The following is a 57,671-nucleotide window of genomic DNA, read 5'->3' on the forward strand; positions in this document are numbered from 1 at the left end:
AGGGATAAGTCGAAGGTACCGCGTAGCGGCGATTTTGCTGGCCGGAGCCCGGGGGCACAGGGGGCGGCGGCGACTGGCCGCCCCCTGTGCGCTCCCTGCGCCACAAAAAACAGAGTGCAGAAAAATTAACCGGGAGCGCAATGTGCGCTGAAGCCACAGATAACATCAATGACCACACGGCGTTGCTTCCCCTCACCCTGGCCCTCTCCCCAAGGGAGACGGAACTGTCCGGCCATCGTTTCCGTGGCCAACATATTGCCGGGTGGCGGCTGCGCCTGACCCGGCCTACGGAGTCTGAAAACGTGGTAAACCGATAACAGTCTCCACCGCCGCCGGGCAATACATCAGGCTCCGTGCCCAATATGTTGCCGGGTGGCGCTTCACTTACCCGGCCTACATAACCATTTAATTTCAGAAGGTTAACCATCACCGTAGGCCCGCGCAAGCGCAGCGCCGCCGGGCAAAAAAGCAGCCCAAGACGCAGACAGCAGACGAAAAAAAGCCGGAGGTTTCCCTCCGGCTTTTCTCATTCACATCACGCTACGCCTTACGCCACGTCTTCGTACTGCGGCACCGGGTTGCGGAAGCTTTTGGTCACGCAGGCCAGATAGACCAGACCGATACCGGCCCAGATCAGGCCCAGAATCATCGAGCTCTCTTCCAGGTTGACCCACAGCGCGCCGACGGTCAGGGCGCCGCACATCGGCAGGAACAGATACTGGAAGTGGTCTTTCAGCGTCTTGTTGCGTTTCTCACGGATCCAGAACTGCGAAATCACCGACAGGTTAACGAAGGTAAACGCCACCAGCGCACCAAAGTTAATCAGCGCCGTCGCCATCACCAGGTCGAAGTTAATCGCCAGCAGGGCGATAGCGCCGACCAGGATGATGTTCATCGCCGGGGTGCGCCAGGTCGGGTGCACATAGCCGAAGAAGCTTTTCGGGAACACGCCGTCACGGCCCATCACGTACATCAGACGCGCCACGCCAGCGTGCGCCGCCATACCGGACGCCAGTACGGTAATGGTGGAGAAGATCAGCGCGCCAACCTGGAAGGCTTTACCTGCCACGTAGAGCATAATTTCCGGCTGTGACGCATCCGGATCTTTAAAGCGCGAGATATCCGGGAAGTACAGCTGCAGGAAGTAGGTGGCAAAGATGAAGATCAGGCCGCCGATCAGCGCGGTCAGGAAGATCGCGCGCGGAATGACGCGCTCTGCATCTTTGGTCTCTTCAGACAGGTTGCTGATGCCGTCGAAGCCGGTAAACGAGAAGCACAGGATCGTCGCCCCGGTAATCATCGGGATCACGTGCGCATCACCGGACCAGAACGGACGGCTGCTGGCCAGCGTACCGGCGCCTTCGCCGCCAAACACGCCATAAATCACCATGCCGAGGATAACGGCAATCAGCACCACCTGCAGCACCACGATCACGGTGTTGAAGTTGGCCACGGATTTAATGCTGCGCAGGTTAAAGGCGGTCATAAAGGCGACCAGCGCGATAACAAACACCCACGACGGAATCGAAGGCACCAGCGCTTCAAAATAGATTTTCGCCAGCAGAATGTTGATCATCGGCGCGAACAGGTAGTCGAGCAGCGAGGACCAACCCACCATAAAGCCAACGGTCGGGCTGATGGATTTCTGCGCATAGGTATACGCCGAGCCGGCGGACGGGTAACGACGTACCAGCTTGCCATAGCTCAGGGCAGTAAACAGGATAGCGATTAACGCAAAGGCGTAGGCCGTCGGCACGTGACCGTCGGTCATACCAGAGACGATACCAAACGTATCGAACAGCGTCATCGGCTGCATATAGGCCAGGCCCATCATTACAACCGGAACTAACGTAAGTGTTTTACGTAATTCCACGCGAGAGGTATTTGGAGTAGCGTTATGCGACATAGTTATCCCCTTTTACGGTGAACGCCAGCGCGTAAGCAAAAAATTGCCCCATTTCTTTCTATTCCTCAGCGACAACGACTGTCGGTTTTTAGTAAATATCTATCCGGTACGAAGCCCGGCCTCTTGGTATTGAATGATGTGTCTTTCGACCAAAAAAATAACCGACACTTTAAAAAAAGCGTCGGCTAGTCTCTGGTTTTCAGGCCGCATATTTTGCAACAATATCAACGGCGTTGACAAGATGTTATGAAGTTCATTGCGTGAGCATAATTTTTAAGATGCTAATATCTATACGATTTCCGTATGATAAATTGTAAAAATAGCACTATTTGCTAATAGCGATTCGCGCCACCATTTCCCGGCCAAACCGCAGGCGGCGTCATTCCAGGCGATCCACGCGGGCTGACGAGGCGACAGCCCGCGCACGGCCAGGCTGACCAGCTCGCCGCTCTCCAGCAGCCCCTGCACCTGATAACGCGGCAGGCAACTCCACCCCAGCCCCATGCGCAGCAGCGCCAGCTGCCCCGCGGCGTCACACACCGTCAGGGTCTCCTGATCGGCGAGCAGCGCCCCGCCCTCGCCGGTGGCCACCGCGCGGTAACGCCGCAGGGTTCGCCAGCTCAACGGGGCGCGGCGCTCCGCCAGAGGATGCTGCGGGGAGACCACCAGCAGCAGCTCCAGCTCGCCAAGGGTAAGATAATCATAGCCACTTAACGGCGGAGGCTCGCCGAGCGCCCCCAGCAGGAGATCGGCCTGCCCTTCCGTCAAGGGCCGCCAGTCCAGCAGCGAGGGGGTCAGCGTGAAGCGCAGCCGTGTCAGCGGCTGCTGTTGATAAAAGGCGGCGATCAGCGGCGAGAGTTGCGCCACGGGAAAGGTGCTGTCCACCGCCAGGCGGAGGGTATGTTCCCACCCCTGCTGCAGCTTAACCGCCCGGATCTCCAGTTCGCGGGCGATGTGCAACACTTCCCGCCCTTTCTCCAGCAGCATCTGTCCGGTGGGGGTAAAGCGCGCGCGGTGGCCGCTGCGGTCGAGCAGCTGAATATTGAGATCGCTTTCCAGCCGGTGAATGGTGTAGCTCAGCGCCGAGGGCGTTTTAAAGAGCTTTGCCGACGCCGCGGCAAAGCTCCCCTCTTTTTCCAGCGCGTCGAGGATCACGAGGACATCCAGCAGTGGTTTCATCGCTACCCCCTTACGGTATGCGAATCACCGCTGGCGGATCACTCCATCGGCATCACCAGCGGATCGGGGTACTGGTACTCAAACCCCAGCTCATTGCAGATACGATTGCCATCCACAATCTTGCCCTGGCCGCCGTCCGGGCTGTCGCTGAAGACCGGCGGCGGCAGCCCCAGCTCGCGGGCCATCTGCGGATAAAAGAGGCCGCGCGCCGGATGGCGGGGCGCACATAGATTATAGATGTGCCCGCCCTTCGGAGCCTGCAGCAGCAGTTCGATGGCGGCCACCACATCCTGCAAATGCACCAGGTTGACCACGTGCTGGCCATCCGGCGCCGACTTGCCGGCGAAAAAACGCCCCGGATGGCGGGACGGCCCCACCAGCCCGGCCAGGCGCAGAATATCCACCGAGGTCCCCGGCAGATTGTGCAGCCAGTCCTCCAGCTCCTTGAGCACCTGCCCGCTGGCGGTTTGCGGCAGGCGCGGGGAGTTCTCTTTCACCGTACCGTTGACGTTGCCATACACCGAGGTGGAGCTGGTGAAGACGATCCGCGGAATATGGTACGCCAGCGCGGTATCGACAATCTCCTGCACCGCCTGCAGATAAAACCCTTCCCCTGCCCCGGTCCGCCGGGCCGGCAGCGTGATCACCAGCGCATCGACGTTCATCAGCGCGTCGAGGTCCTCGGTATCACAGACCAGCTGCGGCTCCAGGCGCAGCGGATAGCTGTCGATCCCGCACATCCGCGCCGCCTCCACGCCATCCTGCGTGGTTTTACTGCCGGTGACCTGCCAGCCTCGCGCCGTCAACGACAGCGCCAGCGGCATCCCCAGCCATCCCAAACCGACTATCGCGACCTTTTTCATCCCAGGCTCCTGACTCTTTCGCTGTGCTGATTACAGGCTACGCCAGCCAGCGGCAACTGACAATTTCTTCGCTCAATGTGAAATGAATTAATGATAGAAAAAAGCCCTTGCTTTCTGCGGCGAAAGTGGTTTAGGTTAAAGGACATCAAATGCATAGTCATTCACAGAGAATTTTTATGAACCGCGTTCAATTTAAACACCACCATCATCACCATCATCCTGACTAGTCTTTCAGGCGATGTGTGCTGGAAGACATTTGGATCTTCCAGTGGTGCATGAACGCGCAGAGAGCCCCCGGAAGATTCACTTCCGGGGGCTTTTTTTTGGACCAAATTCGGACAGATTCAGACAGGTATTCAGAGGAAAAGAACAATGTTAGACAACACCCGTTTACGCATAGCTATTCAGAAATCAGGCCGTTTAAGCGAAGATTCACGCGAATTACTCAGCCGCTGCGGCATTAAAGTCAATTTGCACACCCAGCGTCTGATTGCGCTGGCGGAAAATATGCCAATCGACATTCTGCGCGTGCGTGATGACGATATCCCGGGCCTGGTGATGGACGGTGTTGTCGACCTCGGCATTATCGGCGAAAACGTGCTGGAAGAAGAGCTGCTCAGCCGCCGCGCCCAGGGCGAAGACCCGCGCTATTTCACCCTGCGTCGCCTGGACTTCGGCGGCTGCCGCCTGTCGCTGGCCACCCCGGTGGATGAAGCCTGGAACGGCCCGGCGGCGCTGGATGGCAAACGTATCGCCACCTCTTACCCGCACCTGCTGAAGCGCTACCTCGATCAAAAAGGTATCTCCTTTAAATCCTGTCTGCTGAACGGCTCCGTGGAAGTGGCGCCGCGCGCCGGCCTCGCCGACGCCATCTGCGACCTCGTCTCCACCGGCGCCACCCTGGAAGCCAACGGCCTGCGCGAAGTGGAAGTGATCTACCGCTCCAAAGCCTGCCTGATCCAGCGCGACGGCGAAATGGACGACGCCAAACAGCAGCTGATTGACCGCCTGCTGACCCGTATTCAGGGCGTGATCCAGGCCCGCGAGTCGAAATACATCATGATGCACGCCCCGACCGAACGTCTGGAAGAAGTGGTTGCCCTGCTGCCGGGCGCCGAACGGCCAACCATTCTGCCACTGGCGGGCGACAAGCAGCGCGTGGCGATGCACATGGTCAGCAGCGAAACCCTGTTCTGGGAGACCATGGAAAAACTGAAGGCGCTGGGCGCCAGCTCCATTCTGGTGCTGCCGATTGAGAAGATGATGGAGTAATCGGCCAGCCGGTCACGGGACACACAGGGGAAAACAATCATGAGCTTCAACACAATCATCGACTGGAACGGCTGTAGCGCAGACCAACAGCAACAACTCTTAACGCGCCCGGCGATTTCCGCCTCCGACAGCATCAGTAAAACGGTGGCGGAGATCCTCGATAACGTCAAAGCCAACGGCGACGCGGCGCTGCGCGAATACAGCGCGAAGTTTGATAAAACCACCGTCGCCGCGCTGCAGGTGAGCGAGGCGGAGATCGCCGCCGCCGGCGAGCGCCTCAGCGACGAGCTGAAGCAGGCGATGGCGGTGGCGGTGCAAAACATCGAGACCTTCCACAACGCGCAACAGCTGCAGGCGGTGGATGTCGAAACGCTGCCGGGGGTGCGCTGCCAGCAGGTGACCCGCCCTATCGCCTCCGTCGGGCTGTATATTCCGGGCGGCTCGGCGCCGCTGTTCTCCACGGTGCTGATGCTGGCGACGCCGGCGCGCATCGCCGGCTGTCAGCAGGTGGTGCTCTGCTCGCCGCCGCCGATCGCCGATGAGATCCTCTACGCCGCGCAGCTGTGCGGCGTGAAAACCATCTTTAACGTCGGCGGCGCGCAGGCCATCGCCGCCCTCGCCCTCGGTACCGAGTCGGTGCCGAAGGTGGATAAAATCTTTGGCCCGGGTAACGCTTACGTCACGGAAGCCAAACGCCAGGTCAGCCAGCGTCTGGACGGCGCGGCCATCGACATGCCGGCCGGCCCGTCGGAAGTGCTGGTGATCGCCGACAGCGGCGCCAACCCGGACTTTGTCGCCTCTGACCTGCTGTCCCAGGCGGAACACGGCCCGGACTCGCAGGTGATCCTCCTGACCCCGGACGCCGGGATGGGCAGCCGCGTCGCCGAGGCCGTGGAGCGCCAGCTGGCCGCCCTGCCGCGCGCCGAAACCGCCCGCGTGGCGCTCTCCGCCAGCCGCATCATCGTGGCCCGCGACCTGGCGCAGTGCGTGGCTATCTCCAACCAGTATGGCCCGGAACACCTGATCATTCAGACCCGTCAGGCCCGTGAGCTGGTGGACAGCATCACCAGCGCCGGTTCGGTTTTCCTTGGCGACTGGTCGCCGGAATCCGCGGGCGACTACGCCTCGGGCACCAACCACGTCCTGCCGACCTATGGCTATACCGCCACCTGTTCGAGCCTCGGCCTGGCCGACTTCCAGAAGCGGATGACCGTACAGGAGCTGTCGCGCGACGGCTTTGCCGCCCTCGCTTCGACGATTGAGATTCTGGCCGCCGCCGAGCGCCTTGACGCCCACAAAAACGCCGTAACGCTGCGCGTTGCCGCCCTGAAGGAGCAAGCATGAGCATTGAAGATTTAGCCCGCGCCAACGTCCGCGCGCTGACCCCGTATCAATCCGCTCGCCGCCTGGGCGGGAAAGGCGACGTCTGGCTGAACGCTAACGAATTCCCCACCGCCGTGGCTTTCCAGCTGACCGAGCAGACGCTGAACCGCTACCCGGAGCCGCAGCCGAAGGCGGTGATTGAGAACTACGCCCGCTACGCCGGGGTTAAACCGGAGCAAGTGCTGGTCAGCCGCGGCGCCGACGAAGGCATTGAGCTGCTGATCCGCGCCTTCTGCGAGCCAGGCGAAGACGCGGTGCTCTACTGCCCGCCCACCTACGGCATGTACAGCGTCAGCGCCGAGACCATCGGCGTCGAATGCCGTACCGTGCCGACGCTGGCCGACTGGCAGCTCGACCTGCCGGGCATCGAGGCAAAGCTGGACGGGGTGAAAGTGGTCTTCGTCTGCAGCCCGAACAACCCGACCGGGCAGATTATCGACCCGCAGTCGATGCGCGACCTGCTGGAGATGACCCGCGGCAAAGCCATCGTGGTGGCCGACGAAGCCTATATTGAATTCTGCCCGCAGGCGACGCTCGCCGGCTGGCTCAGCGACTACCCGCACCTGGTGGTGCTGCGCACGCTGTCCAAAGCCTTTGCCCTCGCCGGCCTGCGCTGCGGCTTCACCCTCGCCAACGCCGAGGTGATTAACGTGCTGCTGAAAGTGATCGCGCCGTACCCGCTCTCCACGCCGGTGGCCGATATCGCCGCCCAGGCGCTGAGCGCGGAAGGGATCGCCGCGATGCGTCAGCGCGTGGCGCAGATCCTCGACGAGCGCCGCTACCTGGTGGAACAGCTGCGCGGCATCGCCTGCGTGGAGCAGGTCTTCGATTCCGAGACCAACTACGTCCTGGCGCGGATAACCGCCTCCAGCGCAGTGTTTAAATCTTTGTGGGATCAGGGCATTATCTTACGTGACCAGAATAAACAACCTTCATTGAGCGGCTGTTTGCGTATCACTATCGGTACCCGTGCCGAGAGCCAGCGCGTGATTGACGCCTTGACTGCGGAGAAAGTATGACCCAGAAGTATCTCTTTATTGACCGTGACGGCACCCTGATTTCCGAACCGCCGGTAGATTTCCAGGTGGACCGTTTCGACAAGCTGGCGTTTGAGCCGCAGGTGATCCCGGCGCTGCTGAAGCTGCAGCAGGAAGGCTATAAGCTGGTGATGATCACCAACCAGGACGGTCTGGGTACCGACAGCCTGCCGCAGGAGGCGTTTGATGGCCCACACAACCTGATGATGCAGATCTTCGCCTCGCAGGGCGTTAACTTTGAGGAAGTGCTGATTTGTCCGCACTTCCCGGGCGACAACTGCGCCTGCCGCAAGCCGAAAACCCAGCTGGTGCTGCCGTGGCTGGAAGAGGGCGTGCTGGATAAAGCCCACAGCTACGTGATTGGCGACCGGGCCACCGATCTTGAGCTGGCGGATAACATGGGGATTATCGGTCTGCGCTATGAACGCGAGACCCTGAACTGGCCGACCATCTGCGAGCAGCTGACCCGCCGCGACCGCTATGCCCACGTCGAGCGCATCACCAAAGAGACCCAGGTGGATGTGAAAGTGTGGCTGGACCGCGAAGGCGGCAGCAAGATCCACACCGGCGTCGGCTTTTTTGACCATATGCTCGACCAAATCGCCACCCATGGCGGCTTCCGCATGGAGGTCAACGTCGGCGGCGATCTGTACATCGACGATCACCACACGGTGGAAGATACCGGCCTGGCCCTCGGCGAAGCCCTGAAGCTGGCGCTCGGCGACAAGCGCGGCATCAACCGCTTCGGCTTCGTGCTGCCGATGGACGAGTGTCTCGCCCGCTGCGCGCTGGATATCTCCGGCCGTCCGCACCTGGAGTATAAGGCGGACTTCACCTATCAGCGCGTCGGCGATCTGAGCACCGAGATGGTGGAACACTTCTTCCGCTCGCTCTCTTACACCATGGCGGTGACGCTGCACCTGAAAACCAAGGGCAAGAACGATCACCACCGCGTGGAGAGCCTGTTCAAAGCCTTTGGCCGTACGCTGCGCCAGGCGATCCGCGTCCAGGGCGATGCCCTGCCGTCTTCCAAAGGGGTGCTGTAATGAATGTGGTGATCCTTGATACCGGGTGCGCCAACCTCAATTCGGTGAAATCGGCGATTGGCCGCCACGGCTATGAGCCGGTGGTCAGCCGCGATCCGGAGGTGGTATTGCGTGCCGATAAACTGTTTCTTCCCGGCGTCGGCACCGCCCAGGCGGCGATGGACCAGCTGCGCGACCGCGAGCTGATCGACCTGATCAAAGCCTGTACCCAGCCGGTGCTGGGTATCTGCCTGGGCATGCAGCTGCTCGGCAAGCGCAGCGAAGAGAACAACGGCGTCGATCTGCTGGGCATTATCGAGGAAGAGGTGCCGAAGATGACCGACCACGGCCTGCCGCTGCCGCACATGGGCTGGAACCGGGTGTATGCCAAAGCGGGCGATCGTCTGTTCCGCGGCATTGAAGAAGGCGCGTATTTCTACTTCGTCCACAGCTACGCCATGCCGGTCAACCCGTACACCATCGCCCAGTGCAATTACGGCGAGGCGTTTACCGCCGCGGTGCAGAAAGATAACTTCTTTGGCGTGCAGTTCCACCCGGAGCGCTCCGGGAGCGCCGGGGCGCAGCTGCTGAAAAACTTCCTGGAGATGTGATGATTATTCCTGCGTTAGATTTAATCGACGGCACCGTCGTTCGTCTCCACCAGGGCGATTACGGCCAGCAGCGCGACTACGGCAGCGATCCGCTGCCGCGCCTGCAGTCCTATGCCGCTCAGGGGGCGGAAGTCCTGCACCTGGTCGACCTGACCGGGGCGAAGGATCCGGCGAAGCGCCAGATCCCGCTGCTGAAATCGCTGGTCGCCGGCGTTGACGTTCCGGTGCAGGTCGGCGGCGGCGTGCGGACCGAGGCGGATGTCGCGGCCCTGCTTGACGCCGGCGTCGCCCGCGTGGTGGTCGGCTCCACCGCGGTGAAATCCCCGGAGGAAGTAAAAGGCTGGTTTAAACGCTTTGGCCCTGAACGACTGGTGCTGGCGCTCGACGTGCGTATCGACGCCGACGGCAATAAGCAGGTGGCGGTCAGCGGCTGGCAGGAGAACTCCGGCGTGACCCTGGAGGAGCTGGTGGAGAGCTATCTGCCGGTCGGTCTGCAGCATGTGCTGTGCACCGATATCTCCCGTGACGGCACGCTGGCGGGCTCCAACGTCTCGCTGTATGAGGAAGTCTGCGCCCGCTACCCGCAGGTGGCGTTTCAGTCATCCGGCGGCATCGGCGATCTCAATGATATTGCCGCCCTGCGCGGCACCGGGGTGCGCGGCGTGATTGTCGGTCGCGCGCTGCTGGAAGGTAAATTCAACGTAACGGAGGCCATTCAATGCTGGCAAAACGGATAATCCCCTGCCTCGACGTCCGCGACGGCCAGGTAGTGAAAGGCGTGCAGTTCCGTAATCACGAGATCATCGGCGATATCGTCCCGCTGGCCAAGCGCTATGCCGACGAAGGCGCCGACGAGCTGGTGTTCTATGATATCACCGCCTCCAGCGACGGCCGGGTGGTCGACAAGAGCTGGGTGTCGCGGGTGGCGGAAGTGATTGATATTCCTTTCTGCGTGGCGGGCGGGATCAAGTCGCTGGAAGACGCGGCGCAGATCCTCTCCTTCGGCGCCGATAAGATCTCGATTAACTCCCCTGCTCTCGCCGACCCGACGCTGATCACCCGCCTTGCCGACCGCTTTGGCGTGCAGTGCATTGTGGTGGGGATTGATACCTGGTTTGATGCAGAGACCGGCAAATATCACGTCAATCAGTACACCGGCGACGAGAGCCGCACCCGGGTGACGCAGTGGGAAACCCTCGACTGGGTGGAGGAAGTGCAGAAGCGCGGCGCGGGCGAGATCGTCCTCAATATGATGAACCAGGACGGGGTGCGCAACGGCTACGATCTGCAGCAGCTGGCGAAGGTTCGCGCAGTGTGCCATGTGCCGCTGATCGCCTCCGGCGGCGCGGGCACCATGGAACACTTCCTTGAAGCCTTCCGCGACGCCAACGTTGACGGCGCGCTGGCGGCCTCGGTATTCCACAAACAGATTATTAATATTGGCGAACTGAAAGCGTACCTGGCGGCACAGGGCGTGGAGATAAGGGTATGTTGACTGAACAGCTGGACTGGGAAAAAACGGACGGCATGATGCCGGCCATCGTACAGCACGCCGTATCCGGCGAAGTGCTGATGCTGGGCTACATGAACAAGGAGGCGCTGGAGAAAACCGAAGCCACCGGCAAGGTCACCTTTTACTCACGCACCAAACAGCGGCTGTGGACCAAGGGTGAAACCTCGGGCCATGTCCTCAACGTAGTGAGCATCACGCCGGACTGCGACAACGATACGCTGCTGGTGCTGGTGAATCCGATCGGGCCGACCTGCCACAAAGGCACCACCAGCTGCTTCGGCGACGCCGGCCACCAGTGGCTGTTCCTCTATCAGCTGGAGCAGCTGCTGGCCGAGCGTAAGCACGCCGACCCGGAGAGCTCCTACACGGCGAAGCTGTATGCCAGCGGCACCAAGCGCATTGCGCAGAAAGTGGGGGAAGAAGGCGTGGAAACCGCGCTGGCCGCCACGGTGAACGACCGCTTCGAGCTGAAGAATGAGGCGTCGGACCTGATGTATCACCTGCTGGTGCTGCTGCAGGACCAGGGTCTGGATCTCGGGGAAGTGATTGATAATTTAAGGGCACGGCATAAGTAATCTTTAACGATATTCTCGCCACTTCCTGAAACGCAAAAGCCCTGGCAAATGCCAGGGCTTTTTGTATTGCCTCACTAAAGCCGACGAATTAACACGGCCTATTCAGAGGTAATGATTCGGGCATCAGGGTAAATCATTAATCTGATGCCGGAGACGCTTTCTAACCGATAGTCTTTGCCAAAAACCTCGCTCATGGCTGCCACTTCCTCATCGGAACTCGCAATATAATACCTTGCTTTGACCGTGTACCACTGCTCATTAGATAACCAATGGTAAGGTCGTAACCGCTTTTGCTGTTCTTCGACAATGGTCGGGGCAATACTGATCGCCTTCTTTGAATGTATGGACACAGAAGTGGTCAACCAGAAACTGCCGAACCCGGAGCCTAAGTCATGGCTGTCAATGTATTTGGCGACTTTCACATAGGCGCTGTCCCGGTATTCTGTTTTCCACTCGCTTAGATTGACCATGAATATCAGAAATGATGGGATAAGAACCAACAGGACCGATTGTCTGTTAATCACCACATTGCGGGCAATGAAAATTAACAGCATAAAAACCAATGGCACCAGGTACCTGACTGAGCGTACGTCCACCGGTATGTTACTAAACACAAAGGCTACGGCTAGCGCCATAATTGATACGATCAGCAATCGGTCAATAATATGTGCTGATTTAGTACGCAGAGAATAAAAAATGCCGAAAATAAGAACCGACAAGGTACATACAAAACGGACAAAGTTTTTGAGTGCCGCAACATCACCGATCGGTTTCCCGTAGAAATCCGCCCCGAACAGATGGACCAATCCATAGTACATATAATATACATTTGACCAGAATTTATCGATTGCAACAAATTCCGGTGGGGTATAGCCCTGGATATAAAAATGCGGGACTGCCGACAAGATTTTATTCATAACAAAGGCAATGACGACGGATAAAATCGTCATCAATAACCATTTGTATTCAACACGTTCCTTGAATAACAATGGCCAGGCAAGTAGTGAAACCAGTAACGGTGCTGTCATAAAATAAAAATACAAACTGTCGCTAAAAATCGCCATCGCGTTGAGGATTGCTAAAAGAGCAATCGCAATCGCGCCAGGCTGTCTTTGCATACTATTTATTGTTATTAAAGCGATAATTAATGCCCCGATATGAATACAGGCATCAATAGTCGTAAAGACAGCAAAGGTACAAGGCAATGCCATCACGAAAAGCACAGACATACCAAACTTATTACGTCTGGCAATAGACAAGGAGAGTACCATTACCAGAGCATAGTAAGCCGCTGGGATCAGCCACAGCAAAGAGACATGCGGGCCAAATAGCTTAATCGCAATGGCAAAGGGTATCATCTCAGTGAAATAAAAATTGACGGTAGATAAATTCCAGCCAACCAGCGCCCAGTTACCCGCCGCAATATCCTTTGCCTCAAGAAAAAATGAAGCCGGATCAGAAATAATGGTATTTCTAAAAACATAGAAAAAATAAACTACGGTGAGAAGGGAAAATAAATATATTTTCCAATGCTTTTTCCAACCTATCATTTTCTTTCCTTATCCTTCAATAAATATCTCGGTCGGTTTTTCGTTTCTAAATATATTCTGCCAATATACTCGCCTAATACGCCGATCCCGATGAGCTGGATACCGCCCAGAAACAGTATGGATACCATGATAGAGGGATAGCCACTAACCCGATTACCAAAAATCAGCGTGTCGACTATCATAAAAACACCGTACAGAAACGACAGTCCGGCGACAATAACACCAATATACGTCCACACCCGCAAAGGAAACGTTGAAAAAGAGGTAATCCCTTCCAGTGCAAGATTCCACAGCTTCCAGCCGTTGAATTTAGTTTTGCCGGCAATGCGCTCCGCACGCGCGTACTCAACGATATCAACCGAACCACCGACCCAGGATAACACACCTTTCATGAAGAGGTTTCTTTCCTGTAAGCGCAGGATATTATCCACAACTGAACGCGACATCAGGCGGAAATCCCCGACATTCTCTTCAATTTTGGGTGAGCTAATTTTATTATGTAAGCGATAGAACCATTCCGCCGTCTTACGTTTTAAATAGCCGTCCGTATGGCGATCGATTCGCTTCGCCAACACAATTTCCGCGCCTTGCTGGTACTTCTGCAGCATTAGCGGGATCACCTCTATGGGATCTTGCAGATCAACATCGATAGGAATGACAACGTCGCCTGTGGCATGCTCCAGACCGGCAAACAGAGCCGGCTCTTTACCAAAATTCCGGGTAAAAGACAGCAATTTGACTAACGGATCGGAGAGACTCAGGGCGCTGATGATATTTTCGGTAGCATCACTGCTCCCGTCGTTCACAAAAACAATTTCCGTTTCCCAGTTCTCAAGTTTCGACCGCACTTCTTTATAAAAAAGAGGGATCGTGTCCTCTTCATTAAGGACGGGAACGACCAGAGATATTTTCATTTCAATTCCCTGAAAACGACAAATTTAGAATAGAGAAAACCACATACCAGACTGATAGCTGAAAAAAAGACAAGGGTGGCAAGAGGTGGGATCTGAAGACTGTCAGCAGTCATACCGGTCAACATCGCCACTGCGCCCATAAAAACAACATACAGCAGGTAACGAAGTGATGTGGCCCTGGCCTTGAAGGTCCAGGCAGCGTTAACGAAGAAGGAGAAGGTCACCGCCACGCAGAATGCCAACAGATTGGCTATCGCCTGGGTTGTGCCTAAAATAATCAACAAGTAAAATACAGCCCAATGGATAAGCGTATTTAAAATACCAACTGAGAAATAACGGGTAAATAAAGTAAGCATAATTTTTTCTTTATTGAAAGATAATCATTGCTGTGGCCATGAATATTGATTTTCGTACTCTTATTTTATCCAGTTCCTCCTGATAATTACTTCAAAAAACATCGAAAGCCTGAAGAATCATTTTGGCCTTCGATGTTTTAAGGAAATTTATATCAACAGTGGCGTGCCCGACGATTTCGCCTCAAGAGCCTGGTTTCTCATGGAGTAACGACGTATAAAGATTAATGTACGCGTCAATCATATGGTCGGCAGTAAACATCTCTTCAAAACGACGACGCGAGTTTTCGCCATAGCGGCTGGCGGTTTCATCGTTATGCCAGAGCTCATTCATCGCCTCCACCAGCGCCTGGCTGTCATTCGGCGGGATCACACAGCCATTCACTTTGTCCTGGTTAATGAACGAGGTCCCGGTGCCGATCTCGCAGGAGATCAGCGGCCTGGCGAAGCGCGCGCCTTCCAGTAACGTAATGCCAAACGCCTCGGAGCGCAGATGCGAGGGGAAGACCACGCCACGGCAGAGCTGGAAGAGAATGTATTTATCTTCGTCGTTGAGCATGCCGGTAAACACCACATTGCTCAGCCCGCGCTGCTGCGCTTCACGACGCACTTCCGCCTCCAGCGGCCCGCCCCCGACGATCACCACCGGCAGCCGGCTACGCTCGGCGGCATCCAGCAGAATGTGCAGCCCTTTGTAGTAGCGGAAAGCGCCGACGAAGAGGAAGAAGTTATCGCCGACGGTTTCCCGCCAGTGCGTCACCCGCTGCGGATCGTGCTGCACGTCGTGCTGCTCCAGACCAAACGGGATCACCACGGTTTTATCCTGATATTTTTTCAGGGTCTGGCTGGAGGCCACGTAGTTGGGCGACGAGGCGACAATGCAGTCTACGCTGGCGAGGAATCGCTCCTGCAGCGGTTGGTACAGCTTCATCAACCGTTTTTGTTTCACAATATCAGAATGATAGGTCACCACCGTTCTGGCGTCAGGTCGCGCCGAGAGATGCAACATATCCATGAATGGAAACGGAAAATGGTAGTTGATGATGTCGTAATCATCTTTAATCTGCTTAAAACGCTTTAACGCTTTCAGCGAAAACGGCGTGGAGGCAATTTCAAAAAGCTGCTTATTATAAATGACCCGATGGTCTTCGTAGGCGACAGGTCCTGTCTCTTTGTCCGGGCTAAAAGTAAATACATCTGCTGCGATTCCCCGGCGGGCGCAGCCCTGACTGAGATGATAAATGACCTGCTCAATACCGCCGTAGGTATCGGGATAGTAGGTCTTATAGACGTGTAGAACTCTCAACTGACACCCTTAGAGTAATTTATAGGCATTAATGGTCTGGGTCGTACAGTTCTCCCACGAAAACTGTTTCGCCTGGGCAAGACCGCGCGCGGTGGCGATTTCCCGCCAGCTATCATCCTGCAGGCTCTGCAAAATATGCGCGCTAATCGCGTCTACATCATTAGGATCGGCAACGAGGCCGGCATCGCCAACCACCTCAGGCAAAGAAGTGACATTGGAACATACTACCGGCACACCGCAAGACATCGCTTCAAGAATAGGTAAACCGAATCCCTCATAGAAGGAGGGATAAACAAAGGTTCTGGCCGCCGCGTACAGATAAGGCAGGTCTTCATCCGGGACATAGCCCAGGTAACGGATCCACCCTTCCCGCGTACCGCGCTCGACTAACTGCCACAGCACATCGTCTTCCCAGCCGCGGTAACCGCTGAGGATCAGCGGGTAGCGCATGCGGGTCTCCATCGGCAGCAGCTGATAGGCCTGCAGCAAACCGCGGATATTTTTACGCGGCTCCATGGTGCCGATATACAACGCGTAGCCCTGCCACGCCAGCTGACATTTTTGCAGGACCGGCAGGCACTCCGCCGGGCTGCGCGGAATATAGTCGCTGCTGCAGGCCAGCTTGGTGGTGACGATCCGATCCGCCGGATAGTTGAACAGGCGGATGATTTCACTGCGCGAGAAGTCAGAGACGGTCAGGATCAGCTTTGCCGAATCGAGGCTCTCGTGCAGGGACTTCTCCATATAGCGAACCCGATCTTTTGGATGATATTCCGGGCAGGTAAAAATGGAGATGTCATGAAACGTGGTCACGGCGCGTTCCAGGCGATGCGGCAGATAAAAATTGGGACCATGGTAGATGTAATCTTTATAGTCGCGCAATGCCCATGCCTGGCGCCGCGGGTGCAGCAGACGATACGCCTCAATCAGCAGCGGCTGGCGGCGCAGAAACGCCGACAGACGACCATGATTGCTGGCTTTGGTATCGCTTTTATTCTCTACCTGGGGGATCTGATCGATAAACGACGCGCCGTGAAACAGCTTCAGCTCTTCGATTTCACGGGCGACCGCCAGCCGCTTAACCAGCTCCAGGGAATACCGACCGATGCCCGTTAATGGGTATTTAATTGGCTCAGTAGCAAAAATAATTTTCATAACGAACTCATCACAAGGGCCACCGGGGCGGCCCTGTTGATAGCGATTATTGCTTCGCGGCTGGCGCGATAATCGGCAGGTTTTTCAGGAGAAATTCCGCGCTCTGTTTCCAGGTTAACCAGTTGATATTTTCGGAACGAGGATGCGCGTTTTGCTCGTACAGGGCTAACCAGTCTTCTACCGCTTTCGCGATATCGGACGGCGCTTCACCGGAGAAATACCAGGCATGTTCCTGAGCAATCTCTTTAAACACCGGAATGTCGCGGATAATGACCGGCAGCTTTTTCTGCGCCGCTTCAATCAACGGCAGGCCAAAGCCTTCTCCGAAAGATGCGAAGATTAACGCACTAGACTGAGAATACAACTTCGTAAGGAACTCATCGCTAATGTTTTGTAGCCAAAATAGTTTTTTATTTAGCTGTGGATGGTGACGTAAACGTTCACATAAATCATCAACATGCCACCCCTGTTTACCAATGATAAACAGATTGTAGTTCTTGCCCTGTAACCACAATTCTTCAAATGCCGCTAGCGTCTGCGCATGTCCTTTGCGTGGTTCCATCGTGCCCACCATGATAAATGATGGAGCCGCGGCCATCGCTGCTAACAGCGCCTGGGCATTATCCGGCATGCCAGTGGACGGTACGCTGGCATCGAGGTCGGCTCCCAGATGGAAGTTGCTGACGGTCAGCAGCGGGGTCGGTTTCACCCAATGGCTATTTTCCGCAATCCAGGCTTTTACATCCTCTGCAACGCTTGCTGATACACAAATCAAGCGGTCAGCGTGCTGCGCAATGCAAGATAACCAAATGGGGAACACGCGTTGCATTCCCTCATCGCTCCACTCCGGTCTTCTCAGAGGCAGAATGTCATGCACAACAAAACAAACCTTGGCACCGGATAGACGAATAAAATCCAGCTGGACAGTAAGCTCAGGAAACAGATGGGCAGTTAGATCGGTAGCAACCAGAATATCATCTTTGGTAAACAGTACAGGTACATCAGGCCCGAACGCCCCGTTAAAATGGGTATTCAGGTATTCGTTGGCATAGCGATAGCATTCACCCGGTCGATAATAAACCGCACTGACAGTATAACCAGCAACGCCAGATTTCAGTAATTCACTAAGTATACTGCGAGAAACCCGTTGAATTCCCGTTTTCGCATCATGCTCAACAAGAACAGAAATATCAACCAGCAGCTTGCGCTGATGTGTAGCAAAGCTATTACGAGCAATCGCCCAGGCTGTCTGTAAGCGTTCGGTTTCACTTAATTCTGCAATATTTTTAATTCTATTAATGGTGTGTGCGGTGAAGCTTGTGATATCCAGAGGTTCTGATGCGGAAGCCTTATCTACAAGCCTCTCAAATCCCTTTAACGCGAGCTGCGCGGTGTGATCCCATGTGAACTTTGCCGCCTGCGCCGGAGCATGAGCTTTTAATGCTGAGTAGAACTCACTGTCAGTCAAGGCCCTTTGCATAACACGGCAAATGTCGGGGACATCCAGAGGATTAAATAAAGCCTCTTCCATACCGATGACCTCGGGTAAGCTGGTCACATTTGAACCCAGCGTAGCTGCACCACAACGCATAGCTTCTAGTGGCGGCAGGCCAAACCCTTCATGTATAGAGGGGAAAACGAAAATTTTGCACAAATTGTAAAGTGCGATAAGGTCACTATCGTTTAAGAAGCCTGTAAAAATAAGCTGATTACGAGATAAACCATAGTTCTCTGCAACTCGGTACAGCCTTTCCTTTTCATCGGTGCTAATTTTATAGGCTAAAACTAAGGGATAACTCTGTTGCAGGGCATGCGGTAATAAACTATATGCATGAATCAGCGCTTCAATATTTTTACGTGGCTCTATCATTGCCAAAGAAAGAATAAACTCTTGAGGAAGATGATATTTATTACGTAAGTCTTTGATTTCATCCTGAGTATAATCTTTAATTTTAAATGAATCGCTTACTCCAGATGAAATATTAAAAATTTTTTCTGCCGGAATCGATGTGTAATCGATAACTTCCTGCATGGATGATCTGGAAATAGCAAAAATAGCGTCCGCCCTTTCGTATTGAGCTAGTTTATCATAATAATACTGACGGAAGTTTGGTTCGCCCAGATAGCGTTCTTTATTCAGTAACGGAATTAGATCGTGACAAACACAAACTGTTTTCCATGGCACTGTAGTTTGAGGAATTGAGACGGTATAACTATCGTCAAAACCTTCGTAGAAATTAATAATAAAAACAACGTCGGGATTGATATTAGCAATAGCAAGTTCACGAGCTAGTGTGGCGGCAACACTCCGGGGGTGGTTTTCACAGTCGCGAAGAGCTGTAGGGCCAGCAGCTGAAAAAATAAACATTTCTTCCTGCGGTAAAATATCACCCCAGCTTTTTTTAATTTCATTTATACTATCAATCGAATACATGCCATTCATTAAAATGCTTACTCGATGCTGGCCAGCATTTTTTATGATCGCACGACTCATTTCATAGGTGCTGCGACCAACTCCACGGAATTTACTTTCCGATTGATATCCTTGTACGTCAATCAAAATATGCAAGTGACTCACCTTATCTTTTGTTTTTAAGCTCGCTAAAAATTGAGTTAACTTCCGGAGGCAATAACTCTGGATGTAAGATCTGCTTTTCAGTCTGCGACTGGTATTGTGGGTCGTTTGGATAAGGGTTATGTGAACCAGGATTCATACGACGATGCATACGATAAGCAAAGTCATAAATTCCAATTGTACGCAGTAGATTGATCACCTTCTGCTTTAGTCGTGGATGTGCACGCAAAAAATAAAATACGTTGCTAAGTACTCGTTTGAGTAAATGCTTAAAACGCTGTTTGAAGCCGTACTGACGAAGCAGATAGTACTGTAAGCCAGCGTACCGATACCACTTGGTCATTTTCCATGAGCGACTATAATGAATTTTAGCAATCTCATGACGTAGATTCTCTACTTCTTGCTGAGCATCATTGAGCTGCGTATGAAGTCGCATAATCTCTTCTGAATCAACGGCTTTACTCTGCTCAATCTCGATACGCGGCTGTACATTAGTAGTAACGTCTTGTGGCGGATACTCCCGCGTCTCAAACGTCTGAATGCTCTCACCCATAATATTAATCAGGGAGGTGAGTTCATTGATTTGCGACTCGAGACGGACAACCCGCGCATCCGTATTGCGTATTTGCGTTTGACTTTCCAACAATACGGGCTCCTGAGCCCGGACCCATAGATCAGAAGCGTCCATAATGGAGCTCGCAGCCGGTAGAGCATCTTTGGTTGAAAAGAGTTGTTGGAGTAAAGCAAAACTCCACTCACCAACAGGATGTTTCCAGAATGCTGTCAACCAATTTGAATACGGTTCAGGCAACTGGAAAGGACTTAATGGTGCGGAACGCCAGAAGCCCCCCCAGGATTTATTTTCACAAAATATTTCATTTACAAAAATAATGAACGACTGGAAAATATTAACTGGCCAGCTGCAGTCTTGTTGTACATCGCCAATCGAACCAAAATCTATTAAACGAGCGCTGTCATTATCATCAATTAAAACATTCCATGTTCTGAAATCATCATGATATAGACCATGTTCTTCCAAAATAACTAATTGGTCGAGGAGATCGGAAATAACTTTTTCCCGATCAATATGCCGTTCACTGGCCAGAACGTCGTTTAACAGCTCTCCGGGAATTTTTTCCATTACCAACCATCCCGCTTCTCCATTCCCCCCTGAAGTAAACAACGCCGGCACTTTTAAGCCAGATGGTGGAGATTTAAGAAAAGCTTCTTCATGGGCGAGTTCTGTACGATTACGCTCGCTCTCCTTATCAGTTAGTAAGCAACTTACTGTACTAAAACGATAGAACTTACATATGAACTCCGAAGAGAAATAATAGCGACGGCTCTGTTTATGCGCAAAGCCTGCCCCGGTGTAAGGACTGTCGCGCCATGAAGTAAAAGGCTGATTAAATGCCGGAAGAATAACCCTGTGGTTACTGATAATATACATCGGACGTGAAATATTAGACAGATGAGTGTCAAATCTTCCAATCAATCGATAGAAAGCACATTGTTCAATAAGTTCACGCGGATCTTCAGGCTGAGATTTCCCCCAATAGAGTGGTTCCTCCTTGACAGCGAGCTCGAGAATCATCGCCTGCGTCAGATTTGCCAAACGCTCTAACAGCGACCTGACTTCAGCAACCCCATGCAGATGAACAATGTGGTGAAAAACACTTAGCCCAATGGCGAGATCAAATTGGTTTTCTTCCAGAGCGCTGACAATGTCTTCTATCCGCCCGACTTGAAATTTAACATCACAATGTGGATTTTCTTCAGCAAGCGCCTGACAAACATCAATGTTCTGCTGCAAAAAGTCGATACCTAATACGCTGGCACCCTTGCTTGCCAAACTTAAACTGAAGAACCCCTGAGCACAGCCCAGGTCGAGAACCCGTAGTGGCCTTCCTAACTCTCTGGACAAGCTGTCATATTGTTCACTAATTAGCGCGAGCCGTTCATTACAGTCTCGTGCAGCATCGCCATCCCACTCAGGATGCCCAAAAATAGTCTGATAAATTTCAGGTAATTCGCTAACCAATTTATGTGTATTAGTAGTCATGGAATGATTTTTTCTCATCTTCATTGGTAACTATTGAAAGTCGACTTCAGGTCAATCACTCCCCAGAAATCCATGCTCTTAGTTACATGCAAAATGATGGAGTCATAGCGACGATCGAGCGGCGTCATTTCGGTTTGCGGGCTTCCCTCTGAAATACCAAACGACAGAAGATAGTCACCGCTATTTAAATCAACCGGAAAACTGAATTTAAATACTCTAACGTCCCCACGTGATACCGAAATGTTTTCCCGGCCTTCCGAGGCCAGGAAAGAGTTGGTACCATATAGAAATAAGCCATCCAGAGTTTTGATTAACAAACCCGGCACCACGCAATCAAAATCATATTCAAACACGACTTTCATCAGGAAATCGGTCTGCTGATTGCCCGTCAGCGAAGGCGGAAAATCAACCCCGGCGCTCTGAATATGGTAATCGATGATTTTCGCGCCCCCCTGCCCCCAGCGGTACTCTTCCGGACGGTAGCCTGGTCGCGTGTGGTACACATCTTCAATCTCATCGAGCGACATCTGGCTTTCGCCACTGGCTGACGAGGTAGCCGTTTCGCTTTTCTTGGCGCTGTCTTTATCAGGTTTGCCAAACAGCTCATCCAGGTAACGGTTGGTCACGTCACGGGCGGTGCCGTCCATGCAAATGTTACCATTTTTGAGGAAGATGGCGCGGTCGCAGTGTTTGACAATATCCCCGGCGCTGTGGGAAACCAGCAGCAGCGTGGTCCCCTGCTTTTTGAAGTCCGCAATGCGGGCGTAGCACTTCGCCTGAAAGCGGGAGTCGCCAACGGAGAGCGCTTCATCGACGATCAGAATATCCGGGCGAGAAGCGGTGGCCACGGCGAACGCCAGGCGCATTTGCATGCCGCTGGAATAGATGCGCACCGGCTCTTCAATGTAGTCGCCGATATCCGCAAAGGCTTCGATCTCCGGCATTAAGCGCTCGATCTCTTCCCGGCTCAGGCCCATCATCAGCCCGGACATATACACGTTCTGCCGGCCGGTAAAGTCGGGATGGAACCCCATGCCCAGCTCCAGCAGCGCAGCGACGCGCCCCTGGATCTCAATGCTGCCTTTGGTGGGCTGGGTGGTACCGGTCAGCAGCTTCAGCAACGTACTTTTACCTGCGCCGTTCACCCCGACAATACCGACTGCTTCACCGGGTTCAATGCTGAAATTGATGTCTTTTAACACCCATTTTTTGCTGTGCCGCGGCTTATCGCCCGGCAGCAGTTTCTCAATGACCCGGTTCCATTTGGATGGGTAATATTTATACGCCTTGCCGACGTGCTGAACTTTGATACTCATGATTAAATCTCGTCCACAATATCAGCGGCATGTTTTTTAAATAAACGCCAGGCAAATAAAAACAGAATGACCGACACCACCGTGACCGGAAGCAGCGCCATCCAGTCAGGGCTCTGGTGATAGAGCATCACATTCTGGTAGGAACCGATAATGGTCGCCATCGGGTTATAGGCCAGCAGGCCTGATACCCATTCCGGCAGCGTTTTGGACACGTAAACAATAGGCGTAAACCAGAACCAAAACTGCAGCAGAATATTGACGAACTGGCCGATGTCGCGGACAAAAACGTTCAGCACGCCGAGGATAATCCCCAGGCCCAGGGTGAACAGCATCTGGACGATCAGCACCGGAATGATTTCAAAGAAAATCATGCCCGGGAAATTCCCCGTGACGATCAGAAACAGCACAAACAGACCGAAAATGATCAGAAAGTTAATGAACGCCGAAGCGGTGACAATGATCGGTAAACAGATCCGCGGAAAGCTGAGCTTTTTAAGAATGTTGGCGTTGGTCAGAAAAACGTTGACCAGACTGTTAAGCGTTTCCGTGAACAGCCCCCAGGTTAACACCCCGGAACAGAGGTAGATGCTATAGGCAAAAGGGCCGTCCATGCCCGCCAGGCGGGCACGCATTAATTCAGAAAAGATTAATGTATAGACGGAAATCATGGCGATCGGCTGCAAGATCAGCCATGCCGCGCCTAAAAAGCTGGTCTGGTAACGGGACTGAAAGTCCCGTTTAACGCTGTCAATAATAAAGCCACGGTAGCGATAGATCGCTGAAAACATAGGACTCAAAGCGATTCCTCTTTTAACAGGTTGAGCAGCTCGGCGGTTTTCTCGTTCATCAACGCCGTATCCGCTCTGGACTCAACGTTCAGGCGCACCACCGGCTCCGTGTTGGACGTGCGCAGGTTAAAGCGCCACTCAGGGTATTCAATACTGATACCGTCCGTTGTGTCGATGTGTGCGGCCGCCGGCTCATACTGCGCCCGGATGCGCGCGATCGCCTCCGCCGCATTTCCCAGCTTGCGGTTGATCTCCCCCGACGCCGGGAACGCCGCCTGGCGGTCCGCCACCAGCGATTTCAGCGAGCTGTTCTTCAGGCACAGCAGCTCCGCCACCAGCAGCCACGGGATCATCCCGCTGTCGCAGTAGGCGAAGTCGCGGAAGTAGTGGTGCGCGCTCATCTCCCCGCCGTAGATGGCGTCTTCCTGGCGCATCCGCTCCTTGATGAACGCATGCCCGGTCTTCGACATCACCGGCTGGCCGCCGCTGCGGGTCACGATGTCCACCGTGTTCCACGTCAGGCGCGGGTCGTGAATGATTTTCGCCCCCGGCTGCTTCTGCAGGAACGCTTCCGCCAGCAGGCCGACAATGTAGTACCCCTCGATGAATGACGCCTCGTCATCGAACAGGAAGCAGCGGTCGAAGTCGCCGTCAAAGGCGATCCCCATGTCCGCCTGATGCGCACGCACCGCGTCGGCGGTGTCCTGGCGGCACTCCGGCAGCAGCGGGTTCGGGATACCGTTCGGGAAATGGCCGTCCGGCTGATGATGCACCTTGATAAAGGTCACCGGCGCCCCGGCCGCCGCAAAGCGTTTCTCCACCTCATCAATCACGTGCCCCGCCGCCCCGTTGCCGGAGTTCACCACCAGCTTCAGCGGACGGGTGAAGTTCGCCAGGTCCACGTAGCCCATCAGGTGGTCAACGTACTCCTTCAGCACCGAAATCTGGCGCAGGGTGCCGCGACGCGCCGGGTCCACCGGCGGGAACTGGTTTTCCTCCGCCAGGCGCTGGATGTCACGCAGGCCGGTGTCGCCGCTGATGGGCTTCGCGTTCTCGCGCACCAGCTTCATGCCGTTGTAGTTCATCGGGTTGTGGCTGGCCGTCACCTCGATACCGCCGTCCACCCCGAGGTGGAAGGTGGCGAAGTAAATCTCCTCGGTGCCGCTCAGGCCGATATCCAGCACGTCGGTGCCGGCGTCCATCAGCCCGCGGGCCAGCGCCAGCTTCAGCGACTCGCTGGTGAGGCGCACATCGCCTCCCACCACTATCTTCCCGGGTTTCAGAAATTCGCCGTAGGCGCGGCCGATACGGTAGGCGATGTCCTCGTTCAGCTCCTCGCCCAGTTCACCACGGATGTCATAAGCCTTAAAGCATGTTAACTGTGTCATTCTGCGTTTTGTCCCGAAAAAAATTAGCAACGACCATACTGGTCTTTAATACGAATAATGTCGTCCTCGCCGAGGTACGACCCCGACTGGATCTCCAGCACTTCCAGCGGAATGCGGCCCGGGTTTTCCAGGCTGTGCTCAGCGCCAATCGGAATAAAGGTGGACTGGTTCTCGGTCAGCAGGAACTGCTTGCCGTTGACCGTCACCTGGCCGGTGCCGGCGAGAATGACCCAGTGCTCGGCGCGGTGGTGGTGCATCTGCATCGAGAAGGCGCCGCCCGGTTTCACGGTGATACGGTTGACGTTGAAGCGCGGGGTCTGGACCACCACGTCGCAGCGGCCCCAGGGACGGTAAATCTCGCGGTGGCGCTTGTACTCGCTGCGCTGGTTCTGCTTGAGGAACTCGACCGCCTTCTTCACGTCCTGGGAACGTTCGCGGTTCATCACCAGCACGGCGTCCTTGGTGCTGACAATCACCAGGTTCTCCACGCCGATGGCCGCCACCAGCTTCTCGTCGCTGTTGATGTAGCAGTTTTCGCTGTTGTGCACCCACGCGTCGCCGCTGAGGACGTTGCCCTGCTCATCTTTCGGGCTGACCTCCCACAGGGCGGACCAGGAGCCGACGTCGCTCCAGTCGGCATCGAGACCGACCACCACCGCGTCGGCGGTTTTCTCCATCACCGCGTAGTCCACGGACTCGTCCGGGCACTCGCAGAAAATGTCATGCGGAATGCTGATGAAGTCGCTGCCGTTGTCGGCGGCATTGACCGCGGCCTGGCAGGCTTCGAGGATATCCGGGCGGAATTTGGCCAGCTCGGAGAGGTATTTTTTGGCGCGGAACATAAACATGCCGCTGTTCCAGTAGTACTCCCCGGAGGCGAGGTAGGCCTCAGCGCGCTCGCGGTCCGGCTTCTCCACGAAGCGGGCCACCTGGTACGGGGTGTGGGCGCTGTCGGTGAGGGCCACGCCGCGCTGGATGTAGCCGTAGCCGGTTTCCGGGGCGTTCGGCACGATACCGAAGGTGACCAGGTGGCCTTCATCGGCATACTGCTCGGCGACGCGGATGGCGTCGTGGAAGACCGGCTGGTTATTGATGATATGGTCGGCGGCGAGGACCAGCATCAGCGGGTCGTCACCGTGACGGGTGGCCTGAAGGGCCGCCAGAGCAATGGCCGGGGCGGTATTGCGCCCGACCGGCTCAAGAATAATGTTGTTGGACAGCCTGTTGAGCTGGCGCAGCTGTTCGGCCACCAGGAAGCGGTGCTCTTCGTTACAGATGACCATCGGTTCATGGATTTCAAGGCCCGAGAGTCGGGTGATGGTTTCCTGCAGCATGGAGTTCTGCCCGTACAGCCGGAGGAACTGTTTCGGGTAAAGCTCGCGAGACATCGGCCAGAGACGACTGCCGGTACCACCAGCCATAATTACAGGAAGTAACATAATGAAATCCTTAAATAAATAATTGCTTTATTTTACTATCAATCAATCGACCGTCGGGTGGAATGGCCTTTTTCAGGCACGCTACCGCCATTGGCTGTCGCAACCAAAATGCGTACTGCTCCCGTGCTTCAGGCTAAACGCCACCCTCTTTCGCTTCAGGCTATCGGCAGAACGTTCACTCAGCGGCCTGAAAAGCCAGCCTGACGGAACGGGTGTCCTGAAAACCTAAAAGCAGAGATATGTCCTAGGACATATCTCTGCTTTTAATGTGCATCTGTCCTCACCTGGCCGCGGGATGCGCCACACTTTCCGCATTTGCCGCCGGGTTAACCATCAGGACTTTCTCATTTACGCAGGGTATCACGCGTGCGCTTTCCGCCACCGACGAAAGGGAAACGGGCGGCCTGCCGGTGTCAGCAAGCGTCAGAAAGGAGCGTCCACGATGCGGGGAAAGATAAGAAGAGACATCGCTTTCGCCGCCAGGGAGACAATGCGCGGCCAGGCTTGATGGCCCTTTGCACATGGCGACGGCGCTTTGTTCCGACAGGAGGGATAAACGACTCATGCTCTACACTGCACATTCCACAAAGAAAATCGTCCGCAGATTATAGCGCTGGTCGCGGGGAATAAAAATAAAAAAGCCTACTGATTAATGGATTACTCAAATAATACACATTATAAACATTCACTAAACAAACAAAACCAATCTAATCCATTGATATTCATCAAAAAATCAAAGAAAACACTACAAAGATTTTGCCCATTTGCTAAATCATCCGCTGACGAAAATATAACTTTAAACAAAATTACGCCATACCGGGGGGATTGGCGACCTTTATGATTGCGCCATGAATCGCTAAACCGCTGACAGGTCACAAAGTTATTATTCGACAGCTAACAGTCAAATGAGAAACGTTGTTATTTATCAGCCTTTGCCACCACGATTTTGCCAGAAAAAAGCGCCCTTCACTTCACGCCAGGCGGATAAGACGCGGCAAAGCAAGTGATCCCAGCCGCAAGCCAGTGTAAAATCGGCCCTTATGTAGAACGGGATATCCACACCCCGGAGGAAAAATATGAAGTTTTTGGTCACTGGTGCCGCAGGTTTTATCGGCTTTCATATCGCGCAGCGCCTGCTGAATGAAGGGCATGACGTTGTCGGGATCGACAACATGAACGACTATTATGACGTTAGCCTGAAGCAGGCCCGTCTTGATCGCCTGTCCTCTCCGGCATTCCATTTCCAGCAGCTGGATCTTGCCGACCGTGAGGGTATGGCGACGCTGTTCGCCGCAGAACAGTTTGACCGCGTGATCCACCTGGCGGCCCAGGCCGGCGTGCGCTATTCGCTGGAAAACCCGTATGCCTACGCCGACGCAAACCTGATGGGGTACCTGAATATTCTGGAAGGCTGCCGCCATACCAAAGTGAAACACCTGGTATACGCCTCCTCCAGCTCGGTTTACGGCCTTAATCGCAAAATGCCGTTCTCCACGGAGGATTCCGTCGATCATCCGGTCTCCCTGTACGCCGCCACCAAGAAAGCCAATGAGCTGATGGCGCATACCTATTCCCATCTGTACGGCATCCCGACCACCGGGCTGCGCTTCTTTACGGTCTATGGTCCGTGGGGCCGCCCGGATATGGCGCTGTTCAAGTTCACGAAAGCGATGCTGGCAGGGAAAAGTATCGACGTTTACAACTACGGCAAGATGAAGCGCGATTTCACCTATATCGACGATATCGTCGAGGCGGTGGTGCGCGTTCAGGATGTGATCCCGCAGGCCAATGCCGACTGGACCGTTGAGAATGGTTCCCCGGCCACCAGCTCCGCGCCGTACCGGGTCTATAACATTGGCAACAGCTCGCCGGTGGAACTGATGGATTATATCACCGCCCTGGAAGAAGCCCTGGGGATGGAAGCGAAGAAGAATATGATGCCGATTCAGCCGGGCGATGTGCTGGACACCAGCGCAGACACCCAGCCGCTGTATGACCTGGTGGGCTTTAAGCCGCAGACGTCAGTGAAGGAAGGCGTGAAGAACTTCGTGGAGTGGTATAAGGATTACTATCAGATCTAACCTGTCTCTGCCCTGCCGCAATCCGCTGATTGCGGCAACGGATAAGCATCCCGTATTGTCTTCCTTTATCATTCATTTCTTTACCCGAGCCTGGCACAGGCTATACTTTTTTGTGCTAAAGAATAATTTTTACTGGTTTTAACGACGGTGCTGAAACCAGTTTCATCTGCCCGCCAGCGAAAAAGCCAACAACTTTAAGCCCGGTCCCCTGCTATCACTCTTTTCAATACTATTTTTAATGGCTCCTTCAGCATTTTCTCCTGATAAATAAAAGACATTACTTTCTGTAGGAATTTTCTTAAGAACAGGATATGTTAGAGATCGCGATTCAGCGCTTCCTGGCTGACGTGTTGCTTAACATGCTAATGATTCAACCAACAAAAAGCTGTGGTAGATATTATGGAAAACCTATTTTTCTTAGTGGTCGCTGCCATACTACTTGCTGTGTCTGTTTTCTTTTTAATTTCATATCTGAAAGACAGAAAGAAAACAAAACTGACGTTTAATAAACGCAAGTGGTAAGACTCGCTCCATATTGCATTTAGATTAAGATAATATTAAGAGATAAAAAAATGATATGACAGAATGACCGTTCATTCTGCGTTTTGGCGTGGCCTTAAGGCAAGAAAAAATAACGTTACTCGCGCCCTGTTCCTCATATTTCCTCAGGGCATAAATAACAAAAGCCTGCGTTGCAGGCTTCGTTTTACCTCCCGGCGCTTATCTCCGGCATCTACATCACAGTGACGGTAGCTCTTCACAAGGTAAGTTTAACTTATCGGACCTGTTTTCAACCCGCAACGGGTTTTGAGCAGGATCGTAATGTCCATCACAATTTATTGAGGTTAATCTGAATGTGCGAGAAATACGCGCAGTGAGGGATATAGCGGGGAGATAAAGAAGCATACTGGCGGCGGGGAGCCGCCAGTGTCAGACAGGCAGAATTAATCGTTGCCAAACAGATCGCGGGTATAAACCTTATCCGCGACATCCGCCAGCTCTTCCGCCATACGGTTAGAAATGATCACATCCGCCTCTTGTTTGAAGGCATCCAGGTCGCGCACGACGCGGGAGTTAAAGAACTCATATTCCTGCATCACCGGTTCATAGATAATAACCGGAATACCTTTTGCCTTGATGCGCTTCATAATGCCCTGAATAGAAGAGGCACGGAAGTTATCTGAGCCGCTCTTCATGATCAGGCGATACACACCCACCACTTTTGGCTTACGGGCGAGAATAGAATCCGCAATAAAGTCTTTACGGGTACGGTTGGCATCGACGATAGCCGCGATAATGTTGTTCGGGACCGATTCGTAGTTCGCCAGCAGCTGCTTGGTATCTTTCGGCAGACAGTAGCCGCCGTAGCCAAAGGACGGGTTGTTATAGTGGTTGCCGATACGCGGATCCAGGCATACCCCTTCGATAATCTGCTTGCTGTTCAGCCCCTGGCTTTCAGCATAGCTGTCGAGCTCGTTGAAATAGGCAACGCGCAGCGCCAGATAGGTGTTCGCGAACAGTTTGATCGCTTCCGCTTCAGTGGAGTCGGTAAACAGGGTCGGGATATCCTGCTTGATCGCGCCTTCTTTCAGCAGATCTGCGAAACGTTCGGCACGCGCAGAACGCTCACCGATGACAATACGCGACGGGTGCAGGTTGTCGTACAGCGCACGGCCTTCACGCAGGAACTCAGGAGAGAAAATAACATTATCAATCCCTAAACGTTCTTTGATGTCGCGGGTGAAACCCACCGGGATGGTCGATTTAATGATCATCACCGCATTCGGGTTGATCTCGGTGACATCGCGAATAACCGCTTCAACCGTTGAGGTATTAAAGTAGTTGGTTTTCGGATCGTAGTCAGTCGGCGTCGCAATGATGACGTAGTCGGCATTACGATAGGCGTCGTGCTTGTCCGTGGTGGCGCGGAAATTTAACGGCTTTTCTGCCAGATATTCCTGAATCTCTTTATCGACAATCGGAGAGATCTTCTGGTTAAGCATATCCACTTTGGCCTGTACGATATCCAGGGCCACCACTTCGTGGTTTTGCGCAATCAGGACACCGTTCGATAAACCAACATAACCTGTACCGGAAATAGTAATTTTCATGAGATTACACTTTAATCAGTTAACTGGGTAATGGCGGATAGCCACGAATTTAAATAATACTGTGGGCGGTTTTACGCTTTGACCAGTGGGATGTCAAGAATAAGCCATAAGGTCAATAATACGATTAAAATCTGACCCTATGGCTTCCATTATGGATAATGCATTACTTGAGAAGAGCTAAAATCTCTTCGGTTTTTGCATTCATCAACGCCGTATCCGCTCTGGACTCAACGTTCAGGCGCACCACCGGCTCCGTGTTGGATGTGCGCAGGTTAAAGCGCCACTCAGGGTATTCAATACTGATACCGTCCGTTGTGTCGATGTGTGCGGCCGCCGGCTCATACTGCGCCCGGATACGGGCGATCGCCTCCGCCGCATTTCCCAGCTTGCGGTTGATCTCCCCCGACGCCGGGAATGCCGCCTGGCGGTCCTCCACCAGCGATTTCAGCGAGCTGTTCTTCAGGCACAGCAGCTCCGCCACCAGCAGCCACGGGATCATCCCGCTGTCGCAGTAGGCGAAGTCACGGAAGTAATGGTGCGCGCTCATCTCCCCGCCGTAGATAGCGTCTTCCTGGCGCATCCGCTCCTTGATGAACGCATGCCCGGTCTTCGACATCACCGGCTGCCCGCCGCTGCGGGTCACGATGTCCACCGTGTTCCACGTCAGGCGCGGGTCGTGAATGATTTTCGCCCCCGGCTGCTTCTGCAGGAACGCTTCCGCCAGCAGGCCGACAATGTAGTACCCCTCGATAAACGACGCCTCGTCATCGAACAGGAAGCAGCGGTCGAAGTCGCCGTCAAAGGCGATCCCCATGTCCGCCTGATGCGCACGCACCGCGTCGGCGGTGTCCTGGCGGCACTCCGGCAGCAGCGGGTTCGGGATACCGTTCGGGAAATGGCCGTCCGGCTGGTGATGCACCTTGATAAAGGTCACCGGCGCCCCGGCCGCCGCGAAGCGTTTCTCCACCTCATCAATCACGTGCCCCGCCGCCCCGTTGCCGGAGTTCACCACCAGCTTCAGCGGACGGGTGAAGTTGGCCAGGTCCACGTAGCCCATCAGGTGGTCGACGTACTCCTTCAGCACCGAAATCTGGCGCAGGGTGCCGCGACGCGCCGGGTCCACCGGCGGGAACTGGTTTTCCTCCGCCAGGCGCTGGATGTCACGCAGGCCGGTGTCGCCGCTGATGGGCTTCGCGTTCTCGCGCACCAGCTTCATGCCGTTGTAGTTCATCGGGTTGTGGCTGGCCGTCACCTCGATACCGCCGTCCACCCCGAGGTGGAAGGTGGCGAAGTAAATCTCTTCGGTACCGCTCAGGCCGATATCCAGCACGTCGGTGCCGGCGTCCATCAGTCCGCGGGCCAGCGCCAGCTTCAGCGACTCGCTGGTGAGGCGCACATCGCCCCCCACCACTATCTTCCCGGGTTTCAGAAATTCGCCGTAGGCGCGGCCGATACGGTAGGCGATGTCCTCGTTCAGCTCCTCGCCCAGTTCACCACGGATGTCATAAGCCTTAAAGCATGTTAACTGTGTCATTCTGCGTTTTGTCCCGAAAAAAATTAGCAACGACCATACTGGTCTTTAATACGAATAATGTCGTCCTCGCCGAGGTACGACCCCGACTGGATCTCCAGCACTTCCAGCGGAATGCGGCCCGGGTTTTCCAGGCTGTGCTCGGCGCCAATCGGAATAAAGGTGGACTGGTTCTCGGTCAGCAGGAACTGCTTGCCGTTGACCGTCACCTGACCGGTGCCGGCGAGAATGACCCAGTGCTCGGCGCGGTGGTGGTGCATCTGCATCGAGAAGGCGCCGCCCGGTTTCACGGTGATACGGTTGACGTTGAAGCGCGGGGTCTGGACCACCACGTCGCAGCGGCCCCAGGGACGGTAAATCTCGCGGTGGCGCTTGTACTCGCTGCGCTGGTTCTGCTTGAGGAACTCGACCGCCTTCTTCACGTCCTGGGAACGCTCGCGGTTCATCACCAGCACGGCGTCCTTGGTGCTGACAATCACCAGGTTCTCCACGCCGATGGCCGCCACCAGCTTCTCGTCGCTGTTGATGTAGCAGTTTTCGCTGTTGTGCACCCACGCGTCGCCGCTGAGGACGTTGCCCTGCTCATCTTTCGGGCTGACCTCCCACAGGGCGGACCAGGAGCCGACGTCGCTCCAGTCGGCATCGAGACCGACCACCACCGCGTCGGCGGTTTTCTCCATCACCGCGTAGTCCACGGACTCGTCCGGGCACTCGCAGAAAATGTCATGCGGGATGCTGATGAAGTCGCTGCCGTTGTCGGCGGCGTTCACCGCGGCCTGGCAGGCTTCGAGGATATCCGGGCGGAATTTGGCCAGCTCGGAGAGGTATTTTTTGGCGCGGAACATAAACATGCCGCTGTTCCAGTAGTACTCCCCGGAGGCGAGGTAGGCCTCAGCGCGCTCGCGGTCCGGCTTCTCCACGAAGCGGGCCACCTGGTACGGGGTGTGGGCGCTGTCGGTGAGGGCCACGCCGCGCTGGATGTAGCCGTAGCCGGTTTCCGGGGCGTTCGGCACGATACCGAAGGTGACCAGGTGGCCTTCATCGGCATACTGCTCGGCGACGCGGATGGCGTCGTGGAAGACCGGCTGGTTATTAATGATATGGTCGGCGGCGAGAACCAGCATCAGCGGATCGTCACCGTGGCGGGTGGCCTGAAGGGCCGCCAGAGCAATGGCCGGGGCGGTGTTGCGCCCGACCGGCTCGAGAATAATGTTGTTGGACAGCTTGTTGAGCTGACGCAGCTGTTCGGCCACCAGGAAGCGGTGCTCTTCGTTACAGATGACCATCGGTTCATGGATTTCAAGGCCCGAGAGTCGGGTGATGGTTTCCTGCAGCATGGAGTTCTGCCCGAACAGCCGTAAGAACTGTTTCGGGTAAAGCTCACGAGACATCGGCCAGAGACGACTGCCGGTACCGCCAGCCATAATCACAGGAAGCAACATATTAATATCCTTTAATTAAAACCCTGTTATTAAACACCTAGTAATTTACTCAAACCAAATACAGATATATAGGAATACAAAAAACATTGGAATTATTATAAAAAACAATATAACAACAATTAAACCTGGAAACTATCAACGAAGGGAATAAATAAAAAGAGTCAATATAACTAATAAAAAATAGAAGTCATAAATAAAAGAGCCAGACCCGGGTCCGGCTCTTCATAAATAGATTAGTCTAACCACTCAGTATGGAATACGCCTTCTTTATCAGTGCGCTTATAGGTGTGGGCACCGAAATAGTCGCGCTGAGCCTGAATCAGGTTAGCTGGCAGGACTGCAGAACGATAGCTGTCGTAGTAGGCAATGGCGGCAGAGAATGTCGGAACAGGGATGCCGTTCTGAACAGCATAAGCCACGACATCACGCAGTGCCTGCTGATATTCATCAGCAATCTGTTTGAAGTACGGCGCCAGCAGCAGGTTGGCGATACCCGCATTCTGCTCGTAAGCATCAGTGATCTTCTGCAGGAACTGAGCACGGATAATGCAACCGGCACGGAAGATTTTGGCAATCTCACCGTAGTTCAGATCCCAGTTGTATTCATCAGAGGCAGCACGCAGCTGGGAGAAGCCCTGAGCATAAGAAACGATTTTGCCCAGATACAGAGCGCGACGAACTTTCTCTACAAATTCAGCCTTGTCACCAGCCGGTTGAGATTTTGGCCCCGTCAGGACTTTAGACGCTGCAACACGCTGGTCCTTAAGTGAAGAGATATAGCGCGCAAAGACAGATTCGGTAATCAGAGACAACGGTTCGCCCAGGTCAAGTGAGCTCTGGCTGGTCCATTTGCCGGTACCTTTGTTGGCGGCTTCATCAAGAATCACATCAACCAGGTATTTACCTTCATCATCTTTTTTAGTGAAGATGTCTTTGGTGATATCAATCAGGTAGCTGCTGAGCTCGCCTTCGTTCCACTCGGTAAAGGTTGTTGCCAGTTCTTCATTAGAAAGCGCCAGGCCACCTTTCAGTAAAGAGTATGCTTCCGCGATAAGCTGCATATCGCCATACTCAATGCCGTTATGCACCATCTTCACATAGTGACCAGCACCGTCAACACCAATATAGGCGACACAAGGTTCACCGTCTTCGGCACGTGCAGCGATCTGCTCAAGAATTGGCGCTACCAGCTCGTAAGCTTCTTTCTGCCCACCAGGCATGATAGACGGGCCTTTCAGTGCGCCCTCTTCCCCACCAGAAACACCGGTACCAATGAAGTTAAAACCATCGGCGGACAATTCGCGGTTGCGACGAATTGTGTCCTGGAAGAAGGTGTTACCCCCATCAATGATGATGTCGCCTTTGTCCAGATACGGCTTAAGAGAATCGATCGCGCTATCAGTGCCAGCGCCTGCTTTCACCATCAACAGGATGCGGCGTGGAGTTTCGAGGGATTCAACAAACTCTTTAACGGTATAATGTGGGACCAGTTTCTTGCCCGGATTCTCGGCAATCACTTCTTCGGTCTTTTCACGAGAGCGGTTGAAAACAGAGACGGTATAACCACGGCTTTCGATGTTGAGCGCAAGGTTGCGCCCCATCACTGCCATACCGACAACCCCGATCTGTTGCTTGGACATTACATACTCCTGTCTGGTGTGGTCACTGCGACACGCTCGCAGCTTAAATGTGATGATAATGTTAGCTCAAACCAGCTAAAGCGCATAGAGTAAAATGATTATTTAATATATAAATAAATATTCCAACTAATTTTCATTTTTAATTTTTTAAAGTATGTGAAAAATCAGTATGCGGACTTATTAACAAACCCCTTAAATACTGTAAGGAAAATTATTTTCAAGTCGAGCCAAATACTCCACCCACGAATATAAAGCAAATCATATTCAATCCGTTTTTCCATTTTTTCTAATGTATCCGTTTCTCCGCGCCAACCATTAATTTGCGCTAGCCCAGTAATACCTGGTTTGACTTTATGCCTTAGCATATATCCTTGAATTAAGGAACGATACTGCTCGTTATGAGCAACCGCATGTGGCCTAGGACCAACAACGGACATTTGACCAAATAAAACATTAAAAAACTGAGGTAACTCATCAAGTGATGTGCTTCGCAAAAATTTCCCAACTTTAGTAATGCGAACATCATTTTTAGTTGCTTGAATAACTTTATCGTCATTTTCCATTACAGTCATCGATCGAAACTTCCAAACTTTAATGGGTTTACCATCCATACCATATCTGATCTGTCGAAATATGATTGGCCCTGGAGATGTACATTTGACAATGCAAGCAATAACAAATAACACTGGCGAAATCAAAATTAATATTAAGGAAGAGACAATAATATCTTCCAATCTCTTAAACACCATATTTATTCCATTCAGTGGGGTATCAAAAAGAGGGACCACAGGAACACCATTAATTTCTTCAGTACGTGACTGTAATATATTAAATGTAAAAACATCCGGTATCAATAACACAGAACAAGTTGTATCGGTCAACTGCGAAACAATATTTTTTATTTTTCGTTCGTCGCTCATCTTAAGAGCTATATAAATACGATCTAACTTTCCTTCCCGGGCATCTTCAATTAATTCCGATATATTCCCTGCATATGGAATATCATCAAAATCACTTGATTTCACATCATCATAAATACCTTTAACAACAAAGCCCAACCATGGCTCATCGATAAACCCTCTCAGTAGGTTCACCCCAGCTGGTAAATTACCCACGACAGCAATATTTCGAGTGTTATAACCAAATTTCCTTAATAATCCAGAGCCCAACCTGATAGAAGAACGACAAAAGATAAAACCCAAAACCACAATAAAATACCACTGAACCGATATATTTAAATTATAATCAAAACTTGGAATTAGAGATAAAAAACCTAAACTTATTAATAGGCTCAACGTCCAATTTTTGATAATTAGGGTTAACTCTACCGATATTCTAACCCCTCGCCAAGAGCGATAAAAATCAGTGATCCCTCCAATCATCTGAAATGTGACCAGTATCGATAGATAGAGCAACACCTCCTTATAACTAAAGATGACATTATTAAAGAAACAAACAATGTACAATCCCAAAAATATGATGAATATATCCGAAAAGCGTTGAACCATAGATATAAGTGAAGCATTTGCATTTGCTCGTGCTCTGTGTAAGTATATTGTCATGCTAGTATCACTCATATTATATGTGGTTTGATATTCTATAAATACAATCAGTTATAATAGTTACAAAGAAGAACATTTCATCTCTTCACCGAAAGATATTTTCAATAAACGATTTTTTTAACATCCTGAAACTCTAACCATTTACTTTCTATATAACTTCCCATTTCATCCTTGAAGCGTTGAGCTGAGAATTTTAGAGCATTATTTCTACAATCAACTGGGTGTAAATCCGGAATTGATTTTTCAAATTTATTAACTGCATCCACAATAGCAGTAACATTCTGTTTGTCAAAAAATAACCCAGTAGCATTATCCTGGCCAAGAGGACGTACTGTCTCTAGTGCTCCTCCTTTCCCGTAGGCAATAACAGGTGTACCACAAGCCTGCGCTTCAACAGGAGTTATACCAAAGTCTTCTTCAGCAGCAAAGACAAATGCTTTTGCATTCTTCATGTGCTCTTGCATTACTGAATTGGGCTGATATCCTAATATTTCAATATTCTTGGAAGCTTTAGATTTGATCTTATTCATTTCAGATCCATCCCCAATTACCAAAAGTTTCTTATCAGGCATGTGACTGAAAGCCTCAACAATAAGGTCAATTCGTTTATATGGAACTAATCGGGACGCAGTAAAATAGTAATTATCTTTTTTCTCATTTAATGTAAAACGTTCCACATCAACAGGAGGATAGATCACATCGGCGTCTCGCCCATATACTTTTTTAATACGTCTTGCTATAAATTTAGAATTAGCAACAAAGTGATCAACACCATTAGCTGTGCGATAATCCCACATTCGTATTTTGTGAAGCAACCATTTAGCAATGATTCCTTTTAAACCTCTATTTAAATTAGCTTCGCGTAAGTATTGATGCTGTAGATCCCATGCATATCGAATTGGTGAATGAACATAACTAATATGCAATTGATCGGGACCAGTTAGGACTCCTTTTGCAACAGCATGACTGCTTGACAAAATAACATCATGCGATGAAACATCTAATTGCTCTATAGCCAAGGGCATAAATGGTAAATATTTTTGATATTTAGTTTTCGATGAAGGGAATTTCTGGATAAACGTTGTTTGCGCATTTTTATTTTGAAAATTCTTTCGTGCCTCTTCAGATAAAAAATCAACTACGGAATATAATTCAGATGAAGGATACAAATCAATAAACTCCTTGATTACTCTCTCAGCACCAGCATATGCTACCAACCAGTCAGCCACAATACCGACATTGATATCTTTAACCATTTTACAATCCTTTAAAGTTAAAAAACAACCGGTCATATTCATAAAAAGTTAATTAGATTAAAATGAACCCATTACTTTCTTATAACTCATGACACATTCGATTATTAGTTGATTATTTTTTCAATAACACCTTCAATTCAATCAATTCTTTCCTTGATATAAGAAGCATTGCAATAATATATACAACGGCACACATCACGATCTGAGTAATAATAAAAACCGCTTCATGATCAGTAGGTGTAAAAAATCTCGAAAGAATTTCAAAGAAAACGAACATAGCAATTGCTGATACTATTGGTTTCACAAAGCTGAATAAATATCGGAAGGGATTTAAATTTAGAGTATTTGACACATGAAATACTGCATAGGGCCAGATCAAGTATGTTTTAATTGCTATGGCCATAGTGACAGATTCAGCACCGCTTTTGGCAAATATAATAGCCACAGCAGCAGTCGTTAATTGTTGGAATAATTGATACTTAAGAATCCAAGATGTCTGCCCTAATCCCTTCATTAAGGAAAGCTGCAAGGAGCCAATACATGAAATAAATCCAATTGAACAACAATATTGAACCGTGACAACAGCCACTACCCAGTGCTCCCCGAATATAAGTGGTATAAGATAAGGCGAGAGCAAGATTAGTCCAAGAAATGATGGAATGCCAATAGTAGCTGATAGAAAGGTTGTTTTCATATAAACAACCTTTAGCTCATCCAATTTTTCTTGCATTGAAGAGTAAAGAGGGTAAGAAACGTTCGATAACGCCCCACTTAATACATCAGATACAATACTGAAAATCCGTCGACTAAAGGAATAAATACCTAAAGTTGTAGCATTACCAAGAAACCCGATCAATATATTATCAACACTAACCGATGTAACCAATCGAGAGAGAGTAGTAGTAAAGCCGAAACTTCTTAAATCAGCATACGCATACTTGTCAAATTTTACCCTTGGTTTTACTCTGGATGAAAACCATAAAATGAAAAAACTGATTAAAGAAGAGAGTAGTTGACTAACGACCATTGCCCATGCCCCACCACCAAAATATAAAATAGGTAGCGAGACGCATATCGAACCTATTGCACAATAAATTGTTCTGATGCCAATCATTTTAAAATTCATATGCTTTGTCAATATTGACAGTGGAAGAATAGCACAAGAGTCAAAAATAATTTTCAATCCAATTATTGGGTATATTGTTTTAAAAAATGAATCAAACGTAGATATATCTAACAAGTATACAACAACTACAGAAATAAAATACAACAAAGTAGAAGTAAAAAACAATAGACAAAAAACTGTATTTAGATGTTCTTCTTTTAGCTTCTGATATTGTATTAAAGCATCGCCAAAACCAATAGCACATAATCCTGTCAGGGTAATAGATATTGTTAATGCCAAAGTAACCATCCCCAAGTCATGTGGGGTAATTTGTCGTGATGCTAATGAAAAAATCAAAAAAGTCCCTAAGGCAGGAACCAAGCTACTAATAAAATACCATACACTACCTAATATAGCTTTCCTTAGCCTATTTTCTTCTCGACCAGATTTATTTATTATTGACTTCATGCAATTTAATACCCTAAACATAGCAAGAAAAATAAAATATCCCCACACATAACCAAGCCCAGTGTGAAATAATTATAGACTTATCGCTCTATTCTCAAACTATGAATGAATTGCTCTAAGTTAGCATATAACACTGGCAAGGAAAAATTATCAACAGCATAATCTCGACCTTGTGCCGCAACCCTTAGATAATGTTCTGGGTTATCTATAATCTTTATTATAGCCTCTCTTACCTCTTCAGCATTTTTAGCATCAACAAGAACGCCATAATTAGAGTCAGTAATAATTTCTAATACTCCTCCCATTGCAGATGCGATAACAATTCTCTCGGCCATCATAGCTTCGACGACAACACGCCCGAATGGTTCTGGAGACGTAGCTGAATGAATAAATATATTTGACCAGCTTAATTGTCCAATTACATCCAAAGAAAATGGTACAAACTCAACTCTAGAAGTCATACCATAATCTGAAACCAATTTCTTTATATATTGATAATAATCATCCTCTCCAAAATTTGGAGATCCTACTATCCTGAGTACGACATTTGGTATATTCCGAATCGCCTCAATAACTATATGCTGTCCTTTCCAAGGTGATATACGCCCTAATGACAGTATTTTAACTTCATCAGAAAAAGTTGTTGGAGCGACTGGATAAAATGGTATTGGATCTATAGCGTTAAGAATAACAGTGCAGGATTCCTCATTGCCTCCTGCACTTACAAAGCATTCTTTTGAATAATTAGAATTTGCAATAACACTAACCTTTTTAAACTTGGATAAAAAAATCACTATTTTAATAACGACAAGAGAGAAATTTTCCTCTGTCAAAGCATCTCTAATATGCAAAATTACTTTATTATTTATCGAATACACACTCAAAAAGGATATAATGAAGGACTTAAAAGAGTTCGTATATACGATATCGTATGCACGTAATTTACTCCTGATAGTTTTGAGTGATTTAAGTAAATCCCATGACACTCTGATAATTTGGCCAATCTTAACATTTCGTTTCAGAGGATATAATATTTTATCTAAATCGTATGTATCAACATTTGCTCCTTCTCTCTCTACTAAAGCTCTAAATTCGCCCTCACCAAAAAGAAGAACGTCGGCTTCCTTCTTGAAATGTTTAATAATATCAAGCAAAGATAGCTGTGCTCCACCTAACTTTGCTGTATGATCGACAAAAATAATATTTTTGCTCATTACTACTCCGTGATATTTTATTTTCTTAAATCATTTAGCACTATACTGATGCTTTATCATTTCAACATTATCTTTCAATCTTCCAACATTTCCATAAAATACAGTATCATCACTTAACAATCCATTTTGTTTTGATGCTTGCTTCAAATTCTTAACCGCATTTTTAAAAAAGAAATAATCGAAGTTGATATTCACTTTTTCAAGAAGACATAAAACTTTCACTGGAATTTTATAACAAGATAGACGAATTATTCTTACATAATTACGCCACCATTTTTTTTGTTTAAGATTTCGATTCCTTTCAAAATGTTTAATACACGCATTTTCATTTAAAGATGGAACATAATACTGTTCACCATATAAACATAAAGTGGAACTACGTATCCATTCCTTAAAAGTACTGACCCCAAGATTAATTGGTTTATACTCAATATTGATAGTATTAGTCCAATCCATCCACTTAAAAGTATTAATTTCTTTTGAGGTCCTTAGCGGTACCCATGGAACCCTCATAGAATCAGCAATGATCGCTGCATGCATAGCATCGGCTAGTACTAATTTAGAGTGTCTAATTTTATTGATTACATACTTTGCATCCAGTCGAGGATCGACAAACTCAACATTGGCTTTTTTACATACATCAAGCCATTTTCCTGTTTCAAGTGCCTTGTGGTGTGGAATAAAGATAACTCCGCTGCGCTCATTTTCTGGAACAGCGCTAAATTCAGGTAATGTCGCAAGTAAAGCCGCACCATCGGTAATAAATTTATCCTTCCCAAGTTTAAGAACTTTTGCTGATAATGGTCCTCTCACACTAGCAATGTCCCAACAATCTGAACCAAAAGATTCCGGAGGATATCCATAACCAATACCACTACTAAATACTATCCATTTTTTTGCTTTTGGCATGGATGTATTAATAATCGTACCAATCCCAGAAAATCTAATATTTTCATCTGAATCAAAAAATCCTGGAAATATAGAGTCCCACAACCAGCGGTTAAGATCATCACCAAAATTTCCTTCTTTAGATTCATAATAGTACAACTTCATTTTAATACCTTATAGTATAAAGTTAGAATATATGTTATTTATTTTTCAATGACTTAAGATACTTTGCACTTGGTTTTGATTCCAAATCACTTCGGAATAAACCGAAGTTATGCTCATTATTCTGACAATCGTTGCCATCATTTATGAGATCATACCACCAAATACCTTTTATATTAGGAAAATTATTAGCATACGAGTAATATTTATATAAATATTTCCCCACGGTATCTTCAGAAAGGTGTGGATACTTACATGTGCTAGGATAACCCACCTCAGTAATATAAAGTGGTATATCTTCCGTTCTATTTGCTATTTTCTTTAATACTAATTGTTCCCTATAAATTGAATCAATATTATTCTTCGGCTCCCTATCTTTATTAGACATAAAACTATAAGGATGGATAGATAGACCATTTACATAATTCAAAACACCTAATCTGACAATTTTTTCGCCCCAGGTGCGATCATTCCCAATGATATTAAATGAACCAGCAATAATATTAGCTTCAGGATTAACTGCCTTTATCTTCTTAGATACGGCTTTAACTAACTCAACATACTCTTCAGCTGAAAATATATTATATTTATTTTCCTTATTCCGGCTCCACTCATTCCAAATTTCAAAAATGTATTGCTTTCCCTTAAACTTAGATGCAACCCACGCGGCATAATTTGAAAAAGCTTCAATCTGGGTTTCATTTCTGGGTATCCCATCCCCGTACAATTTATTCCCATGATTGAGAATAATCACTGTCGTTATATTATTATTTGCTGCTTCTAATATTAAATCTTCTGTTTTCCTATTTGGTACCTCATATTTCCCCTTTTCTTTTTCAGACCAGTCCCAATAGTAATCAGTTCTGATAGAGTTTATACCATATGAATTTAGAAGTGATACGATCTGTGATGCTGGTATATTGTTTGTATAAGGATGAACAGCAACACCAGTGTAGTCAACAGCAAGAGCAGTAGATAAGGATGATAGATACAACAAACTAAAAATAATACTCTTTATTTTCTTCATGATTTCCATCACCTTAATATTTTAGATAGATATCAAACTAATTATTAAAAGCTCAGTCTTTTCAAAAAAGTCAGGATTGTTAAAAAGTAATCTTTTGAAAACCTATAGACATTCATTATTACTGATGATCTCTTTACTGTATTCTTTAGAGATACAACAAAAGATTTTTTTTCTATATATCTTTTAGAAGCATCTAATCGGCCAGCTTCTAAATTACTATTAGAAAGATCAATTGGATGATTTACGAAATTTGAGATATAGATTGCGCTATATAATTGTTCATCTTTAAAATATCCCCATTCATCAGCTAAAAAATATTTACTTTCAAAAAGCTGAATGGTTTTTTCTGCGAAATCACTACTTACGATATAACTACAAGCCCTGATAACATTTATCTCGCTTTTCATTACACGATAAAAAGTTTGGCCTCCAATATTTTTTTTGAACCAAAAACTCTTTGCAATATATTTCGATTTATCAATACCATCTTGACCACCGAGAATAAAAACATCATTCCTATTATTTTTTAGATCTTCAGTATTAATAGATTCGATGAATTGAATAAATCTCGGGCCAAGAATCACGTCATCTTCCAAGATACATGCAGCCTCGAGTTTATTGTCAATAATATATTTAAATGCTTTCAAATGACTCAGAGTACAACCAATTTCTGATGGGATCACTAATCGCTTTTTTCTTTTTTCGACTTGATGTATTGGTAGAGATTGTAAATATTGATAGTCTAGCTCTTTACCTAAAACGGCATCTATAAAAACATAGTATTGCTCATATCCCTTTAATATTTGTAGCAATTTTTCACGTCTTTCAATATCTTTTTTAAGCGATATTATAAGAACTTTTATCATAAAGTTGTCTCATCCATCTAAATCAATGCATATAATATTAAGATTTCGATATTATTAATAGATTTTATTCTTACGATTATTTTTTATATTTTGAAAAAAATCTTTCTATCTTTTTCATTGCATGATCATTCTCTGATAATGAGACACCTAAATACCCTAATATTTTAGATCTTATTTTTGCTATTATCTTTATAACTCCAATATGGTTAGTATGATATACATTCATTGAGTTTAAACTATTGCTCGCATGCTGAATTTCACGAACATCATTTAACGCTTCGGTACATACACAAACAGAATTCCCAGATAATTCAAATAATTTACTAATCCATAAATCATCTGTTCTTGGACAAATTTCTTTATATTTATTTATACCAATAAGGTCATTTCTTATCTGCCTTTTTTGGAAAACAGCCCCACCAACACCAGTTATTATATAATCTGATTTTATTATAGTATCTTTACTACAGACAGGATACATATTATAGCTTTGTGCTTTTTTCAATACGTTATATTTTTTTATTCTTACTCTAGATGCAACAACGTATTTCCCATCATATTTTTTAAATTTGGTGATAAGTTTCTCCAACCAATATCTTCCGTAAATAACATCATCATCGGCATAGACAATAATATCAGATTCTACAGTAGTTTCCTGTAATATTGGCATGAACTTTCTATATGGCCCTGTATTATCTACATATCTTATTTTTAAGATATTATTAAACTTATTAAAATAAGATATCCAATCAGGCTCTATTTCAATTCCATTATCGGCCATAAATGATGTTCTTGAGACCCACAAATTGATCGCATCAGGAGTCAATGACTGATTTATAAATGACCAGATTGTCGCAGAACACAAATCTAATCTCTCACTTGTTGTTGTTAAATTTATAGAAATCTTCACAGCAGACATACGTAACTTCCCCTACGCATATTTTCAAGATATATTTGATAATTTATTAAACTATCCGAGTAAATTGTTGTACCATGGATATGAGTACCAAATATAAAATGGATCCACTCCATACCCATTATAAAAAGGCCCTAACGTTAAAAATTTATATACACTGTAGAGACAAATAACACCTCTTAATGGTCCTGAGACTTTATATAAGGTCATAAAGACTAAAACACCTAAAATATAATTTGTCATCGGCATCATAATCCTATCAGCTGCAAAAGGTATTGGCATAAGCGCTATATAGGAAAGAGTTCCATATCTCAACAATGATTTATACTTGTCATGTTCTTTCTCTTTGGAAAAGAAAAAAAATGACAATATAAATAGCGGCACTAGAAATTTCCAGTATGCTGAAACATCAAGGCCATCTATTGTTGTCGTTTGATAGAAATTGAACTTATATGTTGCTGCTGCTAATAAATTATATTTTAAAATAATATCCATTACGGAAATAAATGCTACAGATGCTAATATTAATGTAGCCAACATGCAATTTTTCATATATTTTTTGCCATATAAATAAATGCAAAAAATTATAACTATTGGTATTGCTGATGTATGAAATATTGCAGCAACTCCCGTAAATAACACTCCTTTTAACCATTTCCTTGAATCAAAAAAAGCTAATGCCCATAAAATAAATACTGTGGAACAAGTCTGTCGCATTAACTGGCTTTGTACTGAGAGTATGAAAAAACATAAAGCACATGCTGCACACAGCGATTTCTTTTCGAACACTACTTTTTTAAATAAATAGACTTCAACCCAAAGATAGTACGCAAAGAAATTAATGGCAGTGATTATATAAAAGAAAATGTAGTAGTCACCATTAGTAACTAAGGGAGAAAATAGCTTAAAATAGACTGGCAGTCCAAATTCAATTCCTCCAGTATAGTATGGTGCAAAAACATCCCCGCCATGTGCAATTATTGAATATGTTGGTAAATACGTATTGTAAAAATCATCGGCTGTACTAAAACCAATAACGCGTGATGAGTAAATAGCACTCCCGGCAAGAACAGCAACAGTTCCAATCATAACCCTAAGAGGAGTCTCAGCTATATTAATTAATGCTAGTAATATTATTGCAAGATAAAAGGCAAGTAACGGCGATGCGATAGCACATGCAATAAGAAGAAATACTGAACTGAACGAAATAACGAGAGGACTTTGATTTTTTCTTAATAAATATTCATCAGTCATAATATTTAGCCATTAAAAACGTCGTTTAATGATTTTGAGTTCATTTAATAATAGTCCCATAGAGTTCTTGTTTTATCAAAAAAACTTACAAAACAACCTAGTAAATAAGGTAAGGTCATTGACCTTACCTTAAGACTGATATCATTTATTCTTATCTGTATACGAGTAATCGTGGTAGGTATAGCCGTAACTATAATAGCTACTTGCTTTTTTCACAATTCCATTCAATATACAGCCTCTGATTGTTACACCATTTTGCTCAAAACGTTTAAGACTCACCTCAAGCTCTTTCGCTGTATTTACCTCACATCTGGCCACCAGTAAATTAGTTCCTGAGTAGCGTCCAATAATGGCAGCATCAGTAACAGCCAATATCGGCGGCGTGTCGATAATGACTAATTCGTAGTTTTTTGAAGCCCATTCAATAAAGTCTTTGAATCTTGGATGCATTAATAATTCGGCTGGATTTGGTGGTATCTGTCCGCGAGAAATAAAGTCAAATCCTGCAGTTGCAACCGACTTTGTTGCATTCGCAAACTCAATTTTTCCGGATAAGATATCCGATAAACCATTCTCAGGTTGATAATTAAACATTTTGTGAGTATAACCACGGCGCATATCGGCATCAACAAACAATACCTTCTTACCAGTTTGTGAAATGACTGCCGCTAAATTACTACTAACAAAAGTTTTACCCACACCTGGACTGGCTCCCGAAAACATTAGTACATTATTTTGAGCTTCCAACATAGCGAAATGTAAACTTGTACGCAAACTACGAATAGCTTCTATGGCTAAATCAGCTGGATTTTCCAACGCAAGAAAACCACCATTATCATTCTTATTACGTCTACGCCCCTGCTCAATCTTTTTACTCAACCATTCAGATACAGGTATACTTGCATATACATTAAGACCAATATCTTCAATTGCTTCTGGAGATTCAATACCTCGGCGTAAAAATACCCGAAGCAAGACTAAGCCTACAGAAACACATCCACCGAATACGATTCCAATTAATACAATCAAGATTTTCTTTGGTTTGACCGGTTTCGTATCAGCTACTGCATCATCAATAATCCTAACGTTTCCAATCGCGCTAGATTTTGAAATATTCAACTCTTGCTGTCTATTCAACAACTGCATATATATTGCACGACCAGATTCAACATCTCGACTAAGACGTAACACAACTTGCTGAGTACCAGGCATTTTTGCTACTCTTTGATTTAATCTCTCTTTCTCTTGCTTAAGAGTTTCTTTTTTCTCAATCAAAGCTTTATATGTAGGATGCTCTCTTGTAAATAGTTGTGATATCTCTGATTCTCTGAAAGTAAGCTCATTTAATTGATTATCTACATTGACTATTTGATCCAAAGCAGACTTTGCCTCTAATGACAGATCAACAGAATCTTGCTGCCTTCTATAGTTATTTAATTTATCCTCAGCAATATCAAGTTCCTCTCTAACCTTAGGTAACTGAGAATTAAGAAATTCAAGACTTTTTGCATCTTGTGCCGCTTCTCTAGATATATTTTGAGCTAAATAATTACCCGCGATATTATTTAAAACAGAGACAATAAAATCAGGGTCGCTTCCATTCAACGTTAAGTTTAGTATTCCAGTATCCTTACCTTGATCAAAAACGGAAAATACATTTTGCAGGTTCTGTATTGCTTCTAAGTTAGTAAGGTATTTAATGTTAAATTGAGTACCTACTTCTGCATCAATATTCTCGACCATCAAAGTGGCATATTTTGAGCTTAGTAATACACCAACTTTACCATCTAAGCTAAAACCATCCCCACTAATAGAATATGTACCTGGCCCAGTTACTGTCAAAAGCATTTCAGGATTGCCATCATCAATTGGTGGCATATATATTCTATTAATACTAATTTTACTTGGTGTTTCTCCAAAAACTCGGGACAAAGCTCGTCCAATTAATGGGAAATGTTTTTCCTTTACATCAGCCTGTAAATTTAAGTCATTAACCGTTTTACCCAAAATCATTCGCGACTGCAACAATGCTACTTCTGGTGCTGTAGGGGGTTGACTGTTTGGTAACATCTGACTTAAATTACTAAGGATCGCATTACCCTGTTTTTGCTCGACTTGAATCAATGCATTAGCTTGGTAGATAGGCGTTGCACATATTACGTATAGCAATGCTACTAATGTAAACAAAGCCGTCACTGCACAAATTAATTTTCTGTGATCGATTAGCTCACCAATTAAGCGACCTAAATCAATCTCAGTCGAAATCTCTTTTTTTTCTTTACTAGATATTACTGATGACATGAATTAATTCCTAATAATTATCCAACAAGCTTTTTTACCCAGCTATCACAGGCTTGTTCAATAAGTTGGTAGACAAATTCGAAAGCGTCGAGGCTTTGCCTATATGGATCAGGAATTTCTTTCTGCCCCAACCAATGCCCAAGTAACATTGTTTTCCCCCTGACTTCTGGAGCCATATGAGTGATTTTATCAAGATGTTTTTTATCCATGACGAGAATCAAATCATATTTCCTACCTAATTCTGGTGTAAATTGAACACCTTTGTGTCCTTTAAGAGAAACCCCATGCTTCTCTGCAATTTGAATTGCCGATGGATCAGCTGGGTTATCAACTAAAGCACCAACACCTGCCGAACTAATTCTTTTTTCAGGCAATACTTTTTGCAATATTCGTTCACCTATAGGTGAGCGGCAGATATTTCCCGTGCAGACTACCAAAATTGAATCAAACATGATTATGGCCAGTCCTTGATGAATTTTGCGGTTTCAGTCATATCATGCACACCTGTAATGGTTGGAACTAACTGAGATATAACACGATTCCAACGTACAAGAGGAGCAGTAGTAACATATACAATGTCATAAGGTTGTAACTGGAACTCCGTTCCCAGAACCATAGCTGAAGCATCCTTAGCATTTAATTGATAAATATTGGCAATTTTACCCTGCTTATCACCTTTCAACTGGCGAATGACAAATACACCTGTTGCGTCACTGAATGCTTGCGACATACCTTCAGCATTGCCTAATGCTTCGGCAAGCGTCATCCCACTACGATCCATCTTCATTGTGCTCTGTTTACCAACTTCTCCCATAACGAACACTTTTAGATCGTCATTTCGTGGAACAAATAGAATATCCCCTGGGTACAGCAAGCGGTTTTCTGTCAAATCACCTTTCTGCATAAGGGCATATAGCGAGATTTTGGTGTCCTTACCATTATGCGTCAGCACCACATTACGCCAGTCAGCGTCTTCTGATAAGCCACCTGCAGCATTGATTGCATCCATTACAGTCAACGGAATATTCGTAATCGGTTGCTGTCCTGATTTAGCAACTTCCCCAGTCACATAGGCTTTTTGCGAGCGGAATGCAGCAATACTCACGTCAACCTGTGGGCTTTCAATATAAGTGGTCAAACGGCTGGCTATATCCTGGCGTACCTGGCTAAGCGTTTTCCCCGCGACCTGCACCTTCCCGATATAAGGATAGAAAATGGTGCCATCTGAGTTCACCCAGTTACCGGTGTCGCTGGCGCTACGGTACTGGCCTGCAGGCGTTGTCAGTTCCGGGTGATCCCATACCGTAACCATCAACACATCGCCAACTCCAATGCGATATTCATAACTTCTGAGTAAATTATCAAGCTGTGGGTTTGGACGAGCCAGTACACTTTCAGGGCGAAGCTGATCGATCAGCCCCGGCGTCATCGGATATACATTAACCAGTTTATCCAGATCGTAATCGCTATCCGGAAGCTCAACCACGTTCTTCCGCAGACTGTTTAATCCCTGTCCGGGGATAATGGTACAACCCGATAAAAACCCAATTGCCAACGCTAATGCCGAAAATCTAACAAGTTTTTTCTTCATAATGTCACATCATCAGTAAATCAAAATTTGCCAATTCCTGAGCAGCTGTCATAGCCGTTGCTTCCCTGCCGGCTTATGGAGAGAGAAAAGCTGACTGCATCCTGCAGCGCTACCACCCTATCTCCCCTGTTTTCAGCATTCAGCCTTATAAACTAAACGGTATTTCTATCCCTGCGCTGGCCCCAACGTCATCGCTGTCGCTGTTGTTAGCGTTGGTGTACCACAGTGAAGTATTCAAACGTACCGACTGATAAACATCCCCGCTCCAGCCAAGCTGTACACCTTTTAGTGTATCCGCATGAGGGAATGCTTTGTTGATCGACTGATTCTCCGGGTTAACTTTGGCGTATACCAGACGCGTGCTCCAACGTTGGTTATCTTCAGTAATCAGCTCAATCTTCCCGGCAAAGAGTTGCCCGTCCCCGCCCATGGCATCTCCCAATGGATATCCCTGTTGGTAATAACCATCCTTGTAGATATGATGCGTGTAAATATAATCAGTGCGGCTCATATTAGATCTTGTATCGTGTGCCTCAATGTACCAGTTTACCGCATCCTTACCCCAACCGTGATGCCCTTCCACCCCACCAAGGAATGTATTTGCTGAAGGAAGGAAACCAGCTTCATCTTCACCGATCATCTGCCCGTAGAAACTTACCGGCCAGCCGAGAGTTGGTTCGAGTTTAAACTTAAAGTCAAAGCCAGCCAGCTGGTTTCCCGGCTCATTATCGGTACCGGTATTATCCTGCCCAGTAAAACCATCCCAGAAGCTGCTAAAGGATTGCGGTCGCCCTTCCCCTCCCCACTGCATTATCCGCGATGCGCCTAATTCCAATGACTGGAACGGCGTAAAGGTGAAACGACCGCCGATAATTTTAGTGTGTGGGACAGCAGTGTACTGATTCATCTGGCTGGCAGATATCTGGTACTGCCATGGGCCCACCCAGCGCAGCCACCAGGTCTCTGGTGCGGACTGCTCGGCTCTCTGCATTAAAAAGCCGGTCATCGGCCGCATGGCATCCCCACGGATCAGGCTGCCTTCATAGCCCGGCCCCCACCACTGCGGTACCTGGCCAAAGGAGAGCCACTGGTTCCAGAACTTCACTGCGCCATAGGCGCCGTTGGCGTTGAAGCGCGATCCGTTGCTGATCCGCTCTCCCCCTTCGACGTTACCCTGAAGGTGGACATCCCACCACTCGCCGCTATTGTTAAACGCCAGGCCTAACGAGTTATCTGCCGGCTGCGTCTGGGCAAACCCCTGCGGGGTGCCCGGCTGGTCGGTCGAGGTATAACCTGTGACCCGGAAATCGGCTTTTAAAGCAGACAGTCGCTGGTTGATACGGGCCAGAACTACTTGCTCAGAAGAATAGGACGGTTTGGCCTTTTTTAGCGCCCGGGCGATCTCTTCCTGACTCAGCGGCCAGGTCGACAGGCTCAGATGGATGACCCCGCGATCGGAAAGCCAGGCAAGGTCGTTTCGCAGATCGTTATCATTTACTACTAACCCGGCCGCGTAAGCCTGGGCTCCCAGTGAGGAAAGCAAACCCAACGTCACGGCAATGCGCGCAATTTTTATCATTGTACAAGATCCATTTTCAGCCCCGCTGTCGTATCTCAATGAGAATGAGGGGAATAGCAAGATAGAAAGCGCTCGCGGCACCAGCTGACTTCACTGTGCAACACCGGCGAGGCAAGTACAGTTACCCTAAGCTGCTCGTACCCCTTATCACATCCACCCAGCTCACAATGTAGGCGAATTTTACCGTACAGGCTATCGATGTGATCGGAAAGTTGGTGTACAGGTGATATCAGCAGCTGCGCCTGACCTCTTTATGAGGATATCTGATGAGCATGATTGATATCTTTGGCGCTGATCACCCAGAGTATGTCGATTTTTATAGCCGTTCAAAGAACGGTGTTTTGTGTTGCAGCAGGTGGTTTCAGCTACGCTACCGCCCCTGGCTTAACAGCTACCAGCGCACTGACTACCTGAACGGCGTATTTAATCGGCCTGTAGGTGATAAATTGGTCAGGCCTTTATTTTTGCGGCGTTAAGTTTACGGGATTTCGGTCACAATTGGGAGTCTTGCTGCCGGATATCTGCCAATTAATCCCATCCGCTGTTTTATTGGCGAAAAATAAGCGGCTCGCCAATAAAGATTATTTATCGCTCTTAACTACCAAACATCTGCCTGGCGCAGCTATGCCGGCACAGGTAAAGATAACTATTTGTAAAAAAAGAACTTTTCTATCACGCCCACGTCATTTCAAAATCAGATGATGATGCTACAGTCAACTACAATTTCTAATAGTTTCTCGCTGCTGGGTTATTCATCCAACGTGGAACAGGTGCTTTCTGAACGCATTTAAGAAACGTCTGACCACGGCTATATCCACGCAAGTTGACAATAGCAATGTAGTAGCACTTCATTATTTCATAAATATGAATTATCAATTGACTGGCATATAGTAGATTATTTTCTTATTTGTCTAATTAACCGGCGAAAACTTAATTTCCCCTGTAAAACAAATGGCGATTACCAGGCCTGCTTGTGCAGCTCGGTACGCGTAAAGGGTTTGTCCAACGGCCCTACTGTGGTGGCGATTTGCCCCAGCAGGGACTGAGTCGGGGCTTTATTGCCGCTATGTAACAGGATAAGCGGAACCATCACCAGGCACGCGACGCCGCCCCAGGAAATACTCACGCTTTCCGAATGGGTGGTACGTTTTTGCAGCGACAGGAACAAAGCGCTGCCGGCAGCGCCCAGCAGCAGGCCAGCTATCACTTCCGAGACGGAATGCGCATGGATGACCAGTCGTGAATACCCCACCACTGCGGCTAAAACATAGCCTGTGGCGACCGCTGCTCTTTGCACACCCGCCGAAAAACGGGCGCTAAGCAGCCATAAGAAGATAGGCCAGAAGGCCGCGGAGAGCGCTGAGTGGCCGCTGAAGCCGGTGTAATCCAGCTCACGAATACCCAGTCCCCAGCCCATAAAGGCCAGTTTGGAGGCGCAGACGATGGCGCCGGTGATGCCGAACAGCAAACTCCACTGCCACGCCAGCAACCGCGACGTTTTACGCAGCATCAGGACAATAAACAGCGCCGCTGCGCTGGGCAGCAAAACGGTGCTATCGCCAAAAAATGAGATGAGTTGCCAGTTCATATACCTGTGATCCTTCGATGATGTCCACTGCCGTGCTCAGGGATTATCCATAATGTCTGTACCAGCTCGCATGCCAATTCATTTCACATTTTTATGCATGCAAGTGAGATGTTTAAAGCGGAAACATGATCGCAGTCAAGTTTTATTTTTGGCTGACGTTGACCGCTTTCCCTGCACTTTAGGAATTGTCGCACTAAGTGACTATTCATAAAGCATTATTGCCGCTACTCCGACCATTGCACCACAGAGGCCCGAGACAAACTACCAGAAGTCTCCGAAGCCATACTTTTCTTTACAATCGTTATAACATTCACGTTATGAATAAATTCTGCATAACGTTATGAGCGGCAGGACCGATGTTCAGAACCTGCCGCCCGGTCTCAGGCTGGCGTTCAGGCCAGCAGTTTTTTAATGCTTTCGCGGAATTTGGTGCCTTCTTTCAGGTTACGCATTCCGTAAGTGACGAAGGCCTGCATATAGCCCATTTTCTTACCGCAGTCATAGCTTTCGCCGGTCATCAGCATCGCGTCGACGGACTGCTTCTTCGCCAGCTCGGCAATGGCGTCGGTCAGCTGGATGCGCCCCCAGGCGCCCGGCTCGGTGCGCTCCAGTTCGGCCCAGATATCTGCCGACAGCACGTAGCGGCCCACCGCCATCAGGTCGGAGTCCAGAGTCTGCGGTTCGTCCGGTTTTTCAATAAACTCGACGATACGTGCGACCTGCCCTTCCGCCACCATCGGCTCTTTGGTCTGGATCACGGAGTATTCGGAGAGATCCCCCGGCATGCGTTTCGCCAGCACCTGGCTGCGGCCGGTCTCGTTAAAGCGGGCGACCATAGCGGCGAGGTTATAGCGCAGCGGGTCAGCGGTGCCGCCGTCGAGGATGATATCCGGCAGCACCACCACAAACGGGTTATCCCCGACGACCGGACGGGCGCAGAGAATGGAGTGGCCCAGACCCAGCGGCTGCGCCTGGCGCACGTTCATGATAGTTACGCCAGGCGGACAAATGGCCTGGACTTCCGCTAACAGCTGGCGCTTCACGCGTTGCTCAAGCAGGGCTTCCAGCTCGTAGGAGGTATCAAAGTGGTTTTCCACCGCGTTCTTCGAGGAGTGCGTCACCAGAACAATCTCTTTGATCCCGGCGGCGACGATTTCGTCAACAATGTACTGAATCATTGGCTTATCAACGATCGGCAGCATCTCCTTTGGGATTGCCTTTGTGGCCGGCAGCATATGCATGCCTAGTCCTGCGACCGGAATAACCGCTTTCAAATTCGCCATATTCATCTTCACCTGTTTGGTTGCAAAACACGCGGTTTTGCAAAATTGTACATGTCACAAATCCATTGAAACTGATAATACACGGATACTGCCCGGGCATCTGCCCGCCAAATTCTTAAATTCACTGTCACGTAAAAGAATACACATAACTCCCTTTTACCAACAGTTAGAAGTGAGAATAATCTTATTCTCGATCAGGTTATTCAGCGGTGTGTTTCTCTGCGCCGTGCAATGTGGCCGAGATCCCCATCCCCCGGCCGCGCCAGGACGCCAGGGCTGCCGTGCCGCACCTATGCCCGCAAAGAATAGGTATAGATAATAAATTTATCCAGGTAATATATTTCAGCATTTACCGCTGGACAGGTCGCTATACAAGCCATAATCGGCGGAATAAAACCAGGAGCCGCCCTATTCTGCGCCCCTTTATGAGCTGAATTATGCCGATTTTGCGAGGAATTTCGCTCTTCCCCCATGGCGTGGGCATCACCTCTCGCTGCGATGAGCGGTGGCACAGCGCCGCTTTTGCGCCCTGGCGGAAACCCAGCGGCAGACGTTCTGATATTGGCCCGCTTATTCCAGGGCAACCGCCATGGTGTTATTTTTTCACTGTTCTTTACCGGAACATAATTCTTATCGGTTCGCTTAATCTGCTGGAAATATATCCACCCGTGGCAGGGCGCTATCCGCGTCGTTATTGCATTTTATACTCATCTTATCCATGATCGGGGTAACACATACCGCAGTCGTACAGGTTTTAATACATATGGAATGGATTGCCGATCCGTCAATCTGGGCAGGTCTCGTCACGCTGGTCGTTATCGAACTGGTGTTAGGTATCGATAACCTGGTCTTTATCGCTATCCTCGCTGAGAAGCTCCCGCCCGCCCAGCGCGACCGCGCGCGGATCACTGGCCTGATGCTGGCGATGGTGATGCGTCTCCTGCTGCTGGCCTCTATCTCCTGGCTCGTCACCCTGACCAAACCGCTAATTGTTTTTCACGACTTCAGCTTCAGCGCCCGCGATTTAATTATGCTGTTCGGCGGCTTGTTCCTGCTGTTTAAAGCAACCGTCGAGCTTAATGAGCGGCTGGAGGGAAAAGACAGCGATAATCCCACCCAACGCAGAGGGGCCAAATTCTGGGCCGTGGTGGCGCAGATCGTGGTGCTCGACGCTATCTTCTCGCTCGACTCGGTGATCACCGCGGTCGGCATGGTTGACCACCTGGCGGTGATGATGGCCGCCGTAATCATCGCTATCAGCCTGATGCTGATGGCCAGCAAGGCGCTGACGCGCTTCGTTAACAGCCACCCGACCATCGTGATCCTCTGTCTGAGTTTCCTGCTGATGATCGGCTTCAGTCTGATTGCTGAAGGCTTCAGCTTTATTATTCCGAAAGGCTATTTATATGCGGCAATTGGCTTCTCGGTGATGATTGAAGCCCTTAACCAGCTGGCGCTGTTTAACCGCCGTCGTTTTCTCTCCGCCAATATGACGCTGCGTCAGCGCACTACCGAGGCGGTAATGAATCTTTTGAGCGGGCAGAAAGAAAAAGCTGAACTGGATGCTGACACGGCGTCGCTTGTCGCCGATCAGGACCATCATCCGCTGTTTAATCCGCAGGAACGGCTGATGATTGAGCGGGTGCTGAACCTGAATCAGCGCAGCGTCAGCAGTATTATGACCTCCCGCCATGATATCGAGCGCATCGATCTCAGCGCGCCGGAGGAAGAGATCCGCAGCCTGGTGGAAAAAAATCAGCACACCCGCCTGGTGGTCACCGGCGGAAAGGATAATGAAGACCTGCTGGGGGTGGTGCATGTTATCGACCTGCTCCAGCAGTCCCTGCGCCAGGAGCCGCTGGATCTGCAGGCGCTGGTGCGCCAGCCGCTGGTCTTTCCGGAGGGGTTACCGCTCCTCTCCGCCCTTGAGCAGTTTCGTCAGGCCCGCACCCATTTTGCCTTTGTGGTGGATGAGTTTGGCTCCGTCGAGGGGATTGTGACCCTGAGCGACGTGATGGAGACCATTGCCGGTAATCTGCCCAACGAGGTGGAGGAGATCGACGCCCGGCACGATATTCAGCACCATCCGGACGGTTCGTGGACGGTCAACGGTCATATGCCGCTGGAGGATCTGGTGCAGTATGTTCCGCTGCCGCTGGATGATAAACGTGAGTACCACACTGTTGCCGGTCTGCTTATGGAGTATCTGCAGCATGTGCCGCAGGTGGGAGAAACCCTTGAGATTGACGGTTATACCCTGCGCACGCTGCAGGTCGACAGCCATCGGGTGCAAAAGGTGCAGATCGTTCCGCCGGCAAAGCAGGATGAGCTGGATTATGAGGTGTAATCGTCAGGCATAAAACGGCCCGGGGTATCCCGGGCGGTGGGACGGCTAATCAAACCCATGCCTGATGGCGCTTCGCTTATCAGGCCTACGGGATGGCGACACAAACCGGGGGATAACCCCTGCCGCACAACCCAGGCGGGGTCAGGCGTAGCCGCCACCCGGCATCAATGTGACATCACACCTGGACGACATGCTCACAGCCCGGTAGTCCCGGGCTGCTGGTCTGGACGATTACAGCTTATCGAGCAGCTTTTTGGCGTCTTTGCTCTCTTTGCTGCCTTTATTACGTTCGACCCAGTCGTTGAGGCGCTGCTTCGCTTCATCCTGCAGCTGTTTACGCAGGATCTGGTCCACCTGCAGGCTGTAGCTCAGCGACTGCCAGTCGCCGTAGATGCGCAGCGGGATGGCGGTCTGCTTCAGGCGGTCGATAAGCTTGCCCTCGCCTTTCCAGCCGCCGAGCACGCGCACGTTAAAGCGCATATCGCAGTTCTCTTTCTGCAGATCGAGCTGTCCTTCGCCGGTCATCGCCATCACGTCGGACTGCCCCTGCACGCGGTTCAGCGTCACCAGCCCGTTATCCAGCGTCAGCTGGCTGCTCACGGCATCCAGCCGGGTGGCGTTGTCGTAATTTTCCTGTGCCCGGACGTTGGTGCTGCGCTCCACGGCCTGCTGCACCAGCTGCTGGAAGTTAAGCCCTTCGGTACGGGTATCCGTCATCTGGATCTGCGCCTGGCCCTGCCAGCGACGGCGGAAATCATCCGCGTCAATGCGCGCTCCGGAAAACTCGCCGGTCAGCGACAGCTTGCCGGTCAGGCTTAAGGAATAGTTGAAGGCTTTGATCAGCGAACCGATCTCCACGTTCTGCAGCGCCGGCTGGAACGTCGCCTGCGGCGTGTCGCCGCGGGCATCAAGGGTGCCGGGGAGGGAAAGCTGGCCGCCGTCGAGGTTGCCCTGCATTTTGCTGACCGTCAGCAGCCCCTGCTGATTGCTGATCTCGCTCTGCACCTGGGTGAAGTTCAGGCCGCGCCACTGCAGCTGGTCGGCGCTCAGGGCCATCCGGCCGGTAAAGCCGCGCAGGCTCTGGTAATCTTCGCGCTCATCGCTGTCGGCGATCACCGGACGCAGCGGGCGCGTCTGGCTCTGGCCCTGCTGGCTGGCGCTGCTGTCGGTCGCCGGCGAAGAGGACGCCAGCAGACTGTCGAGATTCAGGGTGGTGGCGTGCAGATCCAATGACCAGTCCGGGCGCTCT

46 protein-coding genes, 1 pseudogene and 1 other annotated feature (1 of these 48 running past the window's edge) are annotated in these 57,671 nt (G+C 49.3%); of the genes and pseudogenes, 13 read left to right on the forward strand and 34 right to left on the reverse strand.

Features of this window, described 5'->3' with window-relative positions; translation table 11 throughout:
• Positions 1–547: 547 nt before the first annotated feature.
• From plaP to ABLX76_RS11820, 3 genes are all read right to left on the reverse strand, one after another.
• Positions 548–1,906: a putrescine/proton symporter PlaP gene (plaP, locus tag ABLX76_RS11810; protein WP_004203583.1), complete on the reverse strand. Its 1,359-nt coding sequence runs from the start codon at positions 1,904–1,906 to the stop codon at positions 548–550.
• A gap of 288 nt (positions 1,907–2,194) precedes the next feature.
• Positions 2,195–3,085, reverse strand: a complete 891-nt coding sequence (locus ABLX76_RS11815) for a LysR family transcriptional regulator (RefSeq protein ID WP_086076365.1) — start codon at positions 3,083–3,085, stop codon at positions 2,195–2,197.
• A gap of 38 nt (positions 3,086–3,123) precedes the next feature.
• Positions 3,124–3,948 carry an SDR family oxidoreductase gene (locus ABLX76_RS11820; RefSeq protein ID WP_004152513.1) on the reverse strand — a complete coding sequence of 275 codons (825 nt, stop codon included), beginning with the start codon at positions 3,946–3,948 and terminating at the stop codon, positions 3,124–3,126.
• Between the two features lie 176 nt (positions 3,949–4,124).
• On the opposite strand from ABLX76_RS11820, the gene hisL reads away from it, so the two are divergent.
• The 9 genes from hisL to hisIE all read left to right on the forward strand — a co-directional run bounded on the left by hisL (position 4,125) and on the right by hisIE (position 11,364).
• On the forward strand, positions 4,125–4,175 hold the full coding sequence (gene hisL, locus ABLX76_RS11825) for a his operon leader peptide (RefSeq protein ID WP_004899375.1): 51 nt from the start codon (positions 4,125–4,127) through the stop codon (positions 4,173–4,175).
• Positions 4,151–4,273, forward strand: a sequence feature (His leader region). It overlaps the preceding gene by 25 nt.
• A 47-nt stretch (positions 4,274–4,320) precedes the next feature.
• The gene (gene hisG / locus ABLX76_RS11830; RefSeq protein WP_023290356.1) at positions 4,321–5,220 is read left to right on the forward strand and encodes an ATP phosphoribosyltransferase; all 900 of its coding nucleotides are present in this window, start codon (positions 4,321–4,323) and stop codon (positions 5,218–5,220) included.
• Between the two features lie 39 nt (positions 5,221–5,259).
• Complete coding sequence (gene hisD, locus ABLX76_RS11835; RefSeq protein ID WP_086076367.1) at positions 5,260–6,564, forward strand: histidinol dehydrogenase; 1,305 nt, start codon at positions 5,260–5,262, stop codon at positions 6,562–6,564.
• A complete protein-coding gene (gene hisC / locus ABLX76_RS11840) occupies positions 6,561–7,622 on the forward strand; it encodes a histidinol-phosphate transaminase (RefSeq protein WP_050533854.1) in 1,062 nt (353 codons plus the stop codon). Before hisD ends, hisC begins: the two co-directional genes overlap by 4 nt.
• On the forward strand, positions 7,619–8,686 hold the full coding sequence (gene hisB / locus ABLX76_RS11845) for a bifunctional histidinol-phosphatase/imidazoleglycerol-phosphate dehydratase HisB (protein WP_348874540.1): 1,068 nt from the start codon (positions 7,619–7,621) through the stop codon (positions 8,684–8,686). Before hisC ends, hisB begins: the two co-directional genes overlap by 4 nt.
• Positions 8,686–9,276, forward strand: coding sequence for an imidazole glycerol phosphate synthase subunit HisH (gene hisH / locus ABLX76_RS11850; protein WP_002912227.1), 591 nt, complete (start codon positions 8,686–8,688; stop codon positions 9,274–9,276). The genes hisB and hisH overlap by 1 nt, the downstream gene beginning before the upstream one ends.
• Entirely contained in the window at positions 9,276–10,013 is a 738-nt protein-coding gene (gene hisA, locus ABLX76_RS11855; protein ID WP_032453443.1) for a 1-(5-phosphoribosyl)-5-[(5-phosphoribosylamino)methylideneamino]imidazole-4-carboxamide isomerase, read from the forward strand. Before hisH ends, hisA begins: the two co-directional genes overlap by 1 nt.
• On the forward strand, positions 9,995–10,771 hold the full coding sequence (gene hisF / locus ABLX76_RS11860; RefSeq protein ID WP_032453444.1) for an imidazole glycerol phosphate synthase subunit HisF: 777 nt from the start codon (positions 9,995–9,997) through the stop codon (positions 10,769–10,771). Before hisA ends, hisF begins: the two co-directional genes overlap by 19 nt.
• Positions 10,765–11,364, forward strand: a complete 600-nt coding sequence (hisIE, locus tag ABLX76_RS11865; RefSeq protein WP_048297862.1) for a bifunctional phosphoribosyl-AMP cyclohydrolase/phosphoribosyl-ATP diphosphatase HisIE — start codon at positions 10,765–10,767, stop codon at positions 11,362–11,364. The genes hisF and hisIE overlap by 7 nt, the downstream gene beginning before the upstream one ends.
• A gap of 98 nt (positions 11,365–11,462) precedes the next feature.
• Here hisIE and ABLX76_RS11870 read toward each other — a convergent pair whose 3' ends face one another.
• The 11 genes from ABLX76_RS11870 to ABLX76_RS11920 form a co-directional block, all read right to left on the reverse strand.
• Positions 11,463–12,914 (reverse strand): hypothetical protein, encoded by a 1,452-nt coding sequence (locus ABLX76_RS11870; RefSeq protein WP_348874541.1) that lies wholly within the window; start codon positions 12,912–12,914, stop codon positions 11,463–11,465.
• On the reverse strand, positions 12,911–13,828 hold the full coding sequence (locus ABLX76_RS11875) for a glycosyltransferase family 2 protein (RefSeq protein WP_048265814.1): 918 nt from the start codon (positions 13,826–13,828) through the stop codon (positions 12,911–12,913). The genes ABLX76_RS11870 and ABLX76_RS11875 overlap by 4 nt, the downstream gene beginning before the upstream one ends.
• Positions 13,825–14,184, reverse strand: coding sequence for a GtrA family protein (locus tag ABLX76_RS11880; RefSeq protein WP_096000259.1), 360 nt, complete (start codon positions 14,182–14,184; stop codon positions 13,825–13,827). Before ABLX76_RS11880 ends, ABLX76_RS11875 begins: the two co-directional genes overlap by 4 nt.
• Before the next feature lie 181 nt (positions 14,185–14,365).
• The gene (gene wbdC, locus ABLX76_RS11885; protein WP_348874542.1) at positions 14,366–15,487 is read right to left on the reverse strand and encodes an N-acetyl-alpha-D-glucosaminyl-diphospho-ditrans,octacis-undecaprenol 3-alpha-mannosyltransferase WbdC; all 1,122 of its coding nucleotides are present in this window, start codon (positions 15,485–15,487) and stop codon (positions 14,366–14,368) included.
• A gap of 9 nt (positions 15,488–15,496) precedes the next feature.
• Positions 15,497–16,642, reverse strand: coding sequence for a glycosyltransferase family 1 protein (locus ABLX76_RS11890; RefSeq protein ID WP_348874543.1), 1,146 nt, complete (start codon positions 16,640–16,642; stop codon positions 15,497–15,499).
• Positions 16,643–16,688: 46 nt separating this feature from the next.
• Entirely contained in the window at positions 16,689–19,211 is a 2,523-nt protein-coding gene (locus ABLX76_RS11895; RefSeq protein WP_348874544.1) for a glycosyltransferase family 1 protein, read from the reverse strand.
• Positions 19,212–19,221: 10 nt separating this feature from the next.
• Positions 19,222–21,279 carry a methyltransferase domain-containing protein gene (locus ABLX76_RS11900; protein WP_348874545.1) on the reverse strand — a complete coding sequence of 686 codons (2,058 nt, stop codon included), beginning with the start codon at positions 21,277–21,279 and terminating at the stop codon, positions 19,222–19,224.
• Positions 21,280–21,299: 20 nt separating this feature from the next.
• On the reverse strand, positions 21,300–22,595 hold the full coding sequence (wzt, locus tag ABLX76_RS11905) for an O9 family O-antigen export ABC transporter ATP-binding subunit (RefSeq protein WP_348874546.1): 1,296 nt from the start codon (positions 22,593–22,595) through the stop codon (positions 21,300–21,302).
• Between the two features lie 2 nt (positions 22,596–22,597).
• Entirely contained in the window at positions 22,598–23,383 is a 786-nt protein-coding gene (gene wzm, locus ABLX76_RS11910; RefSeq protein ID WP_004203602.1) for an O9 family O-antigen export ABC transporter permease subunit, read from the reverse strand.
• Positions 23,384–23,388: 5 nt separating this feature from the next.
• On the reverse strand, positions 23,389–24,771 hold the full coding sequence (gene rfbK / locus ABLX76_RS11915; RefSeq protein ID WP_012967600.1) for an O9 family phosphomannomutase RfbK: 1,383 nt from the start codon (positions 24,769–24,771) through the stop codon (positions 23,389–23,391).
• A 23-nt stretch (positions 24,772–24,794) separates the two neighbouring features.
• Positions 24,795–26,210, reverse strand: coding sequence for a mannose-1-phosphate guanylyltransferase/mannose-6-phosphate isomerase (locus ABLX76_RS11920; RefSeq protein WP_064154354.1), 1,416 nt, complete (start codon positions 26,208–26,210; stop codon positions 24,795–24,797).
• Between the two features lie 1,076 nt (positions 26,211–27,286).
• Between ABLX76_RS11920 and ABLX76_RS11925 the strand changes: the two genes are divergently transcribed.
• Together ABLX76_RS11925 and ABLX76_RS11930 are read left to right on the forward strand one after the other, a co-directional pair.
• Positions 27,287–28,291, forward strand: coding sequence for an NAD-dependent epimerase (locus ABLX76_RS11925; RefSeq protein ID WP_023290365.1), 1,005 nt, complete (start codon positions 27,287–27,289; stop codon positions 28,289–28,291).
• Positions 28,292–28,690: 399 nt separating this feature from the next.
• Positions 28,691–28,813 (forward strand): small membrane protein, encoded by a 123-nt coding sequence (locus tag ABLX76_RS11930; RefSeq protein ID WP_000429184.1) that lies wholly within the window; start codon positions 28,691–28,693, stop codon positions 28,811–28,813.
• Positions 28,814–29,235: 422 nt separating this feature from the next.
• Here the strand turns inward: ABLX76_RS11930 and ugd are convergent, their stop codons facing one another.
• The 17 genes from ugd to ABLX76_RS12015 all read right to left on the reverse strand — a co-directional run bounded on the left by ugd (position 29,236) and on the right by ABLX76_RS12015 (position 51,204).
• A complete protein-coding gene (ugd, locus tag ABLX76_RS11935; RefSeq protein WP_258219118.1) occupies positions 29,236–30,402 on the reverse strand; it encodes a UDP-glucose 6-dehydrogenase in 1,167 nt (388 codons plus the stop codon).
• A gap of 163 nt (positions 30,403–30,565) precedes the next feature.
• Positions 30,566–31,936: an O9 family phosphomannomutase RfbK gene (gene rfbK / locus ABLX76_RS11940; protein WP_080820820.1), complete on the reverse strand. Its 1,371-nt coding sequence runs from the start codon at positions 31,934–31,936 to the stop codon at positions 30,566–30,568.
• Between the two features lie 23 nt (positions 31,937–31,959).
• Entirely contained in the window at positions 31,960–33,375 is a 1,416-nt protein-coding gene (locus ABLX76_RS11945) for a mannose-1-phosphate guanylyltransferase/mannose-6-phosphate isomerase (RefSeq protein WP_004180506.1), read from the reverse strand.
• 233 nt (positions 33,376–33,608) lie between these two features.
• Entirely contained in the window at positions 33,609–35,015 is a 1,407-nt protein-coding gene (gene gndA / locus ABLX76_RS11950; RefSeq protein ID WP_348874548.1) for an NADP-dependent phosphogluconate dehydrogenase, read from the reverse strand.
• Positions 35,016–35,179: 164 nt separating this feature from the next.
• Positions 35,180–36,577 (reverse strand): undecaprenyl-phosphate glucose phosphotransferase, encoded by a 1,398-nt coding sequence (gene wcaJ, locus ABLX76_RS11955; protein ID WP_064794953.1) that lies wholly within the window; start codon positions 36,575–36,577, stop codon positions 35,180–35,182.
• Positions 36,578–36,678: 101 nt separating this feature from the next.
• Positions 36,679–37,833 (reverse strand): glycosyltransferase family 4 protein, encoded by a 1,155-nt coding sequence (locus ABLX76_RS11960; protein ID WP_088883783.1) that lies wholly within the window; start codon positions 37,831–37,833, stop codon positions 36,679–36,681.
• Between the two features lie 112 nt (positions 37,834–37,945).
• A complete protein-coding gene (locus ABLX76_RS11965; protein WP_179222129.1) occupies positions 37,946–39,406 on the reverse strand; it encodes an oligosaccharide flippase family protein in 1,461 nt (486 codons plus the stop codon).
• Between the two features lie 80 nt (positions 39,407–39,486).
• Complete coding sequence (locus ABLX76_RS11970; protein WP_064794878.1) at positions 39,487–40,620, reverse strand: glycosyltransferase family 4 protein; 1,134 nt, start codon at positions 40,618–40,620, stop codon at positions 39,487–39,489.
• A 30-nt stretch (positions 40,621–40,650) separates the two neighbouring features.
• The gene (locus ABLX76_RS11975; RefSeq protein ID WP_088883781.1) at positions 40,651–41,673 is read right to left on the reverse strand and encodes a polysaccharide pyruvyl transferase family protein; all 1,023 of its coding nucleotides are present in this window, start codon (positions 41,671–41,673) and stop codon (positions 40,651–40,653) included.
• Positions 41,674–41,707: 34 nt separating this feature from the next.
• On the reverse strand, positions 41,708–42,697 hold the full coding sequence (locus ABLX76_RS11980) for a cellulase family glycosylhydrolase (RefSeq protein ID WP_167878786.1): 990 nt from the start codon (positions 42,695–42,697) through the stop codon (positions 41,708–41,710).
• 44 nt (positions 42,698–42,741) lie between these two features.
• A complete protein-coding gene (locus ABLX76_RS11985; protein ID WP_348874551.1) occupies positions 42,742–43,563 on the reverse strand; it encodes a glycosyltransferase family 25 protein in 822 nt (273 codons plus the stop codon).
• 76 nt (positions 43,564–43,639) lie between these two features.
• The gene (locus ABLX76_RS11990) at positions 43,640–44,482 is read right to left on the reverse strand and encodes a glycosyltransferase (RefSeq protein ID WP_077268358.1); all 843 of its coding nucleotides are present in this window, start codon (positions 44,480–44,482) and stop codon (positions 43,640–43,642) included.
• A gap of 51 nt (positions 44,483–44,533) precedes the next feature.
• Positions 44,534–45,733 carry an EpsG family protein gene (locus ABLX76_RS11995; RefSeq protein ID WP_117070432.1) on the reverse strand — a complete coding sequence of 400 codons (1,200 nt, stop codon included), beginning with the start codon at positions 45,731–45,733 and terminating at the stop codon, positions 44,534–44,536.
• Positions 45,734–45,874: 141 nt separating this feature from the next.
• The gene (locus ABLX76_RS12000) at positions 45,875–48,034 is read right to left on the reverse strand and encodes a polysaccharide biosynthesis tyrosine autokinase (protein WP_088883776.1); all 2,160 of its coding nucleotides are present in this window, start codon (positions 48,032–48,034) and stop codon (positions 45,875–45,877) included.
• 17 nt (positions 48,035–48,051) lie between these two features.
• On the reverse strand, positions 48,052–48,486 hold the full coding sequence (locus ABLX76_RS12005; RefSeq protein WP_270932818.1) for a protein tyrosine phosphatase: 435 nt from the start codon (positions 48,484–48,486) through the stop codon (positions 48,052–48,054).
• Between the two features lie 2 nt (positions 48,487–48,488).
• A complete protein-coding gene (locus ABLX76_RS12010; protein WP_262839892.1) occupies positions 48,489–49,625 on the reverse strand; it encodes a polysaccharide export protein in 1,137 nt (378 codons plus the stop codon).
• A gap of 145 nt (positions 49,626–49,770) precedes the next feature.
• Complete coding sequence (locus ABLX76_RS12015; protein WP_117129385.1) at positions 49,771–51,204, reverse strand: capsule assembly Wzi family protein; 1,434 nt, start codon at positions 51,202–51,204, stop codon at positions 49,771–49,773.
• A 266-nt stretch (positions 51,205–51,470) separates the two neighbouring features.
• Here ABLX76_RS12015 and ABLX76_RS12020 point away from each other — a divergent pair, with 266 nt between their 5' ends.
• Positions 51,471–51,680 carry a hypothetical protein gene (locus ABLX76_RS12020; RefSeq protein ID WP_163583746.1) on the forward strand — a complete coding sequence of 70 codons (210 nt, stop codon included), beginning with the start codon at positions 51,471–51,473 and terminating at the stop codon, positions 51,678–51,680.
• Between the two features lie 482 nt (positions 51,681–52,162).
• Here the strand turns inward: ABLX76_RS12020 and ABLX76_RS12025 are convergent, their stop codons facing one another.
• The gene (locus ABLX76_RS12025) at positions 52,163–52,792 is read right to left on the reverse strand and encodes a phosphatase PAP2 family protein (protein WP_348874554.1); all 630 of its coding nucleotides are present in this window, start codon (positions 52,790–52,792) and stop codon (positions 52,163–52,165) included.
• Between the two features lie 360 nt (positions 52,793–53,152).
• Positions 53,153–54,081, reverse strand: a pseudogene (gene galF / locus ABLX76_RS12030) (GalU regulator GalF).
• A gap of 757 nt (positions 54,082–54,838) precedes the next feature.
• Here galF and ABLX76_RS12035 point away from each other — a divergent pair.
• Positions 54,839–56,422 carry a TerC family protein gene (locus ABLX76_RS12035; protein ID WP_085551316.1) on the forward strand — a complete coding sequence of 528 codons (1,584 nt, stop codon included), beginning with the start codon at positions 54,839–54,841 and terminating at the stop codon, positions 56,420–56,422.
• A 231-nt stretch (positions 56,423–56,653) separates the two neighbouring features.
• Here ABLX76_RS12035 and asmA read toward each other — a convergent pair whose 3' ends face one another.
• Positions 56,654–57,671: the 3' portion of an outer membrane assembly protein AsmA gene (asmA, locus tag ABLX76_RS12040; protein ID WP_348874556.1), read on the reverse strand. The gene runs 830 nt beyond the window's last position; 1,018 of the gene's 1,848 nt are visible here — the last part of the coding sequence; its start codon lies beyond the right edge, outside the window; it ends in the stop codon at positions 56,654–56,656.

It is taken from the genome of Klebsiella sp. JB_Kp004 (assembly GCF_040065795.1).
Taxonomy (GTDB): Bacteria; Pseudomonadota; Gammaproteobacteria; order Enterobacterales; family Enterobacteriaceae; genus Klebsiella; species Klebsiella quasipneumoniae.

Coding starts and splice junctions, on each gene's coding strand:
- plaP (WP_004203583.1), bottom strand. CDS start 1,906: ATGTCGCATAACGCTACTCCAAATACCTCTCGCGTGGAATTACGTAAA.
- ABLX76_RS11815 (WP_086076365.1), bottom strand. CDS start 3,085: ATGAAACCACTGCTGGATGTCCTCGTGATCCTCGACGCGCTGGAAAAA.
- ABLX76_RS11820 (WP_004152513.1), bottom strand. CDS start 3,948: ATGAAAAAGGTCGCGATAGTCGGTTTGGGATGGCTGGGGATGCCGCTG.
- hisG (WP_023290356.1), top strand. CDS start 4,321: ATGTTAGACAACACCCGTTTACGCATAGCTATTCAGAAATCAGGCCGT.
- hisD (WP_086076367.1), top strand. CDS start 5,260: ATGAGCTTCAACACAATCATCGACTGGAACGGCTGTAGCGCAGACCAA.
- hisC (WP_050533854.1), top strand. CDS start 6,561: ATGAGCATTGAAGATTTAGCCCGCGCCAACGTCCGCGCGCTGACCCCG.
- hisB (WP_348874540.1), top strand. CDS start 7,619: ATGACCCAGAAGTATCTCTTTATTGACCGTGACGGCACCCTGATTTCC.
- hisH (WP_002912227.1), top strand. CDS start 8,686: ATGAATGTGGTGATCCTTGATACCGGGTGCGCCAACCTCAATTCGGTG.
- hisA (WP_032453443.1), top strand. CDS start 9,276: ATGATTATTCCTGCGTTAGATTTAATCGACGGCACCGTCGTTCGTCTC.
- hisF (WP_032453444.1), top strand. CDS start 9,995: ATGCTGGCAAAACGGATAATCCCCTGCCTCGACGTCCGCGACGGCCAG.
- hisIE (WP_048297862.1), top strand. CDS start 10,765: ATGTTGACTGAACAGCTGGACTGGGAAAAAACGGACGGCATGATGCCG.
- ABLX76_RS11870 (WP_348874541.1), bottom strand. CDS start 12,914: ATGATAGGTTGGAAAAAGCATTGGAAAATATATTTATTTTCCCTTCTC.
- ABLX76_RS11875 (WP_048265814.1), bottom strand. CDS start 13,828: ATGAAAATATCTCTGGTCGTTCCCGTCCTTAATGAAGAGGACACGATC.
- ABLX76_RS11880 (WP_096000259.1), bottom strand. CDS start 14,184: ATGCTTACTTTATTTACCCGTTATTTCTCAGTTGGTATTTTAAATACG.
- ABLX76_RS11890 (WP_348874543.1), bottom strand. CDS start 16,642: ATGAAAATTATTTTTGCTACTGAGCCAATTAAATACCCATTAACGGGC.
- ABLX76_RS11900 (WP_348874545.1), bottom strand. CDS start 21,279: ATGACTACTAATACACATAAATTGGTTAGCGAATTACCTGAAATTTAT.
- wzt (WP_348874546.1), bottom strand. CDS start 22,595: ATGAGTATCAAAGTTCAGCACGTCGGCAAGGCGTATAAATATTACCCA.
- wzm (WP_004203602.1), bottom strand. CDS start 23,383: ATGTTTTCAGCGATCTATCGCTACCGTGGCTTTATTATTGACAGCGTT.
- rfbK (WP_012967600.1), bottom strand. CDS start 24,771: ATGACACAGTTAACATGCTTTAAGGCTTATGACATCCGTGGTGAACTG.
- ABLX76_RS11920 (WP_064154354.1), bottom strand. CDS start 26,210: ATGTTACTTCCTGTAATTATGGCTGGTGGTACCGGCAGTCGTCTCTGG.
- ABLX76_RS11925 (WP_023290365.1), top strand. CDS start 27,287: ATGAAGTTTTTGGTCACTGGTGCCGCAGGTTTTATCGGCTTTCATATC.
- ABLX76_RS11930 (WP_000429184.1), top strand. CDS start 28,691: ATGGAAAACCTATTTTTCTTAGTGGTCGCTGCCATACTACTTGCTGTG.
- ugd (WP_258219118.1), bottom strand. CDS start 30,402: ATGAAAATTACTATTTCCGGTACAGGTTATGTTGGTTTATCGAACGGT.
- rfbK (WP_080820820.1), bottom strand. CDS start 31,936: ATGACACAGTTAACATGCTTTAAGGCTTATGACATCCGTGGTGAACTG.
- ABLX76_RS11945 (WP_004180506.1), bottom strand. CDS start 33,375: ATGTTGCTTCCTGTGATTATGGCTGGCGGTACCGGCAGTCGTCTCTGG.
- gndA (WP_348874548.1), bottom strand. CDS start 35,015: ATGTCCAAGCAACAGATCGGGGTTGTCGGTATGGCAGTGATGGGGCGC.
- wcaJ (WP_064794953.1), bottom strand. CDS start 36,577: ATGACAATATACTTACACAGAGCACGAGCAAATGCAAATGCTTCACTT.
- ABLX76_RS11960 (WP_088883783.1), bottom strand. CDS start 37,833: ATGGTTAAAGATATCAATGTCGGTATTGTGGCTGACTGGTTGGTAGCA.
- ABLX76_RS11965 (WP_179222129.1), bottom strand. CDS start 39,406: ATGAAGTCAATAATAAATAAATCTGGTCGAGAAGAAAATAGGCTAAGG.
- ABLX76_RS11970 (WP_064794878.1), bottom strand. CDS start 40,620: ATGAGCAAAAATATTATTTTTGTCGATCATACAGCAAAGTTAGGTGGA.
- ABLX76_RS11975 (WP_088883781.1), bottom strand. CDS start 41,673: ATGAAGTTGTACTATTATGAATCTAAAGAAGGAAATTTTGGTGATGAT.
- ABLX76_RS11980 (WP_167878786.1), bottom strand. CDS start 42,697: ATGAAGAAAATAAAGAGTATTATTTTTAGTTTGTTGTATCTATCATCC.
- ABLX76_RS11985 (WP_348874551.1), bottom strand. CDS start 43,563: ATGATAAAAGTTCTTATAATATCGCTTAAAAAAGATATTGAAAGACGT.
- ABLX76_RS11990 (WP_077268358.1), bottom strand. CDS start 44,482: ATGTCTGCTGTGAAGATTTCTATAAATTTAACAACAACAAGTGAGAGA.
- ABLX76_RS11995 (WP_117070432.1), bottom strand. CDS start 45,733: ATGACTGATGAATATTTATTAAGAAAAAATCAAAGTCCTCTCGTTATT.
- ABLX76_RS12000 (WP_088883776.1), bottom strand. CDS start 48,034: ATGTCATCAGTAATATCTAGTAAAGAAAAAAAAGAGATTTCGACTGAG.
- ABLX76_RS12005 (WP_270932818.1), bottom strand. CDS start 48,486: ATGTTTGATTCAATTTTGGTAGTCTGCACGGGAAATATCTGCCGCTCA.
- ABLX76_RS12010 (WP_262839892.1), bottom strand. CDS start 49,625: ATGAAGAAAAAACTTGTTAGATTTTCGGCATTAGCGTTGGCAATTGGG.
- ABLX76_RS12015 (WP_117129385.1), bottom strand. CDS start 51,204: ATGATAAAAATTGCGCGCATTGCCGTGACGTTGGGTTTGCTTTCCTCA.
- ABLX76_RS12020 (WP_163583746.1), top strand. CDS start 51,471: ATGAGCATGATTGATATCTTTGGCGCTGATCACCCAGAGTATGTCGAT.
- ABLX76_RS12025 (WP_348874554.1), bottom strand. CDS start 52,792: ATGAACTGGCAACTCATCTCATTTTTTGGCGATAGCACCGTTTTGCTG.
- ABLX76_RS12035 (WP_085551316.1), top strand. CDS start 54,839: ATGGAATGGATTGCCGATCCGTCAATCTGGGCAGGTCTCGTCACGCTG.